Origin of the sequence: Bacteroides sp. ET489 (assembly GCF_030518095.1) — a bacterium.
GTDB classification, from domain to species: domain Bacteria; phylum Bacteroidota; class Bacteroidia; order Bacteroidales; family Bacteroidaceae; genus Bacteroides; species Bacteroides ndongoniae.
Genome location: NZ_JAULLJ010000002.1, coordinates 173,015 through 221,737, shown reverse-complemented (window position 1 = coordinate 221,737; position 48,723 = coordinate 173,015). Strand labels below are relative to the sequence as shown.

Sequence of the window (48,723 nt, the reverse complement as noted above, 5' to 3'; positions counted from 1 at the left end):
ACAGTATAAAAAAGCATGTTTTTTCCACAGTTAAAGAAAAATTTTTCTCTAACTGGAGAATATTTTTTTCCTAACTAAGAAAAAAACACACCCTATCTATAAAATTACCCTAGCAAGAACAAAGATTAACACACTAATAACTACTTTTGTGACGATAATAGAAATGAGTATAAGAAAAAATCATTTCAGCAATCTCAAATTATATTTACTCAATACTAAAAACACATATTCCATGAAGAAAATCCTTATTTCAGCACTGCTGTTGGCGACCTTGCTTCCCAGTGCAAAAGCACAAGGGAACAAGACGGAAACCCACGGCTACCCGATTGATCCCGTCCCCTTCACTTCAGTCAAAGTGACGGATTCCTTTTGGGGACAACGCCTGAAAGCAAGCCGTGAAGTAACCATCCCACTGGCTTTCAGCAAATGCGAAGAAAACGGCCGCTACAAGAACTTTGAAATGGCTGCCCATCCCAGCGAGAACAATAAAGTGACTGGCTTCTCTTTTGACGATACTGACGTATACAAAACCATCGAAGGAGCCAGTTATTTGCTGCAGACCTATCCGGACAAGAAACTGAAAAAGTACATCGACAGCGTACTGGTGATAGTGGCTGCTGCACAGGAATCCGACGGCTACCTGTACACCGCCCGCACCATGAACCCCAAGCATCCTCACGAGTGGGCAGGCAGCAAACGCTGGGAAAAGGTGGAGGAGCTGAGCCACGAGTTCTACAACCTGGGACACATGGTCGAAGGTGCCATCGCTCACTACCAGGCCACCGGACAACGCAACTTCCTGGATATCGCTATCCGCTATGCCGACTGCGTTTGCCGAGAAATCGGCCCCAACCCCGGCCAACAGGTGAAAGTGCCCGGACATCAGATAGCCGAGATGGCATTGGCCAAACTGTACCTGGTAACCGGTGATAAGAAGTATCTTGATCAGGCTAAATTCTTCCTTGATGAACGTGGACGCACTCCATATCGCAACGAATATAACCAAACTCACAAACCCGTTACCGAACAAGACGAAGCTGTAGGCCACGCCGTACGTGCTGCCTACATGTACTCGGGCATGGCCGACGTAGCTGCCCTGACCGGCGACAGTGCCTACATCCATGCTATCGACCGCATCTGGGACAACATCGTCAGCAAGAAACTCTACATCACCGGAGGTATCGGCGCCACCAGCCAGGGCGAAGCTTTCGGCAAGAACTACGAACTGCCCAACATGTCAGCCTATTGCGAAACGTGTGCCGCCATCGGTAATGTATACATGAACTATCGCCTGTTCCTGCTGCACGGCGAATCGAAATACTACGACGTACTGGAACGTAGTCTGTACAACGGTCTCATCTCGGGCGTATCACTGGACGGAGGCGGCTTCTTCTATCCTAATCCGTTGGAGTCCATGGGTCAGCACCAGCGTCAACCGTGGTTCGGCTGTGCCTGCTGTCCTTCCAACATTTGCCGCTTCATCCCCTCACTGCCCGGTTACATCTATGCAGTAAAAAACAAAAGTGTCTATGTAAACCTGTTTGTTGACAACAATGCTACACTGAAGGTAGACGGCAAGAAAGTAACACTTCGCCAGTCGACCCAATATCCTTGGAATGGTGACATCACCGTACACGTAGACCGTAATTCGGCCGGACAGTTCGCCCTGAAAATCCGTATACCGGGCTGGGTACGCAACGAAGTTACTCCAAGCGACCTTTATATGTTCACTGACGGTAAACAACTGCAATACGCCATCCGTGTCAACGGCGAGGAAGTGAAATCGGAACTGCAGAATGGCTACTTCGTCATCGACCGCAAATGGAAGAAAGGCGACAAAGTGGACATCCACTTCGACATGGAGCCTCGTACCGTACAAGCCAACCCGAAAGTGGAAGCCGACCGCGGACGCATTGCCATCGAACGCGGACCGCTGGTATATTGTGCCGAATGGCCTGACAACGAGTTCGACATCTTCAGTGTACTGCTGCCCCGTCATCCCGAATTTACTGTAGTTGAGACGCCTAACCTGCTTTACGGTATCAACCAGTTGAAAACCGATGCCCAAATTCTGAAATATAACGAAGAAGGCTATCTGAACGTGGAAAGAACACGCCTCACCTTGATCCCCTACTACGCATGGGCTCATCGCGGACCGGGCTCCATGGCCGTATGGTTGCCACAAGAACTGAACGCCACACGTCCCAGCCAGCCGGCAACGCTTGCTTCGAAGAGTAAAGTGGATGCTTCGTATAAAAGCAGTGCCCTGTCATCCATTCACGACAGACTTGTACCGAAAGACGAATTTGACCGCTCCATCCCCTACTACCACTGGTGGCCTAAACAAGCAAGTACGGAATGGATCACTTACGAATTTCCTGAGAAGGCAGAAATCAAGACTTCTACCGTCTATTGGTTCGATGACGAACCATGGGGTGGTTGCCGCACTCCCAAGAGCTGGAAACTGTACTACCGCAACGATCAGGGCGAATGGGAAAGCGTGAAAGGTGTCAGCCGTTACGGAACAGACAAAGGTGTAGGCAATAAGATAATGTTCGACCCTGTTGAAACTACAGCCGTCAAGCTGGAGATTGTGCTGCCCGATAAATATTCGGCTGGAATCTTCGAATGGGAAGTAGAATAATAATTCATCTGCCAAAGGTTAAATAGGGACTTTACAGATGATATTTATGACCCGTTTATAGGACACTTGCACGGCTCGTGAGCCACACTTGTACGGCTCGCGAGCGACACTTGCATTACATTTCCACCACACTTGCATGGCTCAACAGGCTCACAAGTGTGGTGAAATTCGTATATAAGCAGAGTTTGATTTCTCGAAAAAACACATTACTTTTGTTGATAAAGGGAAATGATTCTATTTCCTAAATATCATATATAATCCTTAATACTCGATACTTATGAAACCGTCCTCCTTTTTCCACTCCACCACATGGAACAGAAGCTTCTTATCTCTGCTTCTTGCCATCCTGAGTCTTGGTGCATTCGCCCAAACTGACGAACTGGTTAGATACAACTTCGGAATGTTTTCGATAATGTTTCCTGAAAGCTGCCAAAAAATAGAAACCGAAAGTGACGAAGAACAAGGGTGTTCAGGCTGGGTAACTCCCAACAAAGACTTTATCTGTACTGTCTGCTTTTTCGGTTTTGATGAAGGATTCGATCCCGAACAACGTTTCCGAGAAGAAGCTGAAGGACTTAATATTAACTTAGATAAAAGTGAAAGGTTTATGATTACAACCGGTACGGAACAGGGGTTGCAATGCGCCCTCATACAACGTTCTGCCAACAGCTACCTGGCCATTGGACTGTATCCTGATCTCAAGCAGAAAAAAGGTGTCTTTCTGTGCATGATGTGTACAAACGCAGAGGAACCAGCTCTGCTTGCTTATGTAATGTCCTCTTTCAGGGTCGGACTCGAAGACTGAAAGAGGACATAAATATGAGAAATCGGCAGTATATATGCCTTATCCGCAATGGAAATATTTCTTCACCAGAGCCAGCATAGCATCCTGTTTTCCTTCCAGATCGGCACGTAAAGTACGGTCGTCATAACTACGCAGGCGGGTAATGATGCCGTCGATCATGGCAGGACTGAATACATTGTATTGCTCGAACACTGCACGCTGGCGTTGCAAACAGTCGGCCGAAGCAGCACAACTGTCGGGTAGCTGAGCCAATGCCTCCAACCTGTCGGCATTCTCCTTCTGATGAATATTCACATTCACATAAGTTTTTTCGGCTACTTCAAGCGCATCAGACATCTCGAAACCATGGCGGCAGGCAACAGCCAGTCCGGCAAGCAACTGATAGAGGTCGGCCGAACCGTCGGGCGAGCGCATCTCTACAGTTTGCTTCTGTGTGGTATCGAAATGACTTTGTCCTTCCAGCGGATTGGCCAATGCACACATGTCGGTCTTGGCAGTCCACCCCAACGGAACACGCACCAATACCGAACGGTTCCGGTCGCCCCAACAAACATTGGTCGGCGCTTCCTGATGGGGCACCAGGCGGAAATAGGAAGTAGGATTGGTATTGCCGAAAGCCGTAATAGAGGGAGCCAGCTCCATCATACCTGCAATGGCCTTGCGGGCAGCAGCAGACAACACACCGTCGTGCAGCATCTGGTTCTGGCCATCTTTCATCATGCGCATGTGAATATGTAGACCCGAACCGGCTTTGCCAACAGTGATTTTCGGAGCAAAAGTCACATTGTAACCCAACTTATAACCCAGATTACGGATAACCCACTTGGCAATCATCAACTGGTCGGCAGCCTGCTCGGCAGGAACGGGTAGAAATTCAATTTCGTTCTGCTCATAGACACAACCGTCGAGCGTAAAATTACCTACCTCCGAATGACCGTATTTAATCTGTCCGCCGGTTTGAGCTATATAAGCCATGCACTGTGTACGGAATTCATTGAACTTAGCATACGGACCTGACTCGTGATAGCCACGCTGGTCGGTAGCCTCGTACATGCCCGTATCAGGAGCTACCACATAATACTCCAGCTCGCCCATCGCTTGAAATTCCATTCCTGTAACATCGGTAAAGGCACGGCAAGCCTTACGAAGCGTATATTCGGGTGCACTCTCCAACGGTTCGCCATCCTTATTAAAGAATGAACAAAGCATGGAAAGGGTGGGAATTTCGGCAAACGGATCGACAAAAGCCGTACAGAAACGCGGAATGACATACAAATCACTACTACCTGCCTCAATAAAAGAAAACAGGCTGGATCCGTCGACTCTCTCACCACAGGTCAAAATAGCCTCCAGATAGGCTTCGTTGGTAATGACAAAATTCAGGGTTTTCAGCCGTCCGTCGCCCGCCGGATACATGAAATTGACCATTCGGATACCGTTTTGGCGGATAAAGCCGATAATGTCTGCTTTGGTGAATTCAGAAGCTGGTTTCTGAAGTGACGCTACCACCAGATTAGCGTTCATTGACAATTCTTGATTCATAAGTTGGTTGTTTTTCGTTGTTAGTAAGGTAAGAGCCAAAGATAGGCATACAACGCTGAACTTCCAAATACCCTGCTGATAAAAAACGGTAAAAAGAAGAAAGAAAAAACGCAGATTACTGCCAATGTGCATCAGCTATTTATGCCTCTGCACTAAAACGGCAATAATCTGCGTTTCAAAGTAAACTGATATTTCCTATTCAGAGCACCAGATTCATAGGAAATACTTTCGCAAGCTCAAGTTATAGTTGACAAGTGACAAGTTGACGAGTTGACAAGGCGTTTGTATCAGCCGCTTCAAGCAACACTTTATCAAGCAGGCTTTCTCAGCCTTGTAGACTTGTTGACTGAAGCCTTGTCAACCAGCAAGTTGAGCACCAGCGAAACTTAAGAACTTATTCAAACTTCAACGAACCGAAGAACTGCGGACAATGAAAATTAGGAGAAGGCAGTTCTATCGGATTCCACGATAAGAAGTGAGGTGTCTGTAAACAGTCGCCACATTTATAGAAATTGGCTCGTATGTTCTTTCCTTCCAACGAACGAATGTCGTGCGCAAAGAAAGTAGTAAACGGAATGACCAAGGCCACTTCCCAGGCACACTCTCCTACCCGTTCTTCGAAGGAAGCACGTCCCAATGATGACCAACGTTGTACACGGTCAAGCACCTCCTGCGGAGCATGTACACGACCTTCACGTCCACCTCCGGCGGCAACCAGCAAAGTTCCTGCACAGTTACACTCTACATTATAATATACCCCATCGCCGGCAGGTATCGAGAAAAACTCTACACAAGAATCTTCCCATACAGGACCATTGTCATGTCCAGCTACAGCCCGTACACTAGCTTCGCTCACTTTGTAATGCAGCAACAATGAATCGTCCGTATATGCTATACGGAACTGTACTGCTGGACAATAAGGATAAGCTGCCCAATTGACCGTGTCAATGGGCTGAAAAGCTATCTTCTCTTTATCGAGTAAAGCCGGTACTGCTTCTACCGATAAACCAGCCGCACTTACTTTCTTTACATTCAATTCTTTCATAACAATAATGCTTTTGTTTAAAGATAAGTACACTAATGAAGTTCTTCCCTACAGGATTACAACTGCGACTGGATGAAAGCTTTCATTTCGGGAGTATGCTCTTCTACACTCTGGAGCAATTTGAACTGAGCTTTAGTACGCACCAGATTGTGTTCGGGATATTGAATCTTGTAATATGTATCACCATTAATATAGTCAGCCAAAAAACGAACGCATTGCATATAAGGGAACAAAGCTGCTGCATAAGGCAGGTTCTCGATTTCAATAGGTAACAAAAACGATTTGGCAGATTCCAGATAACCTTTGGTAAAGGCCTTGAATATTTCCATATTAAAGTTTACGTTGTCCAGATTCTTATCGTCTTCCAGACCTGTATTGGCTGCCGAACGCAGGAAATCACCATAATCGGAGAAGATGAAGCTGGGCATTACGGTGTCGAGGTCGATCACACAAAGTACATTGCCATTCTCATCGAACATCATATTATTGACCTTCGTATCACAGTGGCAAACACGTTTGGGCAAACGACCTTCTCTATGCAGACGTTCAGCCTTGCACATCTCGTCGGCACGGCTTTCTATCTCATCCAAATAATATTGAACTTCCTTCACCCGACCAACAGCATCGGCAGCCACAGCATCGTGCAACTGTTTCAAACGGAACTCCATGTTATGAAAATCGGGAATAGTCTCACCTAACGTATCAGGAATATCGGCCAACATTGCCTGGAAATTGCCGAAAGCAACACCTGCATAATAAGAATATTCCGGATTCACAGTCTCGTAAGTCGTTGCACGGGGAATAAAGGTCATTACCCGCCAATAGTTTTCACCGTCAAACCAATATGTCTTACCATTATCGGCCGACAAAAAGTGAAGTACCTTCCGATCAATATCCTTTTCCCCCTTTTCTTCCAACTTCTTTCGGATATGGCGGGTTACGGACTGGATATTCGACTGAAGCATCTCTACATTTTGAAAGATGACGTGATTAATACGTTGCAATACATAGTCGGGGGCATCTTGCTCAAGAGTAGTCACCTTATACGTGTCGTTAATCAATCCTGTACCCAGCGGTTTAATCTCTTGAATCGTACCCTTCGTGTTGAAGTGAGAAATAATAGAAAAAAGGTTGTTCATGGTAAATATATATTATGAATTATACATTATAAACAGATTAAACAAAACGAATTCCACCTTCCGGCACAAACAATACAAAAATAGAGCTTTTCTCTGATACCGGAGGACCTTTATTGTCCGATGAACATCCAAAAATATACATTTTGACTGATACAATAACGAAAAAGCCATAAATATTTGAAGATTCTTACATAGAAAATCATATATTTGCCCAGTGAACCTTAAAAACAGACCGAACGTGCGAAAATTATTTTTCCAACTGCTGCTTATATTTCTCTATATACCTATAGTCGGCTTACAAGGGCAAAACGTATCCTTCAAGCATTTGACTACAGACGACGGACTCTCACAGTTTTCTGTCAACAGTCTTTATATCGATGAAAACGGTATCCTATGGATCGGTACACGTGAAGGATTAAACCGATACAACGGTGAAGACATACAAACGTATAAACTGGAAAAAAACAATCCGAACAGTCTTTTCTGCAATAACATTTCCTATATAGTAGGTAATCAGAACGGAAAAATCTACCTGCTCTGCACAGAGGGAGTGGCCGAATTCAATCTTATTACCCAAAAATTCAAGACACTGCTTCAAGGTAGAATCAACAGTATCTATTATAATGACGGATTATTCATTGCCCAAAAGAATGAAATATACCGTTTCAACGAAAAGACCAGTAACTTCGACCTTTATTATCAACTGGCCAGCAATACAGATATATTCTGCATGCACAAAGACCAACAATCGTTTTGGATAGGAACAATCAATGCAGGCGTCTTCCGATTAAATCTGAGGACCAAAGAATTGTCACACCCCATTCAACAAGGCAACATCACCAGCATCTATCAAGACAGTGAAAAGCATTTGTGGATAGGAAGTTGGGAACATGGTCTGTTTCATGTAAACGACAAAGGAGAAATAGAAAACCTGACGCATAACGCACAAAATCCACACAGTCTGTCTTCAAACTTTGTGCGCACCTGTTGTGAAGATAATCTGGGTAATATCTGGATAGGGACCTTCAACGGACTGAACCGATACAATAAGAGTACACGGCTTTTCCAGAACCACACAGCCAGAATAGACCAGAAAGCCGCTTTGACCCACTCTTCCATCTGGTGTATTGTAAAAGACCAACAGGGTACCTTGTGGATGGGAACTTATTTTGGAGGCGTCAACTACTTTAATCCAGAATACGAAATCTACACCCGTTATACTTATTCTCCCACAGAAAAGAAAGGGTTAAGCCACCCGATAGTAGGCCGTACCATCGAAGACAAAGACGGTAACCTGTGGATAGGCACAGAAGGAGGAGGCCTCAACTTCTACAACCGACAAACAAACGAATTCAAATGGTTCTTACCGGGAAAGGCTCCTTATGGACTCTCCAACAACAACATCAAAGCTTTATATTACGACGATGCACGGAAAGCTTTGTGGATTGGAGTACATGTAGGAGGTTTGAACAAACTGGACCTGAGAACAGGTCACATTACTCACTACAGGATGCAACAAGGCAATCCCGAAACACTTCCATCAGACCTGGTCCGCGATATCGAGCCTTATAAAGACCAACTGATCATTGCCACAGAAAACGGAATCTGCCTCTTCAATCCGCAAAATGGAAAATGTGAGCAACTGTTTAAAGACAGCAAAGAAGGAAAATCCATCAAGATTGTTGCAGACATCATGATAGATAAAGCAGGCAATCTGTGGATTGCCACTACCGGCGAAGGAGTATTCCGATATAAATTTGATACCCAAACATTAACCCATTATCGGCACACCCCCAATACACCGCATGGCATCAGCAACAACAACGTAAACGACATCACACAAGATAGTAAAGGAAACCTGTGGTTCGCTACATCGGGTAGCGGGCTCGACTTGTACCATCCGGACAAAGACCAATTCGAAAACTTTGACCGGGCACAAAACGGACTTGCCAACGACTGTATCTATAAGGTAAAAGAATCGCCGGTAAGTGGCAACTTGCTGTTACTTATCAATCACGGCTTTTCTATTTTCGACCAACGAAACAAAACATTCCGTAATTACAGTACAGAAAACGGATTTCCTCTGACAGCTGTCAATGAAAATGCACTCTGCGTAACACGCGACGGAGAAATCTTCCTGGGAGGTACACAAGGAATGATTTCTTTCCACGAAATGGAACTTAACTTTACTCCGAAGCCTTATAAAATAAACCTTTCACGCCTGATTGTCAACGGAAAAGAAGTACAGGTAGGCGACGAAACCGGTATCTTGGAACAAGCTCTATCCCATACTCAAGAAATCACGCTGCATGCCAACCAGAATATGTTCAGTATCGAGTTTGCTACGTCCAACTATGTAGCAGCCAACAAGGACAACATTATCTACCGCCTGGAAGGCTTCTCCAAAGAATGGAACAGTACTCGTGGGTTGCACAACATCACTTATACCAATCTGAATGCCGGGACTTATCATCTGCAGATCAGGCCCGAACACATGAATAACAATATTTGCCCGGAAGTACAGCTCACCATCCACATACTTCCACCATTCTACAAGACCCCTTTGGCTTACCTGCTTTATGCAGTTATCATCGGAGCCTTGCTATGGTATCTGATACGTGCTTACAAAACACGAATCAAACTGAGCGAATCACTGAAATACGAACAGAAACACATTCAGGACGTAGAAGCCTTGAACCAGTACAAACTGCGCTTCTTTACCAATATATCGCACGAATTCCGTACTCCGCTTACACTGATTGTAGCCCAGGTAGAAACATTGCTGCAAGTGCAGCACTTTACTCCGAATATCTACAACAAGATATTGAGTATCTACAAAAACAGCCTGCAATTGCGCGAGCTGATTACCGAATTGCTCGACTTCCGCAAGCAGGAACAAGGCCACATGAAGATAAAGGCCGCCCCGCACAATATCGTCAAGTTCCTGTACGAAAACTACCTGTTGTTCCTGGAATATGCCAGCACCAAACAAATCAACTTCAACTTCGACAAAGAAACCGACAGTCTTGAAGTGTGGTACGACCAGAAACAGATGCAAAAGGTTGTCAACAATCTGCTGTCCAATGCCATCAAGCATACCAAAGCCGAAGATACCATCACACTGGGCATTCGGACGGAAGGCAGCAATGCTGTCATCCGTGTCAGCGATACCGGCAGCGGAATCGACGCTAAAGAAATAGACAAGATCTTCGACCGTTTCTATCAGATTGATCCGGTCGATTCGAAAGATGCCAACAAAGAAGGTACCGGTATTGGACTGGCACTAACCAAAGGTATCGTAGAACTGCATCACGGCTCTATCCGCGTAGAAAGCGAATTGGGCAAAGGCACCAGCTTCATCGTGACCTTACCTTTAGGCAACGCTCACTTTGCCCAAGAAGAACTGAGCAAACAGACAGAGGAAGAACCTCAAGAAGAAATCATCCGTCCCGAAACTCCAATTGCCTTACCCCAGGAAGAACTGGAAGAAACAGCTCCCCTGAAACAACTCTCTGATGCCAAAATACTGATCGTAGAGGATAATGAGTCCATCAGGGAAATGCTTGCCAATATCTTCAAGCCTTTCTATCAGGTAATAACGGCAGCCGATGGAGAAGAAGGTCTGGAACTGGTACGTAAAGAAATGCCTAACATCGTTGTCAGCGATGTGGTTATGCCACGTATGTCGGGTACTGATCTGTGCAAACAGATTAAAGCCGACTTCAACACGTGCCACATACCGGTAGTGCTGCTGACCGCACGTACTACTATCGAACAGAACATCGAAGGACTGCGTATCGGAGCCGACGATTACATCACCAAACCATTCAATACCAGTCTGCTTATCTCCCGATGCAACAATCTGGTCAATTCACGGGTTCTGTTGCAGGAAAAATTCAGCAAGCAACCACAGGCTGCTGTGCAAATGCTTGCCACCAATCCGATCGACAAAGATTTGTTGGACCGAGCAATGGAAATTATCGAAAAGCATATAGACGATACCGAATTCAACGTAACCGTCTTTGCACGCGAAATGGCTATGGCACGCACCAATCTGTTTGCCAAGCTGAAAGCCATTACCGGACAAACGCCTAACGAATTTGTCCTCACCATCCGTCTGAAGAAAGGTGCTCTAATGCTTCGTAACAACCCGGAACTGAACATTACGGAAATATCCGACCGCATCGGGTTCAGCTCTTCGCGCTATTTCTCGAAATGCTTCAAAGACGTTTACCACGTCAGCCCACTTGCCTACCGGAAAGGAGAAAATGGGGAAAACAGTGACAGTAAGGGGAACGAAGATAAAGATAACGAAGAAACCAGTTGACAAGGCTTCAGTCAACAAACCTACAAGGCCGAAACGTCCTACCTGACAAAGTTCCGCTTGAAACGGCTTGCCGCAAACGCCTTGTCAACTCGTCTACTGATTGCTCGTCAACAGTAACTTGAGCTTACGAATTGAAAATCGACGAAGTCAAAGTTGAATCATCAATCATTTTTCATCATCCTTTTACCACCAACAAGATCCCTCTTTGTCCTCTATAAAGTCCCTCTTTAGCACTGCAAAGAAGGACTTTAGACTTCTAAAGAGGCTCTTTACGATTACTTCTTCACGAAACTGTCGGGATAAGTCGAACGGTTCACCTGCTGACCACCAGCCAAATCAATCCACGTATCAAACGTACGCTGGCCTTCCTTCAGCACGATGACGCGCGCGCCATTGGGCAAGTGGTTGTAAACAGTATTTCCACCCGTATATCGTCCGTAAGCCAACAGAATACCATGCCACATCACGGCGTAGTCGTTATCATGGTCATGGCCTACGAAGACACCCATCACATCGCCCGCTTCCTTCATAGCGGTGAACATCCCCGTATTCAAGGCAGGCGCACAGGCTTTCTCCATACGCGTACCTATCAGGATGGCTTCTTCGCTGGATGCTGCCTGGTTGTATTCAGGCAGCGGAATGTGGAAGAAAGACAGGGCAGGCAACGGTTGGCCTCCATTGTTTTTTGTAAACAAAGCGCTCTGCCGACGAAAATTAGCCACCTGTTCGAATGTTAGCCAATCGTACCCTTTCACTCCCTCCAGTTTTGAATAAGAATGAGAATCAAAAAAATAAAGTATAGCAGCATCACGCTTACCATCGGATGCTTGTACAGTCAGGGTATAATCGGGCGAATCGCAATCACCTCGTTCGGGCTGCAAACAACCCGGCACTGTACGAATGGTATCATACAACTGCGCACGGGTCATTCCCTGTTCGTCATCGTGATTACCAAAGGTTACGACAAACGGTATGTCTCGTTTCGCCATGCGTTCCAATACCATCCGCATCCCATCATTGGCTGGTTGTGCATAAATCACGTCGCCTGTCAATACGACCAAATCCGGACGCTCATTTTTGAGTACTTCATCAATACGTTCTAACGCTATGTCTGAAGCTGGATTACCATATTTGAAATGCACATCGGTAAACTGTACAATTTTAAACTCACCGTTTTTATTAAACTTCAAAGTAGCGTTCTGGGCATGAAGTATTATATGATTCACACCCAACAAAAAGAAAAAGAACAAAAAACGTTTCATAGAGAACTAAAATTAAGTTATGAATAATGGTAAACATCCAATTTTAGGATACCTAAAAAAGAGTCCACAAATTTAACGATTATTATTTGCATATTGCCATGGGAAGATTTTTTAATCCGTCTTTTCTCAACAAAAACATTACACTTGACAGCTTGGCTCCTCAAAATACCAACTTTTTCTACGCGCGCGTGTAGGTGAGGTTTAACACTATTGTGAATGAAAGTTAAGCTTCACCTGCACGCGCGTGAGGAAATGTTATAATATTGGGGTACCAAGCTGTCAAACTCAGGAAAAGACAAAGGGAGAGGCAGAACAAAAGTATCCCTTGAAACAGCTTGCCACAAATGTTTCGTCAACTCATTACTTTCCCACGCCCCGATTGGTCTATAGACAGAAGAGAAGCAAAAGTTATTGTCCGAAAATGTACTATTTGTGACCTTCTGCTGTACGCTCTTGTACACCTTTGCCGGAAATTAGTCGCTATCTTTGCCCAAGAACCCATAATTCAAATTTAAGTCCTAAGACCATGAAACATTTATCTTACCTGTTGACCTTATTACCCGGAGCTGCCCTGCTGACCGGATGCGGCAACGCTGCCAAAAAACAAGCAGACGGACAACCGTCACAAAAGCCCAATGTAATTTACCTTATTACTGACGATTTGGGCATCGGAGACCTGAGTTGTTACGGAGCCACCCGCGTCAATACACCTAATATCGACCGGCTGGCAGGACAAGGCATGCAGTTTACCAACGCCTATGCCACCTCTTCTACAAGTACTCCTTCACGTTTCGGACTGCTGACAGGTATGTACCCCTGGCGTCAGGAAAACACAGGCATTGCACCCGGTAACTCGGAACTGATCATCGATACAGCCCGAATCACCATAGCCGACATGTTCAAGGCTGAAGGTTATGCTACCGGAGTAGTAGGAAAATGGCATTTAGGACTGGGTCCCAAAGGAGGTACCGACTTCAATACCCTGATAAAGCCCAATACACAGGACATCGGGTTCGACTACGAATTCATCATCCCTGCCACAGTCGACCGTGTACCTTGCGTGTTTGTCGAAAACGGACGTGTAGTCAATCTTGACCCCAACGACCCGATTACCGTCAGCTATGACCACAAAGTAGGTGACTGGCCTACCGGACTCGAAAATCCGGAACTTGTTAAGATGAAACCCAGCCAGGGACACAACAATACCATCGTCAACGGAATACCCCGCATCGGATGGATGACGGGAGGCAAATCGGCCCTTTGGGTGGACGAGAACATTGCCGACAATATCACCGAAAAGGCAAAGGACTTCATCATCAACCACAAAGACGAACCGTTCTTCCTCTATATGGGTACGCAAGACGTACATGTGCCCCGTGTAGCCCATCCGCGTTTTGCCGGAAAGAGCGGTCTTGGTCCCCGCGGTGACGTTATTCTGCAACTGGACTGGACCGTGGGCGAAATCATGCACACACTAGACAGCCTGAATCTGGCCGACAATACCATCTTTGTATTCTGTAGCGACAACGGCCCCGTCATCGACGACGGCTATCAGGATCAGGCATTCGAGTTACTGAACGGCCACACCCCTATGAAGCACTACCGCGGAGGTAAATACAGCGCCTTCGAAGCCGGTACCCGCATTCCGTTCATCGTACGCTGGCCAGCCGTCATCAAGCCGGGCAAACAGCAGGCTCCATTCTCGATGATCGATGTATACGCCTCGTTTGCTACTCTGCTGAACCATGACATCCCCGAAGGGGCAGCCCCCGACAGCCGCGACCAGCTGGGAACATTCCTCGGCAAGGACAACAACGGTTGCGAATACGTCGTACAGCAAAACTTAAACAACACCTTGTCTATCATTCAAGGCGACTGGAAATACATCGAACCCAGCGACAAACCGGCTACCGAACGCTGGACAAAAATGGAACTGGGTAACAGTCCTCAGCCGCAGCTGTACAATCTGTGTACCGACCCCTCGGAAAAGACAAATGTAGCCAACGAACATCCGCAAGAGGTAGAGCGATTGTCAAAGCTGCTGGAAACAGTTAAGAAAGGCATTTGAACAGATACGAACAATTCTAACCCGATAAAATAAACTTCAATAATCCATGAAAATCAGATTTATCCTGACAAGCTTACTTTTCGCCACGGCTTCATCGGCTTTTGCCCAACAAGCCGAACGCGATTTCGCTTTCGAAAACTACCGTCGCTACTATCAGGAAGCGGCCGAGTACAACCAAGACAGCAACAAGCTGGAAGCGGTAAAAAAGATGAGGGACTACTTCCACAACCATCCCTACCGCCTGCAACCCACTTCGAACCTGGAGCAAGTGCAGAATTTCCTGAAGCAACTGGGCGAAGACGGTACCTTTGCCGACATGAACCCGACTGAAAGAGACTTCGAAAAGAACAATGCTTATCAGAAAGGATTCGAGAATACGACAGGAGACGTCGTGGGCATCTTCATTGCTTCGGCCTACGAGCGTCTGTTTCAGATAGCAAGTGCCATCCGGCTGGGCAAGATTGCAGATGACGAAGCCCTGTCGGAGAAAATTCAGAAAGCCATCCTGCACTATGGCGAAATCGAAGTGCGTCGTCCCAACAACAAACCGCGTTTCCATGCTTCGTGCTTTGCCATTCCTACGGCTGCGGTCAACCTCTACTTTGCTCTGCTGGATAAGATGGACCAGGCAGAACGGGGAGAGGCAACACCCCTGCTGACCGAAGCCTGCGACATGCTGAAAGCTGTCGGCCTGGAAGCCTGGACCCAACCGCTCCGTAACGACGAGACGGATAAAAACGTGGTAAGCATCGAGCGCTTCCGTAACCACGTATGGTGGGTTGGCGGAAACGCATTGGGATACCGCTCCCTGCTGCCCGTAGCGGCGATGTACAGTTCTGTCCCCATGATCGACCTGCTGGCCGAGATTTGCCAGAAAGGCATCAGCATGACATCACAGACAACGTACAACGAATCGTTCTGGACCGAAGGCTTTACAGCCGACGGTGCCGGATGGGGGCACGGCATGCAGTGTCTGATATGGGGTTACCCCATCGACGGCACATTCAATGCCCTGAACATGCTGACCATGCTGAACGGTACGCCCTGGGCCAAGCAGCTGACCCGCACCAACGCCGAAGCACTGATGAACTTCTTCCGTGGCGGAAACTGGTACTATTACAAAGGATTCCGCTTGCCGGGACTGGACCGCAACTCTTACGTCTACAATCCTACGGAGAAACCCATTCCCTATAAGAAATTGCTTGCCAACGTTGTAAGCAACTGGATCAGTTCCTTCACACCGGAGGAGCAGGCCGAACTGAAGCAACTGCAGAAGGAAGCTGGAGAAAACCGCATCAACATGCAAGGTTACGACAACGGCATGTACACGGGCGTACGCTGGTTCTACAACAACGACGACCTGATGAAGAAAACCCCCGACTACCATATTTGCATCAATATGGCATCCCGACGCACCGACGGACTGGAAAGTGCCGCTTTTGCCGACAATTACAACTTCTATCCCACCGACGGAGCTACCCTTTTCCAACGCGACGGTGACGAATACTTCCGCGTCATGGGTGGCTGGGACGTAACGGCAATGCCCGGTGTCACAGCCCGCGAAGGCATGGACAAGCTCGTCCCTGTGACTAACTGGCGAGGCTACTGCAGCAAGTACAACTTTGCAGCCGGCGCCACCGACTCGGGCGAGAACGGAGTAGCCGGATACATCTTCGAAAAGATGCATGGCGCAGACAAGGAGAACGTAAACGACAAGGGCGACAGAAACGTAGAGAACAGCCTCCTGTACGGATTCAAAGCCTATAAAGGTTATTTCATCCTGGGCGACTACTTCGTAGCACTGGGCGCCGGTGTCACCAACATGAATCCCGACGAAGAAGGACACATACGTACCACCCTTGACCAGACCGCACTGACCGGTGAAGTGTTCATCACCCGAAACGGCAAGAAAGAAGTGCTGGGCAAAGGCGAGACCACGCTCGAAGGTAACAAGAAGAAAGCCATCTGGCTGACCCAACAGGGAAAATTCTCGTATTGTATCCTGCCGGAATATACTTCCAAAGCATTCGTCGCCTGCGAAACACGCCCGACCAACTGGCTGAAGCTGAATCCGTCAAACAAGAAAACGGCCAATCTGCCCGAACAGGTACAAATTCTCCGCATCTGGGCCGACCACGGACAACAACCGGTGAACGACACTTACGGTTATGCCGTCTATACCGGTCAGGGAGTCCCCAGCGAACGTCTGCCGTTCGAGGTGCTGCAAAACGATACCCTCGTACAAGCCGTGCGCACCAACGACCGTAGTGTTACCCAGGCCGTATTCTATCCGGGCAACAAAGGTCTGAAAGCCAAAGGTATCAGCCTGCAGACATCCGTGCCCTGCGCCGTCATGATACAGCAAAAAGATGGCAAACAGACCATCTCGGTGACCGACGCTGCCATGGATGCCAACCTGAAGGAAATCACCGTCACCCTGAACGGTAAGGCACACCGCATCGCACTGCCCCAAGGCCTGCATTGCGGCAACACAGTGACCGTCGAAATAGCTGGTTGAGAGAGGCATTTATAACCCATTTCTGGGACACTTGCACGGCTCATCTGAAACACTTGTACGGCTCGCGAGCCGTGCAAGTGTCGCTCGCGAGCCACACTTGCATTCCAGAAACGCATAAGAAGTACCTCTGAAACACAAGACTTCGACACCAGATTTCATAATAGACAAGAACCTATGAACAAACCTAAATCTATCCGTCCGACACGGGCACTCACATGGATATTGGCCGGCCTTCCACTGGCCTCCTGGGCACAACAGCGACCCAATATCCTCTTCATTATTACCGACCAGCAATCGGCTACGGCAATGAGTTGTGCCGGCAACAGTGATATTCACACCCCCAACATGGACCGACTGGCAGCAGCAGGCGTCCTGTTCCGCAATGCCTATTGCGCGGCCCCGCTAAGCGGTCCCTCCCGTGCAGCCATGTTCACCGGATATTCTCCCTACGAAATAGGTATGGACAAAAACAATGTCCCACTGCCCGACTCCCTGCACAACCGGACATTGGGGCATCTCTTGTCTGCCGCCGGATACGATTGCGCTTATGCTGGCAAGTGGCACGTGCACACAGCCGCCATGCCCGATGGCGAATTTGGTTTTACCACCATTCATCCGTTCCGCGACAACGGTCTGGCCGAAGCCTGTGTAAACTTTCTGCGACAAAAGCATAACCGCCCATTCTTTCTCGTGGCCAGCTTTGACAATCCACACAACATCTGCGAATTTGCCCGCAGTCAAAACCTGCCACATGGTAATCTGCCCTCCCTGTCGGAAGAAGAATGGCCGGGGCTCCCGCTCAACTTCGAACGTCAGCCCTACGATGCCGACGTCATCAGCTACGAAAAACGGATGAATTATTCAGCCTATCCCACAGCCGACTTTACCCCCGACGATTGGCGCCGCTACCGTTCCTGTTATTTCCGGTTAGTCGAAAAGGTAGATACGGAAATCGGTAAAATCATCAATGAACTGGACGCACAAGACTTATGGGAAAACACCGTTGTTATTTTCACCAGCGACCACGGCGACGGTATGGGAGCACACCGCTGGAATCAGAAGTCAGCGTTATACGAAGAGGTAATCAACGTACCCCTCATCGTCACCCTACCCGCCAAGAAGAATGCCGGAAAAGTATCAGAACAACTGGTCAACAACGGAACCGACTTCTTCTCTGCCGTTTGCCAATGGGCCGGAACAGACGAACCGAAAGGACTGCATGGCGTTTCATTTAAACATTTGGCCGAACAGGCCGACAACCAGGCGCCTCATCAGCCCTATATAGTGACCGAAACGACTTTTGACAAAGGTGGAGGCACTCGCGGATGGGCACTCCGGACTCCACACTACAAATATGTACTCTACGATAAAGGACGTTACCGCGAACAACTTTACGACATGCATGCCGACCGTGGCGAAATGCGTAATCTCGCCATCGAGAAACGTTATGCAGAAGTACTCGAAGCACATCGCCAATTATTAAAAGAATGGATGGAGATACATCAACTGAAACAGCCATACAACGGACACTATGTCCCAGAAAGAAACAAGTAAAACAGGAAACTCTAAAAATCAATATGATGAAAACGTTAATTTTACTATGTAGTCTGATACTGTCGGTAGGGCAGACGATAGCACAAAACCCTACCCCGACAGAACTGAACGACCTGAACAAACTGCGTGCGGCCTATCCGCTGGCACAACCCAAAGCCACTGCGGCCGAAGTAGAAGCCGCCCTAAGCGAAGACCTGTTTACTCCGCTGCCAACCATCAGCAAGGAACAAAGCCCTCATATAGCTGCCACCGTACGCGCACTGGCATATGCCAAGCTGAGTGGCAAATCCGGAGCTGCGGAGCATTTGGACGCTTATCTGGACTATTTAAGCAAAGATTCCGTCATCGAACGGATGCCGAAACTTGTCTACAGCGCTTATGGCAGCGTACGCCAACTGCCCGCCGATCTGCTCAGCGCCCTACCCGCATGCGACTCACTGCGCCGCACACGCCTCATTGCGGGAGTCAAGGAACTGATAGAGTTTGACCGTACCTACCTGACAGACAGCGAGCTGAGACGACAGATTAACTCGGACTACCTGTACAACGTATTGCAACATCTCTTCGTATGCGCCATCCACAATCCCGACAATCAGCAAGCAGTAGCCGACCTCAAAGCCTTCTCGCATTTCCTGTCGGGCTGTGCACAATACGTTCCGGGCGGAGGCGATGTTCTGAAACCTGACGGAACAGGTTTCCACCACAATACCCACTACAACGGCTACATGTACTCCTACCGTACATGGGTGCAATACATAGGCCGTCTGAAAGGTACCACATACCGCATTACGGAAACAGCATACAATCATGTGGCTCAGGCCGTAGTCGCTACCTACCTCATGGCAACCCGCTCTACATCGGATAACAACCGCCACTTTGCCGCGTCTTTGGGCGGACGCCATCCTTATACAGGCACACAAGTCAGCTTCACCCAAGCTTTGTTCGACGAGCTCATCGCCATCGGAGGCGACATTCTGAGGACAGGCATCGACCGCGAACTTGCCGCCTGCTACAACTACTTCTTCAAGACCGACAAGTACAAAGAGGCCGGAGTCTGCAATCTCGACGGCTTCTACTCGTTCAACTACAGCCCCGCTGGAGTCTATCGCTACGGCGACTGGGTGGCAACCATGCGTTGCCCTACTACCCGCTTCTGGGGCGGTGAGCTTTACTCCCGTCAGAACCGTTTCGGACGCTATCAATCGCACGGTACCCTGGAAATCGTCTACGAAGGCAACCTGGCCCGATCGGGTTACCCCTCCGACCCGTCACAGCTGGCTGCTGGATGGGACTGGAACATGCCTTGCGGCAGTACCACCGTCCACTATCCTACATGGAAAGACCTTCTTCCCAATGGGAATGACACCGACCGCTTCGACCAGTATGCCCTGACAACCAACTTCTCGGGAGCCCTTTCGTGGGGCGACTGCGGCATGTTCGCCGCCGCCTTCGACCAGGGAGATTCGTGGGGAAACCGTCGTTACACCCCCACCAACCTGACTTTCTGTAAGTCTGTATTCGCATTCGAAGGTATATTGGTAAGCCTCGGTACAGGCATTTCCGCCGTAGGCGATTATCCCGACACCTGGCAGACTGCCACCAACCTGTTCCAACACATCGGCAAAGGCGACCTGCCGTTTACGGTAGACGACACAGAACCTGCTCAGGGAGACACCCTGCGCCTGGCCGCCAACCGCAAGCACTATCTGCTTACTCCTGCCGGAACCGGCTACTATCTGCCTGCCGCAAACGAAGCCGTAGAAGTGATCTATAACATGCAGTCTACTCCCTCGTTGAAAGGTCTGGAAGCAAACATATTCCGCAACGTATTAGCCGCAAAGGCTTTCATCGACCATGGCGTGAAACCTCAAAACAAACGGTATGCCTTTTATGTAATACCGGGCACAACAGCCGAAGGGCTGAAACAGACTGCACGCCGCATCGACAAAGACCTGTTCCGCATACTGGCACAGGAAGACTCGCTGCATGTACTCCAACATCGTCCGACGGGTACTGTAGCCTATGCCTTGTTTGCCCCATCCGACAACCTGACTTACGGCAAACTTCGTTCGGCCGACACTGCCCTGTTGGCGATGGAACGTTGCGACGCTTCCGGACAAGAACTCGATCTTGTTTTGTGCTGTCCCGACCTTCGTCCCGTTCCCGACAAAACATACCGTTGGCGGTCCAGTGCCACCTGCGCAACCTTAGTGCTCGACGGACAATGGAAACTGAAAACGGGTACACATCAAACGGCCATTTTGGAACCTGCCGATGGTAAAACCCGCGTCACTGTATGGCTTTCCGAAGGAACTTCCGTACACCTGAAACTGGATGTTCGATAAGACCCAACAGGTAGAATACATGCGTCAGAAGGCCTGTACAGACGTTTTATAGCAGCTTTGGACGAAATGGGTTCTTGTTTTGTACGTTTTTACACATTTTTTTGGATTTGAAGATATACTTTCGCATCGTAAAACAATTTTTCAACCATCTAATCTTAATTTTAACAACATGAATGAACTAAAAAAAAACAGCAAACGCCTTTGGGCGTTGATGTTTATGATGTGTTCTTTCTTGATATCATTCGCACAGCAAGCTGTGGTAACGGGTGAAGTGAAAGACGCATCAAACGAGCCTGTAATCGGGGCAACGGTTCAAGTGAAGAACGCGGGTGGAGGAGCCATCACGGATATAGATGGAAACTTCCGCCTCTCTGTGCCCGACGTGAAAAACGCAATTCTGGTAGTTTCGTTTATCGGTTACGAAACCCAGGAGATTCCCTTGAATGGGAAAAAACAAGTAAAAGTTGTATTGCAAGAACAATTCAACGAGTTGGCCGAAGTAACAGTCGTAGCCTACGGCGTACAGAAGAAAGAAACACTGACCGGTGCCATTTCTTCAGTAAAGACTGACGAACTGTTGGTTTCGCCTAATGCCAGTGTTGCTAACTCACTTGCCGGTAAAATCACCGGTTTGTCTTCTGTACAAGGTTCCGGACAGCCGGGTGCTGAAGATCCGAAGATCTTCGTTCGTGGTGTCGGTTCATTGACTGAAAGTGGTGCGTCTCCGCTGATCCTGGTGGACGGTGTAGAACGTTCCTTCTTCCAGATGGACCCGAACGAAATCGAAAGCATTTCTGTATTGAAGGATGCTTCTGCTACTGCTGTATTCGGTGTACGTGGTGCTAACGGTGTTATCTTGGTAACAACCCGCCGTGGTACTGAAGGCAAAACTAAGATTTCTCTCAGTTCTTCTGTAGGTATCCAGCAAATTGCCAATTGGGTAGACTTAGCCGATTCGTATACATACGCAACCATGTTCAACGAACGCGAGATCAATGACGGCAATAAGCCAGTTTTCGATGATTATGCTCTGGAACGTTTCCGCCTCGGCGACCAGCCTATCCTTTATCCAGATATGGATTGGTACGACTACATGGTGAAAGATGCTGCTGTACAGACACAGCACAACTTGAACATTTCCGGAGGTACCGAACGTATGCGTTACTTTATTTCTGTAGGTTACCTCTATCAGGACGGCTTGATGAAAGACTTCGGTCAGGGTTATGGCTACAAATACAGCCGTTACAACTACCGTACTAACTTGGACTACGAAATCAGCAAATCCACTACCTTAAAATTGGGTATCGGTGGTGTAGTAGGCGATCGGCAGGAACCTGCAAATACACGTTTTTGGGAAAACCTCTCCATTTCTCAGCCTTTTGCCAGCCCGGGTCTGGTAGACGGACATGCAATGACATCTGCTAGTCGTTTCGAGAAAGTTATGTATGTTAACCCATTCACTGAAATTTATGGCAAAGGAGGCAGTAGTATCTTAAACAATACTATGAATCTTGACCTACATCTGGTACAGAAACTGGACTTCCTGACCAAAGGTTTATCTATTGAAGTAAAGGGAGCCTACAATACAGGATATACTTTTACCAAAAAACGTACCGGTAATATCGAAACTTGGACACCCTACTTCGAAGGCGAGGTGAACGGTTCCGGTTTGCTCCCCGGTGACCCGAACTTTAACGAAAATGTGGTGTATCGTATCAGCGGTACTAACTCCAAGCCTGGTTACAGCGAAAGTACCGGACGTAGCCGCGACTGGTATATGGAAGCCAGTATCCGTTATGCACGCAAATTCGGTTCACACAATGTCAGCGCCCTGTTGCTGTATAATCAAAGTAAGAAATACTATCCGTCACAATTGCCTTACCTGCCTACAGCCTATGTCGGTTTGGTAGGTCGTGTTACATACGATTACAAATCACGCTATTTGGCCGAGTTCAACATTGGTTACAATGGTTCTGAGAACTTTGCTCCGGACAAACGATTCGGTACTTTCCCCGCTATATCTTTGGGATGGGTTGTCACAGAAGAGCCCTTTATGAAGAACCAACAAGTATTCGACTTCTTGAAAGTACGTGGTAGTATGGGTCTGGTAGGTAACGACAACATGAGCAGTAACCGTTACCTGTACTTACCTGACAGCTATAAAGTGAATTTGCAAGCCAACGAAGGTGGTAGCTGGAAAGAAGAAAAATGGGGCTACAACTTCGGTTACGAAAACAACTCTTGGTGGAAAGGTGCTGTTGAACAACGTCTAGGTAACAAAGACGTAACTTGGGAAACTGCCCTGAAGCAGAACTATGGTGTAGACATGAACTTCCTAGGCAACCGTCTGAAAGTAACAGCCGAATATTTCCGCGAAGACCGTAAAGACATCTTGATTTCCCGTAAGACCATTCCTTCGCTGACAGCTCTTAGCTCTAGCTTATTGCCTGTAGTCAACATGGGTAAAGTAAAGAACCAAGGTTACGAATTAGAAATCACTTGGGACGACCGTATCGGCAATGATTTCCACTACAACATCAATGCCAACATGTCGTATGCGAAGAACAAGATTGTCTTCCAAGACGAAGTAGAGCCCAATGAACCTTACCTGTGGCGTACCGGTCGCGAAGTAGGAGCTCAATTTGGTTACGTAGTAGATCGTTTCTACAACGAAAATGATTTTGTAGATGGCAAGCTGAAAGAAGAACTTGCTCAACCGCTGGTACCCGTGCATCCGGGCGATTTGAAATACAAAGACTTGAATAATGATGGTACCATTGACTCCGATGACCAGTGCCAGGTCGGTTTCCCGACCCGTCCGAATTACACCTTCGGTCTGAACCTGAGCGCCGACTACAAAGGTTTCTTCTTTGCCATGAACTGGACAGGAGCCGCTGAACGTTCAATCTCGTTGACCGACATGTTTCGTAAGCCATTTATGGGCGAAAGCCGTGGTTTGATGCAATATCAGGTAGATGGCCGTTGGACACCGGAAACTGCATCTACAGCCAAATACCCGCGTTTCTCAAAGAACAGTGGAGAGTATAATTCATACAACTCAGACATGTGGATTGTTGACGGTTCATACATCAAGCTGAAAGACGTTTCTGTTGGTTACAACTTCAACGATCGTCCGGCTCTGAAGAAGCTGGGTATCTCACAATTAGGAGTTAAACTGACCGGTTACAACCTTCTTTGCTTCAGTCCGTTCGACCTGATGGATCCGGAATTTGTGATCGGTTGGCAAAACACCAAGTATCCGGTGACCCGTATTTATAACTTAGGTGTAAACATCACTTTCTAAACCTTGTAGAATATGAAACATATAATAAAAAGTCTCGCTTTGGCTTCACTGCTGTGCGTGGGAGCGGGATGCGACGATATCAAATTCGGAAACGCTTTTCTGGAAAAGCCTCTGAGCGATGAAATGAACATAGATTCCGTATTCGGAAACAAAATCTATGCTGAACAGCAATTAGCACAGGTATATCACTCTCTACCCGACCATACCCCTATCAATGGGCGTCTTTCATGGGGATCATTGGAAAGTATTACCGACTTGGGCACATGTCGAAAAAGTGGAGGCACACAATACCACAAAGGGCAATTAACTGCTGCAAGTTATGATGGAGCGGCCTACAGAATGGATTATGGACGTACTGACGGTAAATTCTCGGCTATTTATGGCATACGCCAGGCTCATATTTTCTTGGAAAATGTAGACCGCGTACCTGACATGACAGAGGAAGAAAAGATCCGTCGTAAAGGGGAAGCCGAAATGATTATCGCCTACCACAACGTGGACATCTTTCGTAACTATGGTGGTATGCCGTGGATAGACCACGCTTACAAGCCATCGGACGACCTGAAAATGACGCGTATGACCATAGCCGAAGCGGTAGAGAAAATTAGCGCCCTGATTGATGATGCTGCAAGCAAATTACCATGGGACGTAGAAGCCAACGACGACGGCCGTATGACAAAAGCCGGAGCACTGGCATTGAAATCACGTTTGTTGACTTTCGCAGCAAGTCCGCTTTTCAACAGCGACCAGCCTTTCAAAGACGGTGAAGCTGCACAAGCCCATAACACATGGTGGGGAGACTACCAGCAGAGCCGCTGGCAGGACGCTTTGGATGCCGGATTGGCTTTCCTCCGTGAAAATGCTAAAAACAACAATGTATATAAGTTGGTAGACAACGGCGACCCACGTAAAAGCTTCTGTTCCGGTTATTTCGACCGTTACAATCATGAAACCCTGATCAGCAGTCACCGTTTCATCAAATGGGATTTAAATTCCTATAACGTTACCCAAACCCGTTACGGAACCGGAGATCCCACTATGTGGTATTGCGATATGTTCCCCATGAAAGACGGTAGCGATTTCAACTGGGACAATCCTGAACATCGCGCTCATCCGTTCTTTACAGAGAACTTCGAAATGACCCGTGACCCTCGCCTGTATGAAACTCTCATCGTAACTGGTGATAAGTTCTGGGGACGCAAAGCAGAAATTTATTCTGGTGGGCGTGAACAGCCACAAGACATGGGCGGTGGACAGAATTGGCGTTGGGCAGGTTTGGGATATTTTGGTATAGGTATACGCAAATACTATCAGGATCACCTGAACGAATTGCAGAACAAGTTCTACAATTGCTGTCTGCTCCGCTTGCCGGAAATCTATCTGAACATTGCTGAAGCCATGAACGAACTGGGAAAAGCTGAACAGAAAGACGAATTCGGACGTAATGCCTACGACTACATCAACCTGCTTCGCGACCGTGTACAAATGCCCCACGTCACCAAAGAAACCGCAGCTCCAGGAGTGGCCCTACGTGAAGCGATCCTTCGCGAACGTGCATTGGAATTCGGTTGGGAAGAGGTTCGCTATTATGATATCAACCGCTGGAAACACAGCGACTATCTGAAAGCCCGTAAAATTGTCCGTTTACGTACTTATCCGGAAGGAGAAAAAGTAAATGGTAATTATGTAAAATTCAGATATGAATTTAAAGATGAATCACCCAATCCACATGTCTGGATTGACAATTGGGATGATAAATACTATCTGTGCCCTATTCCTTTGGATGAAATTAACAAGAAATACGGCTTGGTACAAAACCCCGGCTGGGAATAAGGAAAGGATTTAACTAAAGAATTTAGCAAGCATGAAAAAGAAATATATTTCCGTATTAGCGCTCGCCTGCCTATTCTCGGCTTCGGCAATGGCGCAACAAAAAATTACGGGTGTAGTGAAGGATGCCCAAGGCGAACCTGTACTAGGTGCTTTGGTAACTACAGTAGGACATCCTACTGAAAAATCCATCACCGACCAGAAAGGCGTATTTACCCTAAACGCTAACCAAGGTGAATACATTGAAATAGTATATGCCGACAGTCAAAAGAAACGGGTATGGGTTAAAGGTGAATCATTAGAAATTTGCCTGGAAGATCTGGATACTTATACAGAAAACCGCAGCAAATTGCAAAGCGGCCGTGAACAGACACAAGCTGTGTCAACTTTGTCTGGTGAAAAGATAGCCAACAACTCTACCTTCAACGTAGGAAACTCGCTGTACGGTATGTTGCCGGGCTTGATTGTAAAGCAAAACACTGGCTGGACTGACGGTGCTACCCTGATGGTACGTGGCGGTGGTTCACAATCATCACAATCTCCACTCATCGTTGTAGATGGTATCCCTCGTACATTGGATTACCTCAACATGCTCGAAGTAGAAAGCATCTCTGTATTGAAAGACGGTGCTGCTACAGCACTGTGGGGAACACGTGGTGCCAATGGTGTAGTAGTAGTAACCACTAAACGCGGACAGTACAACCGTCGCGATATTGATGTAAACTATACCTATGGTATGGGATTGCCCATCAATCAGCCGGAATTTGTAGATGGTGTTACGTATGCACAAATGCGCAATGAAGCGCTCTACTATGATGGCTTGTCATTAGAATACGACGCTACCGCATTTGATGCTTTCCGCAACGGATCCAACCCTGACGCATTCCCTAATGTAGACTGGATGGGAACCGCCTTGCGTGACTATACCACCAACCATCAGCTGAACTTGACTTTCCGTGGAGGTGGTAAACGAGTACGCTATTATACTGCTATCAACTATAAGAACGACCAAGGTATTTTGGACACAGATCTGGTGAACTCAACCGGTCGTTACGATGCACAATTTAAAAAGTATCGTCTTGATGCCCGTATGAACTTGGATATTGACGTAACCGATTATACACGAGTTGCATTGAATATGTTTGGTCTGTTGCACGAGAACAATCGCCCACGCGAATCAGAAGCCAATATCTTTGGTAATCTGTTCCATGTTCCTTCAGGTGCATTCCCTATCCGTACAACCAACGGTTATTGGGGTAGTAACAATATTTTCAAAATCAATCCTATTGCTGAGATTGCTGAAAATGGTTACTTCCGTACCGATGAACGTATGTTGCAGTCTGACCTCCGCATTTATCAGGACTTGTCACCGGTAACTAAAGGCCTTAAAGCAGAAGTTGGTATTTCGTATGACAACAGTGCCGTTTATCAGGAAACCGGAACACAAGAATATGAATACGAAGCACTGACTGTTATCCCGGGTGCTGTATTGGGTGAATACGAAATTCTGCGTAATGTAGGTGGTGAAGAAAAAGCCCTTTCTATCTCCAACGGTGGTCTGAACAGCCAGTTCATGCGTTTGGTTATCGACGGACGAGTAGGCTACGACCGCGCTTTCGGTCTCCACGCCGTAAATGGAAACTTGATGTATCGTCAGGAATCTTATACTCCGCTGGGACGTAACAACAGCCGCAAACGCCAGTCAGTCATCTTCACCGGTGGTTACAACTACGACAACCGTTATCTGGTAGACGTAGTAGTAAACTATAGTGGTACAAGTGTGTTAAGCGATGGCGATAAGTTCCGTACTTATCCTGCCATATCAGCTGCATGGGTACTTTCGAACGAATCTTTCTGGAAAAACGCAAGTAACGTAATCGACTATTTCAAGATTCGTGCATCATGGGGACGTTCGGGTAACGATAACATCGCTTACGACCTTGATGAACGTTACTGGGTAAGCTGCGGTGGTGGTCTCTTCAAAGATACTCCGGCCGGTTTCGGTGGTCTTCATGCCGGCAATTTGGCAGTATCCAACTTAGACATCGAATTGGCAGACAAGTATAACTTTGGCATCGACATGCGTTTGTTCAACCGTTTGTCACTGACAGCTGACGCTTTCTATGATAAACGTACGAACACACTGATCTCAGCTTCCAACTTGTATTCAAGTGTTATCGGAACAGGCATTCCTCAGCTGAACATGGGTGAAACCAATTCTAAAGGTCTCGATTTAGGCTTGAATTGGGAAGATAAAGTAGGCGAAAACTTCAAATATTATGTAGGTGGAACCTTCTCGTACCTGCGTACTTGCATTGATGAAAATGGTGAAGGCTACAAACCTTATGACTATCTGTATAAGAAAGGTGACCGTATCGGACAGATTTATGGATTGGAAGCCATCGGTTACTTCCGTGATGAAACAGATATCGCCAACAGCCCCAAACAGATGTTCTCATCTGTACGTCCGGGTGACATCAAGTACAAAGATCAAAATGGTGACGGTAAGATTGACTCATATGACGAAGTAGCCATTGGTCATTCTTCTTCAATACCAGGCATCTACTACGGTATCAACTTAGGCTTTGAATACAAAGGATTCGGTATAGACGCTGTGTTCCAAGGAGCCGGACAATACAGCCGTATGTTAAATACTCAGTCTGTATACTGGCCATTGCGTAACAACAACAGTAACTTGAGCAAATGGTATCTGGAAGACCGAGTACGTTGGACTGAGGACACCAAGGGTGTAGCAACTGCACCGCGTCTGACAACGCTGGACAATGCCAACAACTTCCGTAACAGTACAGAATGGTTGGAGAACGGTGCCTTCTTCAAACTGCGTAATCTCAACATCTATTACAACCTGCCGAAAAAGTGGATTAGCAGCATGAAGATGGATCAGTGCCAAGTATATCTCCGTGGCAACAACCTCTTCTCGCTTGACCATGTGAAGTACCTGAACTGTGAAGACCTCTCGATCAACTACCCAGACTTGATGTCGGTGTTTGTAGGTGTGAACATTAACTTCTAAAAACAAGACTAAACGCAATATGAAAAAATTAGCTTTAATTATAGCCGCATCCCTCACTTTGGGGGGATGCGATTTCCTGGACTTCGACGAATCACAGGGTAAGACTCAGGATGAAGCCTACGGCTATTTCGACAACGTATTGGCTTTGGGTAATGCCGCTTACCGCTCACTCCCCGATGATTTTGGAGATCACATTGGTGGTGCTCTGCGCGAAGCCGCTACTGACAATGCTGTATATACGTGGGAAAGCAACGCTGTATATGACATCTACAACGATGTATGGAGCCCGCTGAACCAGATCGATAATAAGTGGAGTGAATACTATCAGGTAATTTATGACATCAATGTGTTCCTGCGTGATTACTCTGAAGAAAATCTGGAACGTCATAAGTGGGATTCTAACTATCCGGATAACATCGAAAAAGCACGGATGTCATTGCGTGAAGTAAGAGTGCTTCGTGCCCTTTATTACTTCGAACTGGTAAAACGTTACGGTGATGTACCCTTGCTTACCGAACCGATGGAGTTGGACGAAATCAACAGCGTAACTAAGACCAAAGCTACAGAAATATTGAATTTCGTAGCAACTGAATGTGCTTCAGTAGCAGACGAATTACCTCTGAATCACAATGATTTCTTCGGTGAAACCGGTCGTGTAACCAAAGGAGCAGCTCTTGCTATCCGTGCTCGTGCTTTGCTTTATGCAGCTAGCCCGTTGCTCTGTGACGGCGATGCTTCTGCAGCCTGGAAAGCCGCAGCTGAAGCTGCCCACGATGTCATTGCAATGAATTACTACAGTCTTCCTGCTATAGATGAAGATCCGTTGTACGATCCGAATCTGGGTGACGCTGTATTGAAATCGCCACAATTGATTTTTGAGACTCGTAACAATGCCAGCCTGACATTCGAAACTCGTAACCTGCCTATTGGTTTTGCTAACGGTACAAACAGTGGAAATACTCCGACTCAGAACCTTGTGGATGAATTTGAGATGAAAGACGGAACACCTTTCAGTTGGAACAATGCCACACATGTACAGAATATGTATTATGATAAGGCAGGTAACCCAACTCGTGACCCGCGTTTCTATCGTACAGTGCTTGCCAATGGCATGAAATTTATGAAAACGCAGATTGATACTTACGAAGGTGGTCGTTTCGGAGCCCCTGTAACAGGTGCTACTTTGACAGGCTATTACCTGAAGAAGTTAGTAAATGAAACGGTAGTTTTAACACCACCAAACACTGTAAGTAAGAATCACCACTTCCCAACCTACCGTTATGCAGAAGTATTGCTGAACTACGCTGAAGCATTGAACGAATGGCAAGGTCCTGACTACACAGATGCCAACTGCACAATCTCTGCCCGCCAGGCTTTGAACCAAGTACGCCAGGCTGCAGGTATGCCCGACGTTAAAGGTGCCGGTGACCAGAATTCGTTCCGTACAGCTGTACGTCACGAACGTCGCGTCGAACTGGCATTCGAAGACCACCGCTTCTGGGATATCCGCCGTTGGAAGATTGGTAACGTGGTAGAGCAGATCTACGGTGTACACATCCGTAAGAACGGACCTACTTTCGAGTACACTCGCCAACTGGTGCAAAACCGTATCTGGAAAGACAAGATGTACCTGTACCCGATTCCACAGAACGAGACATTTGTTAATCCCAACTTGACTCAGAACCCGGGATGGGAATAACCAATATCTTCAAAACAAAGAAGTTTAACGAATGAATACTACGAAAATGACAAATAAATTAATATTAAATCTGTTGATAGGAGGAGGTTTGCTAGCAGGCCTCGCCTCCTGCGCGGACGAATCAATCTCTCTGAAGGATGTCAACTATCCTTTATACGAGCGCTTGGATACCGCCGGTTACCAAGGTTACGAACTGGTTTGGTCGGAAGAATTCGATCAAGACGGACGTCCAAATTCAGCTTATTGGAATTACGACGAAGGTTACATGCGCAACGAAGAGGCACAAGATTATCTGAAGGATGATCCTCGTACTTCACGCATCGAAGGTGGTGATTTAGTGATAGAAGCATTCAAGGATCCGCACGAAGGTATTAACAAATGGACAGGTGAACCCTATCATTTCGATTATTCATCTGCCGAATTGACTACCAAAGGCAAAGTAGACTTCCAGTATGGTCGTCTGGATATTGCAGCCAAAATACCTACAGGTCGTGGTGTATGGCCGGCTTTCTGGATGAGACCGACAGATGCTCTGGAAGGCAAATATGCTGAGATAGACATTATGGAATACGTATGGGGTAACACCGAAGACCATAACACGTATTATGTAACCCTGCATACGCAAGCTACCAACGACGGATTGGCTGAACGTTGGTCGGGTAATACTAGTTCACCTACACTTGAATCGAACTATCACCTCTACTCTTTGGTATGGGACGAAGAAATGATTCAGGTATTGTTTGATAACGAAGTTGTTTGTACTGCCGAGAAAGAAGAAGGTATGACACTCGATTACTGGCCGTTCGACCAGCCCTTCTACCTCATCATGAACATTGCCGTTGGCGGTGGATGGGGCGGTCAGTGGGGTATCGATGAAACCATCTTCCCGAAACAAATGAATGTTAAGTACATCCGCTACTATAAACCTATTGAAGTAAGCGTACCTGGTGGTGGTGATGGCAACGTAGACGACGGTGCCGAATATGTAGTTAACGGTGGCTTCGAAACCGATCTTGATGCTTCGATGCAGCCCAAGGTAGGTCCGCGTTCGGATATTGAATACGAAAATGCTCTGAACTTTGTAAACCGTTGGTGGGTGCTCAACCACAACACAGCTGCTTTAACTATAGATAAGACTACCGGTGCTGATGAAAGTAATCGTTCGATGAAGTATAGTAACAGTAAACTGGATAACTGGTGGAGTACTGATATGTCAATGTGCATCCAGAATGTACCGGCAGGTAAATATACACTCAGTTTCTGGGCAAAAAGTAACCAGACAGCTTCTCCTCTAGCTGTAAATCTGGCATTATGTGAAACAGAAGCTGACATGAAACTGCTCTACAAAGAATGGAAAGCCTTGGTAAAAGAAGACGGAAAAACTGTTATCAAACAAAAAGGATCCAGTGGTGACCTTTACTGTCTGAGTGCTGAAACTGTAGGAACAGAATGGAAACAATATTCAGTTACATTAGATATTCCGGAAAATATCTTGTTGAAACTGGTTCTGAAACCACAAAGTCAAGGTACACCCAATGAGAATTTATACAAGCTCCAGACTCCCGCTAATAATTTGGAATTCTGGTTTGATGAATTCTCCTTGAAAGAGAAAAAATAAAAGTTCTTTTTTAGGATAATGAATAGTTCGGGGCTTCTGTCCGAAGAAAATTCAGACAGAAGCCCCTTTTTATTCAAACTACAAGATCAATAAACGTTAGTGAAACTCTCACAAAGCTTTGTGAGCAGATATTTTTCCCCAGTTAGGAAAAAATATTTTCCCAGTCAGAAAAAAATTATTCCCTAACTAGAGAAAAAAACAGCCTAAACTATAAACTTCTAACCTTTCAAAATACAGATATCATGAACTTAAAGCAATTAATCGGATTATCCGGAATAGCCCTCTCTCTGACAGTATTTCCTGTATTAGCCTCGGCATGCAGTGATAACAGCGTTATAGAAGAACCAACCACACCTCCGGATAGCGGAGATGGAGATGAAGAAACCGATGATGCTTTGCATCAGACATGCCAAACCATTCTTGAAAGAATAAAATCCGGCAATCTGTCTACAAATGCATCTGCCGTAGATAAAAATGCTGCAAAATGGATCGCACAGATCCAAGAAAACGGTTCATTCCCCGATATTGACTATTCAGACCGTTCTTTCAGCTGGACACCAGGCGCCCATTTGACACGAGTGAATCAAATGGCTCAGGCATATATATTGAAAGAAAGCAGTTATTATGGAAACGAAGACTTATACAAACAAATCATACAAGCCCTAACCTATTGGAATACGGTTCATCCGGTTTGCGACAATTGGTATGAGAATCAAATTTCTGCACCACAGGATATGGGCGTTATCCTAATTCTGATGCGCTATGGTAAGACGCTGGTTCCGGAAGAACTGGAAAACAGTATCCTTCTATATATGAAACAAACCGGAGGAGATCCGGAAGATCAGGCAGGTGCCAACAAGACCGACATAGCCTTACACTGGTTGTACCGAGGATGTCTGCAAGAAGATAAAAGCGTAATAGACAAGGCTGTGCTCCATTCATTTATGCCACTGGCATATGTAGCTCCCAACCAAGAAGGCATCCAATACGACTTATCGTATTTCCAACATGGTTCACAATTATATGTCGGCGGCTATGCTCCGGTTATGCTCAGCGGAGTAACCAGAGTTGCAGAATATACTGCAGATACCGAATACAAACTATCGGCCAACCAATTGAATGTACTGTACAGGTTCATCAACGAAACTTATATGAAAAGTATCAGAGGACATGTGCAATTCTATAATGTTGTCGGACGTAGTGTCAGCCGTCCGGGGGCTTTAAATTGCAGTGGTTTTACAGGTACTCTTGACAAAATGAAAAGAATAGACCCAGCCCATAGTGCCGAATACGATAAGCAAATTGCTATCTTAAAAGGCAATGGATACGGATCCATCACAGACAACTTTACTCACTATTATATAGGTGACTGGAGTCTGTTCCAAGGCAAAAACTATTCTGTTGGTGTACGTATGGCTTCCAACCGTACCCGAAAATGCGAAAACGGAAATAAAGAGAATCTGAAAGGCTTCTTCATGAGTGATGGCTCCATGAATCTGGCTTTGGACGGAGAAGAATATTTCGATATATTCCCAACATGGGACTGGAACAGAGTTCCAGGAGTAACCAATCCCCAAATGGCAGAAATTCCGTTGGCTAGCTCATGGGGAGAAGCAGGTGAATCAGAGTTCTGCGGTGGACTTTCAGCTGAAGCAAACGGACTTTCCGGATTCAGATTTACGGCTAATACTCATGGCATCAGCATGTCGGCAAACAAGGCATGGTTCTTCTTAGACGGTAGAATTGTATGTCTGGGTAGTGGTATTACTTCAAGCATGGCAGAGCCTATCAATACGACTGTCAACCAATGCATGTTCAAAGACAATCTTGCATACGCCATAAACGGACAGGAAAATACTGCCTCAATAGGTGCCGAAGTATCAGATCAGTCATTAGACTGGATATGGCATGGCAATGTAGGTTATTTCTTCCCTGAAGAGCAGAAAGTTTCTCTTAAAGCCGAGAACCGTAACGGAAGCTGGTATGAGATTAACAATACCAAAAGTAAAGACCAGGTTGAAAAAGAAGTATGTACCATATGGTTAAATCATGGAACAGCTCCGTCAAATGCGACCTACAGCTATATCATTGTTCCGGGTATAGACAACGTAGGAGCTATGAAGAACTACAATATAAAAGATACTGAAATCATAGCCAATTCCGCAGATGTACAAGCTGTACAAGACGTTGCAAACAATATGATTCAAGCCATGTTCTACCAAAAAGGAAGCATCTCTGCCAATGGAATCAAAGTTTCGGTTGATAAACCATGCGCACTCATGTTGCAAAAGAGTGGCAGCAATTTCGAACTTTATTTCTCAGATCCTTCCCATAAGTTGAGCAGCCTGACTGTTACAGTTGAGTACAACAACAGTCAGAAGTCATATACTTATGACGCATTTGGAGAAGACAGTGCCTACAAAGGAAAGACACACCATACGCAATTGGCATTCTAAGTAATATTATAACGGGGATGTATCAGAATCGATTTACATATCATTTTGATACATCCCCTATCTGTATCAAGTAAAAACCACCATCTTTTCAACCAAACATTCTAATGAATATGAAAAAAATACTCTTCTGCTGCTTATTAGGTATTATATCACTCACTGCAAATGCCGGCAATCCCAAACGAGTAATATTAATAGCCTTGGATGGAATCTCCATAAATGGCTTTACCAAAGCCAATACTCCCCATCTGGATGCTTTGTTAAGCGAAGGAGCCTTATCGCTAAACACACGGGTGGTCATGCCGTCTGTGACACTGCCCAACTGGACAAGTCATCTTACCGGTAGTGGTCCGGAGCAGCACGGAGTTTTCAATAACGACTGGACATTGGCCGATAGCCACTACCCGTTACAGGACAAGGATGCCGACGGTTACTACCCTTCGGTATTTACAGTAATCAAGGAACAAAAACCGGAAATAAAAACAGCATTCTATTATAACTGGATCAACCTGTTCTATCCGTATAACAAGAAATATCTTGATGAAGTCAGCTATCTGGAAAATGACGGATATAAAGAGAACTACGCAAAAGCTCTTGACTTCATGCTGCAACATAAACAAGAACCCGTTTTAGTATTCTTATATTCAGTTCATACAGACCATGCCGGACACAAGCACCAATGGATGTCAGACGAATATATACAGTCAATAGAAGAAGCCGATGCAGAAATAGGTGCACTGATCGAAAAAATGAAAGCCAATGATTTATACAAAGATACCTACTTCCTGTTTGTAAGCGACCATGGAGGTATCAAATACGGTCATGGAGGAACAAGTTCCGATGAGATGATTGTTCCCTGGGGCATAAAAGGTCCTAAAATAAAAAAGGGGTTCATCATGGAGGAACCTAACAATACTGTAAACACCGCTTCGGTCATATTGCATTTGTTTAAAATCAAACAACCGGATGCCTGGATCGGAAAAGTTCCGCACAGTATCTTCAAATAACAACTGATTATATAAAAAAACATCTGTTGAATTAGTATTCGCATATGAGAAACATCATTTATTACATAACCTTGTTCTCGGTTGTACTTGCATGTCCCCATTTATCTGCTCAAAATACAAAAGAGAAAAATGACTCAATCCTGCAGGCACTGCTGCCCGAGCCACAATCGGTTACCGTATACCATGAAGAAAAAGGTATTGCTCCTGATGAGATCAAAGGATTTCATCTGGTAAAAAAAGCCCAGATTCCTTTTGGAATAAAGCAGTTCCCCCTAAAAACAGTGGACGAACAACAGCATTGCATCGTTCTCGAACTCAACAAAAGCATTAAGGCGGAAGAAGGTTATGAACTGGCCATAAAGGACAATGTTATCAGGCTCAGTGCCCGTACCTCAAAAGGATTACTGTACGGTATGATAACGTTAGAGCAAATCGCCCGAAATGCCAAAGAGATCAATGCAGAAATGCCGGCGCTCAAAATAGAAGATTATCCTCACAGCAGCTACAGAGCCATTCATCTGGACTTGAAGCACCACATCGATAAAAAAGAATACATGTACAGCATTTTAGATAAAATGGCTTTGTACAAGCTTAATGCGATCATCGTAGAATTTGAGGATAAGATAAAATACGAGACATATCCAGTGATAGGTGCCCCAAACGCCTGGAGCATAGACGAATGGAAAGAGTGGTGCGAATATGCCCATAAGCTGAATATCGAGGTTAGTCCGCTTATTCAGGGCATTGGTCATGCCGATTTCATCCTGAAACACGAAGAAATGAAGCCGCTCCGCGAGGATCCTTCTTCCGACTGGGTATGCTGCCCTTCGAACGAAGAATATTACAAAGTACAGTTCAAGCTATACGAAGACGCCATAAAAGCTACTCCGTATGGAAAATATCTGCATGTAGGAGGAGATGAAGTAGGTACATTGGGAACCTGCCCACGATGCAAAAAGCAGCATAAGAATGCCCTCGCACTACAGATGCAATGGCTAAAACGGGTCAGCGATTACGCCGTAAAGCATGGAAGAACTCCCATCTTCTGGGACGATATGGTGTTTAAGCATGTCGGACTATACGCAGCCATTCTGGATCAGATCCCTCCTCAACAAGTGGACTCGGTTTGGCAAAAACAGCTTCCCGAACTGAACAAGCACATCAAGTCCTTCCCCAAAGAAGTGATTTACATGCGCTGGCAATACGGAAATGCCGACCAACCTGGAAACAAGAAAGCCTTGCAATGGTATCATGACAACAAACTGAAAACAATGGGTGCCACGGCCGTTCAGACCACCTATGCCATGTTGCCGTTAGGAGGATTCATCAATAACATCAAGAGCTTTCAGACGGCCAGACAGGATATTCCCATCGAAGGCGTTTTGTGTACTGCATGGGACGATGCCTCTCCGTTGACTGATACTTTCTGGCAAGGTTTCATTGCTCATGCTCAATACAGCTGGAACATTCAGGACGACATGGATAAGGAAGAGTTCGACCGTCGCTACCGCATTAACGAATTCGGATATCAGGCATCAGGCCTGCCCAACTTCCGACCGCTTCTGGAAAGCACATTTCCACTATGGGAAACAGGACTGCTGGACGAAGGTGTACGCCGTTCATTATACCGTACAGGTGGTAAGTTCAAACTGATGAGTCTGCCAACTGAAACAAAAGGAGAATGGAGCATAAAGTACCAGAAAAGGATAGAAGAAGCTCAGAAGAACATCGCCAAATGCCAGCAACTTAAAGAACTGCTATTGAAATACCGGAAGGAATCGGTGCGTAACGAATATTCGCTGCAAGTATTCGAATGTATCAACGAACTGACCGGATATACCGCAGAATTGCTGTTCGCACTGTCCGAATACGATATAAAAAGAGACTTTGCCAGCTTCAACAATCTGAAGTTATGCGTGAAGAAGTTTGATACAGTCCGTCAGAACATGGAACATGTCTATTCGCAAATACGCGCATTAGGGCAACCCGAAGGGTATTTATTGCCCATGAACCACCATTCGCACCTGGCAATCCAGACAAAGAATTCCGACTGGATGTTCTGGTACGAAACAGCATTCCTCAAGAAACTGACAGAAAACATACCAGACCTCAAGTAATAAAAAACAAACTCTATAGACCATAAATCACAGATCATGAAATCGTTCTATATTATTGCATTATTTTTAGTCTGTGCATTCTCTTCTTTGTTTGCCACCGACTATCCCGCCTTCTCAACCGGCGGTTTTTACGAACTTCCCGGCACCGGACGAAAAGCCTATTCCATGAACATGGCATGGCGGTTTCTCAAAGGAGACTCCGAAGCTCAGGTATGGAACAAAGACTTCGACGATTCAGCCTGGGAAGTCGTTTCCTTGCCTCATGGCATCGAATACCTGCCTATCGAAGCCAGCGGCTGTGCCAACTATCAGGGAGTAGTGTGGTACCGGAAACACTTCACACCCTCGGACGAGTTGAAAGGCAAACGCCTGTTCCTGCACTTCGAAGCCATCATGGGCAAAAGTGAAGTTTATTTAAATGGAAAACTGATTAAGAAGCATTACGGAGGATTCCTGCCCGTCATTGCCGACATCACCGACGGAATAGAATGGGACAGCGAAAATGTGATTGCCGTAAAAGCTGACAATAGTGATGATCCCACTTATCCGGTAGGAAAACCTCAAAGCCTGCTGGACTATACCTATTTCGGAGGTATTTATCGCGACTGCTGGCTGATAGCGCACAACGATGTCTTCATAACCAATGCCAACTACGAAAACGAGGTTGCCGGAGGAGGATTGTTCATTTCCTACGACCGGGTTTCGGAAGAAAGCGCGATTATCAACCTGAAAGCACACATCCGCAACCAGTCGTCCAAACGGCAAAAAATCACCATCGAATTTCAGTTGAAAGAGAAAGAAGGCAATACTGTTCTGACAACTGCAAAATCGCTCACCGTACAACGGGGAAAGGCAAACTATGCGGTAAGCTCCATGAAAGTCGATGCCCCCAAGCTGTGGTCGCCCGAAACACCTTATCTTTATTACCTCGACATCCTGGTGAAAGATGCTTCCGGCCAGACAATCGACGGCTACCGGCAAAGACTGGGCATACGAAGCATCGAATTCAAACAGACCGAAGGTTTGTGGCTGAACGGAAAACCTTACGAAGGAAAAATCATGGGAACAAACCGGCATCAGGATTTTGCCGTACTGGGCAACGCACTCCCCAACTCTCTGCAATGGCGCGATGCCAAAAAGCTGCGCGATGCCGGCCTGAAGGTGATCCGTACACACTACGTCATCGACCCGGCCTTTATGGACGCATGCGACGAACTGGGCCTGTTCGCACTGGTAGAAGTGCCGGGATGGCAATTCTGGAACGACGAACCTATATTTGCCGAACGCATCTATTCGGATATACGCAACATGATACGTATTCATCGCAACCATGCTTCGCTGTTCTTCTGGGAACCTATTCTGAACGAAACAAGATACCCCGAATATTTTGCCAAAAACGCATTGGACATCTGTAACGAAGAGTATCCTTACCCTTACAGCACCGCTGCATGCGACCATGGAGCTGCCGGAGACTCTTATTACAGCCTGTTACTGCGCCCCATCGATTCCAAGCTAAGTCCGGACAAGACTTACTTCATCCGTGAGTGGGGCGACAATGTCGACGACTGGAATGCCCAGAACTCGGACAGTCGCGTAGCCCGCAACTGGGGCGAAGTGCCCATGCTGCTTCAGGCCGCTCACTATGCCAACCCCGATTACCCGGCACTGTGCTACGAAACCATCTGCCAGAAACCACGGCAGATCGTGGGTGCCTGCTTCTGGCACTCGTTCGACCATCAGCGCGGCTACCATGCCGATCCTTTCTACGGAGGCATTATGGACGCATTCCGCCAGCCCAAGTTCTCGTATTACATGTTCATGTCGCAACGCTCACCGAAGAAGAGCGACCTGATAGCCGACAACGGCCCCATGATTTACATTGCCCACGAACTGACCCCCTTCTCACCGAAGGATGTCACCGTATACTCCAACTGCGACGAAGTGCGCCTCACCGTCTTCAAAAACGGAAAGACCTATACTTACAAGAAAGCCACCGACCGGAAAGGAATGCCCTCGCCTGTCATCACATTTGCCGATGTCTACCACTTTATGGAATGGAAAGCCAAAGCACGTGCCGGCAAACAGGACGAAGCCTACCTGCTGGCCGAAGGACTGATAGACGGAAAAGTAGTAGCCACACACAAGCGCTATCCGGCCGGACAACCCGACCACATCGTGCTGCGTCTGGACAACGAAAACGTACCACTAGTGGCCGACGGCTCGGACGTAGCAGTAGTTGTAGCTGAGGTTGTTGATAAGCGAGGAACCGTAAAGCGTCTGAACAATTCCATCATCCGCTTCCAGATCGAAGGTGAAGGCAGATTGCTGGGCGATGCTTCCGTAGGTGTCAACCCAATACCTGTCAGCTGGGGATCGGCTCCTGCACTCGTACAAGCCACCAACCGCGCTGGAAAAATCAACATTACCGCCTCTCTGCTGGTTCCCGGACAGGCACGTCCGCTGGAAGGTACCTTGGAAATAGAATCCGTACCCGACAAACAACGCCAGATATTCTCGGCCAACGAACTGGAACAGATCGGCCGGAACAGACAGGAAGCACAGGAAAGCCCGTCGGATCTGAAAGAACTGATGCGTGAAAACGCAATACTGAAAAAGGAACTGAACCAACTGAAAGTGAAAGAAGTGGAACAACAGCAGACACAATTCGGAAAAGGTATCAACGATTGACCTATTTACTTATAACTTTACAATCTATATTTATATTTAAAAAAATCAAACAAAGTCATGATGTATCGATCTACATTTTTAGGATTTCTGCTGTTTCTGACTACTCTTCTGCAGGCAGCCGACAGCAAAGAAAAAGTCTACAAACTGTGGTACGACCGCCCCGCGCCCAACAACGGAGCCGTCTTCGAAGAGAACTGGAGCGACCGCCCGACCGATACCGACTGGGAGCGTTATTCACTACCCATCGGAAACGGCTATATAGGCGCTTCCATCTTCGGGCGGACCGATACCGAACGGATTCTGCTGTCCGACAAGACACTGCACATCAAAGGCCTGTGGGGAACGGAAACCAATACCGCCTTTGCCAATATCTATATGGACTTTTTCCACAACAGCCGCGAAAACTACGAACGAAGCCTGACGTTGAACAACGGGCTGCACCAGGTACGATACAAGCACCAGGGCACAACCTACCAGCGTACCTGCTTTGCCAGCTATCCGGATAAAGTAACCGTCATCAAACTGACGGCCAACCGTGCTGGAAGCGTCAGCTTCCATCTGCGTGCCCAAATACCCTATCTGACACCTTTCGGTCCTCTGCAACGTACCGACTCCATCACCAAGGGCTACCTTAGCGGAGCCACGCAAACACGCTTCAGCGGAAACGGACGTACCGGAAAGGTCTCGGCCGAAAGCGACGACATTCTTTCCCTGCGCGGAAACACCGAACACCTGAACATGATCTACGAAGGACGAATCAAAGTTATCCCCTACGGAGGTAACGTCCGCGCCCATCATGCTGCCGACGGAAACGACTGGCTGAGCATTGAGAAAGCCGACTCGGCCATCGTACTGCTGGCCATCGGAACCAACTACGAGCTGAAGAGCAGTGTCTTCGAAGGCGCATCCGAAGACAGACTGAAGGGCAATGCCGACCCGCACGATGCACTGGTCGGTATCATCGAAGACGCTTCGGCAAAAGGATATGACTGTCTGCTGGACAGACACCTGGCCGACTACCGGCACTTCTTCGACCGTGTACACATCGACTTGGGCGAAGAAATACCTTCGATACCCACTGACAAGCTATTGGAAGCGTACAAACAAGGCCAATATAGCAATTATCTGGAAGAACTGATGTTCCAGTACGGACGCTATCTGCTCATCTCCAGTTCGCGGAAAGGAACCCTGCCACCGCTGTTGCAAGGCGTATGGAACCAATACGAACTGGCTCCGTGGAACAACAACTATACCCACAACATCAACATTCAGATGAATTACTGGCCGGCCTTCAGTACCAACCTGGCCGAGCTGTTCGAGTGTTATGTCGATTATTACAAAGCCTATCTGAACAGAGCCGAACAAGTTGCCTCCAACTACATACGCAAACACCATCCCCAAGCCTACTCGGCACAGAAAGGTGGAAACGGATGGATTGTAGGCGCCGGAGCAGGTCCCTTCTTCATCGGAGAGCCCGGCGGACATTCCGGTCCCGGTACCGGAGGCATGACTGCCAAACTGTTTGCCGACTACTATTACTTCACAGCCGACCCGCAGATTCTGAAAGAAGTTACCTATCCGGCCATTTCCGGAGTGGCACGCTTCTTCAGCAAGGCACTGACAGATACCCTGGGGCACATGCTTGCCTATCCTTCATCGTCGCCCGAACAGTTCAGCAAACTGACTGGCAAACCCTATCCGAGCGTAGGCTGCGCCTTCGACCAGCAGATGATATACGAGACTTTCGGCGATGTGCTGAAGACTGCGGACATCCTGGGCAAAAAAGATCCGCTCGTCCGGGACATCAAAAAGCTGATGCCCCGCCTCGATCCGGTTCTCATCGGAAAGTCTGGGCAGGTGAAAGAATACCGTGAAGAAGAGTACTACGACGACATCGTGCTGGAGAAACACCACCGTCACATCTCTAACCTGATTGGGTTGTACCCCGGCACCGTCATCAACAGCCATACACCGCAGTGGCTTCAGGCCGCCCAAACGACATTAAACTTGCGGGGTGACGCATCTACCGGATGGTCTATGGCCCACAAACTGAACCTGTGGGCACGAACAGCCAACGGCGAACGTGCACACACCGTGCTGCAGACCCTCATCCAGACTGCCGTACTGGACAACCTGTGGACAAACTGCATTGCTGTGTTGCGCTCGCCCTACCAGATTGATGCCAACTTCGGCACAACAGCCGGCATTGCCGAAATGCTTCTGCAAAGCCACGAAGGCTACATCGACCCGCTTCCTGCCCTCCCCCAATGCTGGCATACGGGCAGTTACGAAGGACTTGTAGCAAGGGGCAACTTCGAAGTTTCGGCCCGCTGGGCAAACAAACAACTGCAGCAGCTACACATTCATTCCCGAAGAGGACTGCCTTGCAAAGTCAAAGTGCCTTTTGCACAGGCACTGCGGATAACGGACTCTCACCAAAAGACAGTATCCTACAAGGTTCTGCCGGACGGAACAGTTCAGTTCAAGACAAAACCCGACGAAGTCTATCTGCTGGAAAAGACAGACGAGTAGACAAGTTAACGAGTTAACAAGTTGACGAGTTGACAAGTAAACAAGTAGACAAACTGACAAGCCTAATAGACTTGTAAACTTGTCAACTCGTCTACTAAAACAATAAACCTACTGATATGAAAAGACAATTTTTAATGCTCCTCCTCATAGGAGTTCTGTTGGCACTGCCTTTGCAGGCACGCCATACCGAGCCTTTCCATGGGCTTAAGTTCGACGCCCTCCCCACCCTGTGGGACGAAGCCATTCCGTTAGGAAACGGCATCATCGGCAACCTTATCTGGGAAAAGGAAGGACGTCTGCGCATAGCACTCGACCGCGCTGACCTTTGGGATCTGCGCCCGGTCAAAGAGTTCGAATCACCCGACTATTCCTACCAGTTCGTCTGCGACCAGGTCATCAACAAGAAAGATGTCAGCAAGGTTCAGGCACTCATTGACGACCGCAGCCGCAAGGACTGCGCTCCCACCAAAATTCCTGTAGGTGCCATTGAGTTCCCCATCAGCCAACTCGGAAAAGTAAAGGCTGTACAGCTTGACGTGCAGACTGCCGTATGCACCATCACATGGGAGTGCGGAGCCACTGCCAGCTTCTTTACCGATGCTGTAAGCGGAATGGGCTATTTCCGCTTTACCAACCTGCCGGAAGCGCTCAGCGTCGAACTGGAGACTCCCCGCTACGAAGACAACGGAAGCGAAGTACAGAAGGTAGTTGCACCACGCACCCATCTGCTGACACGGCTGGGCTACAAAAACGGTAAAATCACCCGCCGAGACAACCAGATTGTCTACCGGCAGAAAGCATACGGCAAAGTGGCTTACGAAGTAGCATTGCAATGGAACACCCCACAGCCTGACGTACTGGAAGGCAAATACTGCATCACCACTCAAGGTACCTGGTACAGCGAAAAGGAGCAGGCCAGCGAACTGCTGAAGACATCGGCAAAAGATTTCGACACGGCACTGGCCGGACACCTGGACTGGTGGAAGGCTTATTGGGAGAAGAGCCAGATTGACCTGCCCGACAAAACACTGGAACACCAGTGGTATATGGAAATGTACAAGTTCGGAGCCGCCTCGCGCAAGAATGCCCCACCCATCTGCCTGCAAGCCGTATGGACTGCCGATAACGGCCAGACCCCGCCCTGGCGTGGCGACTTCCACAGCGACCTGAACACTCAGCTAAGCTACTGGCCCGGATACGTCGCCAACCACCTGGAAGAATCGGAAGTATTCACCGACTGGCTTTGGAAGATCAAAGAAAACGGAGAAGCGTTCACCCGCCGCTTCTTTGGGGTAGAAGGCCTCAACATCCCCTGCATTGCCACCCTGGAAGGAAAAGCCATAGGCGGATGGAGCCCCTACTCGCACCAGCCCACCACCAGCGGATGGCTGGCACAGTCATTCTACCTGCAATGGAAATACTCGGCCGACCGTACGTTCCTCGAAGAACGCGCTTATCCGTGGGTCAAGGAAGTGGCACGCTACTTCGAAAACGTCTCCGTGAAAGATAAGAACGGAAAACGGAAACTCCCGCTTTCGACCTCGCCGGAAATCAACGACAATACGCTGCAAGCCTGGTTCACACAGACAACCAACTACGACCTGGCCAACATCCGCTTCACCTACACAGCTGCTGCAGAAATGGCTGCTGCGCTGGAACTCGCTGAGGAAGCTGACCACTGGAAGCAGCAACTGGAAGAATGGCCTGCCTTCGCCACCGATGCTACGGGTCTGACCATCGCTCCGGACTATCCGTTGTCCGAGTCGCACCGTCACTTCTCGCACATGCTTGCCTTCCATCCCTTCGGACTGCTCGACGTGTCGCAGGGAACCGAAACCGAACGGCTCATCAAACGCTCCATCCATCATGCCGAAGAGATGGGTACCAGTTTGTGGGTAGGCTACAGCTATGCCTGGCTGGCCAACATGAAAGCCCGTGTGGCCGACGGTGACGGAGCTGCCCGTGCCCTGCATATCTTCATCAAGGCATTCTGCGCACCCAACAGCTTCCACCTCAACGGCGACCAGCTGAAGAAAGGTTATTCGTCGTTCGACTACCGCCCCTTCACACTCGAAGGCAACTTTGCCTGCGCCTCGGCCATACAGGAAATGTTGCTTCAGAGCCACACCGGTGTGATACGTATTTTCCCCGCTCTGCCCGAAAGTTGGGAGCAGGCATCCTTCCACGGATTGCGCGCACGGGGAGCCTTTATCATCGATGCTGACTACGACGGAGGACGGGTGCAAAAAGTCGTCATCCGCTCGGAAAAAGGCGGAACACTGAAAGTTCTGAACCCATTTACCGGAAAAGTGGAAGAAAGAAGCACCCAGCCGGGCGACATCATCGAACTGAACGGATAATGTGTACAAATTCGCACCTATTACGGACTATTCAAGGCTATGATTCTATCGGCCTTCACGTACTTTTGCAGGTGTAAAGACTAACGATTGGAAAAAACGAGACTGACATACTGCAGAGTTGACAGAAGTCACCGGAACAATAGACGAAACTGCCTCTGCAGATATATGCATGGAGAAAACGCAAATAAACGAAACACAAACTTCTAACCTTAATCATTTTCTATCAGGGAGGAGCCGGGAGGTTCCTCCCTGTTTGTAAGACGGAAACCGAACTTTTGCCAAGATTGTCGGACAAACAGGTTCCGCCCGTACTGCACATAAGCGTGCAGTGCAACTGCAACAGGCGTGCAGTGCAACTGCAACAGGCGTGCAGCACGACTGCAAACAAGTGTGCAGCGCCACTGCAACAAGCATGCAGCACGACTGCAACAAGCGTGCAGCGCGTCTGCAGCAAGTATGCAACGCATCTGCAGCAAGCCAACAAAAACAACAAGACTGAAAATACTCCTACAGACAGCCCGATGTCCGCGGAGAAAAGACCATTAACCCTATAAAATCATACCTGACATGAAACTCAAAACATTCAGCCTACTTCTGCTTGTCGTCCTGTTGGGCACAACCGGTTTCAACGCCGTAGCGCAGGACACAGACTTCGAGATCATCTATCAACGCATGTACGAGCGATACCTCGATAAAAGCCCTTCGCAGACAGCCGTAGACAAACTGCTGCAGATCATGACGCCCGAAGGAGCTTTCAAAGGCATCGACTACCACGCCACCGACGGCTCGCCACGCAAGCACGTACAGAGCCTCATCACCCTGGCACGCGCCTATCAGCATCCCGAAAGCCCCTACTACCATCAGCCGAAGGTAAGGGACAGCTATCTGAAGTCGCTCAACTTTTGGGTCGACACCAATCATCAGGCCAAAAACTGGTGGTACCGTTACATTCCTTATCCTAAAGAACTCTCTACCGGCATCATCCTCATGAGCCGCGAAATCGAGCAGGACAAAGCACTGTTCGACAAGTGCATCGCCTACCTGCGCTGGAGCTACGAGACCGCCCGTCCGGGACTCATGACCGGGGCCAACGGTGCCGACATCATCATGGGTTCGTTTGCCGCCAGCATACTGACGCGCAACGACGCACAGATGCGCGACTTCCAACAACGCATGACCCGGCTGCTTACCATACAACCCGTCGAAGGTGTTCAGCCCGACTACCTTTTTGCCCAGCACTGCGGCAGCGGACGCCAGCTCTACCTCACCAACTACGGAAAAGAATTCGTCAACTCCATGCTCAATTATCTGGAGCTCTGCCAGGGCACACGCTACCAGAGTGCCGGCCTCGAACTGCTGGAGAAACTCTTCGTCGAAGGCGTGCAATGGATCTTCTACAACAAGCAATACGATCCCAACAACGCCGGACGCTACATCCACTGCAACCAGTACGCCACCCCCATCAAGCTGTTGGCCGAACGCGTCTGCCGCCTGAGTACCCCCGACATGAAGCCACAGACCGAACAGGCCCTGCGCCGCATCGCAGGCGAAAACTCGCTGGAAGGCAACCGCATGTTCTGGCGGTTCGACTACATGATTCACCGTCGCGCCGGATACATGACCAGTTCGCGCATGACGTCGACCCGCACCGTGGGCAACGAAGCCGGTAACGGTGACGGCAACTTCAACTACTACGCCTCGAACGGTGTCAACTACCTCTTCGTCACCGGACGCGAATACGACCGCAACTTCTTCCGCAAGTTCAACAATCGCCAGTATCCCGGCATCACCGCCGAGCAGGACGATGCTCCCCTTCCCATCCCCGACTGGGGCGAAGGCGGAAACAACGGCAACAGCTATGCCGGTGGTGTGAGCGACAGCATCTACGGTGCCTGCGGCATGCTGCTCGACCGTCGTGGCCTCCAGGCCCATAAAGCCTGGTTCTACTTCGACAAGGAATACATCTGTCTGGGTGCGGGCATCCGCAATCCCGAAGGCAAAGCCGACGTATTCACCACCCTGAACCAGTGTAACAGAGACGGCGAAGTGCTCTATGCCCGCAAAGGCAAGGTATCGACCCTGACCGGAGAAACCGCCTGCGTGCAAGCCGACTGGGTGATTCACGGACAGACAGGCTACTTCAACCTGCAACGCGGCGCCCAATACGTGATAGCCTGCGACACTGCCCTGTTCAGTCTGAACGTCAACCACGGCACACGCCCCTGCAACGGTCAATATGCCTATGCCGTAGTGCCCGGACTGTCCGACGCATCGGCTGCCGCCCGCTATGCCAAGCAACTGCCCGTAAAGATACTGGCCAACAGTGAAACCGTACAAGCCGTCTTCCACCAAACATTGGGCATCACCGAAGCCCTGTTCTACCAACCCGGCGAGCTGAAGCTGGACAACGGCGACCTGATACGTACCGACACGCCCTGCGCCCTGCTGTGGAACGAAGGAAAGCAGAAACTCAGCGTAGCCAATCCGCATTGCGAGTCGGCCAATCCGGCAAGTATACGCGTCACCCTGGTCCGCAACGGCCACCCTGTCGAAGTAAGTTTCGACATGCCCCAACAGGAATCAGCCGGACGGAGTGTCGCAAAATTTGTATCTTTGCCGCAGAATTAAAAAGAACCGAACGACATGCCAGACCTTCTGCCCATCCACTTCGCCCCGTTGCAGGGCTATACCGACGCTGTATACCGCCAGGCGCACGCACGCATCTTTGGCGGTATCGACACATACTACACCCCATTTGTCCGTGTAGAACACGGCGAAATACGCCGTAAGGACATCCGCGAACTCGAAGCCGAGAACAACCGTAATGTCCCC

At 47.8% G+C, this 48,723-nt stretch carries 24 protein-coding genes (1 of these 24 running past the window's edge); 20 read left to right on the top strand and 4 right to left on the bottom strand.

Features of this window, described 5'->3' with window-relative positions; all coding sequences use genetic code 11:
* Positions 1–232: 232 nt before the first annotated feature.
* Together Q3C19_RS02275 and Q3C19_RS02270 are read left to right on the top strand one after the other, a co-directional pair.
* Positions 233–2,644: a glycoside hydrolase family 127 protein gene (locus tag Q3C19_RS02275; protein WP_302726936.1), complete on the top strand. Its 2,412-nt coding sequence runs from the start codon at positions 233–235 to the stop codon at positions 2,642–2,644.
* Positions 2,645–2,921: 277 nt separating this feature from the next.
* Positions 2,922–3,449: a hypothetical protein gene (locus Q3C19_RS02270; protein WP_159434419.1), complete on the top strand. Its 528-nt coding sequence runs from the start codon at positions 2,922–2,924 to the stop codon at positions 3,447–3,449.
* 39 nt (positions 3,450–3,488) lie between these two features.
* Here Q3C19_RS02270 and Q3C19_RS02265 read toward each other — a convergent pair whose 3' ends face one another.
* From Q3C19_RS02265 to Q3C19_RS02255, 3 genes are all read right to left on the bottom strand, one after another.
* Positions 3,489–4,991, bottom strand: coding sequence for a glutamine synthetase family protein (locus Q3C19_RS02265; protein ID WP_287640650.1), 1,503 nt, complete (start codon positions 4,989–4,991; stop codon positions 3,489–3,491).
* 394 nt (positions 4,992–5,385) lie between these two features.
* Positions 5,386–6,036: a carbohydrate-binding family 9-like protein gene (locus Q3C19_RS02260; protein ID WP_302726933.1), complete on the bottom strand. Its 651-nt coding sequence runs from the start codon at positions 6,034–6,036 to the stop codon at positions 5,386–5,388.
* Positions 6,037–6,092: 56 nt separating this feature from the next.
* On the bottom strand, positions 6,093–7,175 hold the full coding sequence (locus Q3C19_RS02255) for a phosphotransferase enzyme family protein (protein WP_071148317.1): 1,083 nt from the start codon (positions 7,173–7,175) through the stop codon (positions 6,093–6,095).
* Between the two features lie 280 nt (positions 7,176–7,455).
* Here Q3C19_RS02255 and Q3C19_RS02250 point away from each other — a divergent pair, with 280 nt between their 5' ends.
* Positions 7,456–11,502 (top strand): two-component regulator propeller domain-containing protein, encoded by a 4,047-nt coding sequence (locus Q3C19_RS02250; protein WP_302726946.1) that lies wholly within the window; start codon positions 7,456–7,458, stop codon positions 11,500–11,502.
* A 275-nt stretch (positions 11,503–11,777) separates the two neighbouring features.
* Here Q3C19_RS02250 and Q3C19_RS02245 read toward each other — a convergent pair whose 3' ends face one another.
* The gene (locus Q3C19_RS02245) at positions 11,778–12,764 is read right to left on the bottom strand and encodes a metallophosphoesterase family protein (protein ID WP_022164185.1); all 987 of its coding nucleotides are present in this window, start codon (positions 12,762–12,764) and stop codon (positions 11,778–11,780) included.
* Between the two features lie 526 nt (positions 12,765–13,290).
* Between Q3C19_RS02245 and Q3C19_RS02240 the strand changes: the two genes are divergently transcribed.
* The 17 genes from Q3C19_RS02240 to Q3C19_RS02160 all read left to right on the top strand — a co-directional run.
* Positions 13,291–14,832, top strand: coding sequence for an arylsulfatase (locus Q3C19_RS02240; RefSeq protein ID WP_302726929.1), 1,542 nt, complete (start codon positions 13,291–13,293; stop codon positions 14,830–14,832).
* Between the two features lie 46 nt (positions 14,833–14,878).
* On the top strand, positions 14,879–17,350 hold the full coding sequence (locus Q3C19_RS02235) for a polysaccharide lyase family 8 super-sandwich domain-containing protein (protein ID WP_302726927.1): 2,472 nt from the start codon (positions 14,879–14,881) through the stop codon (positions 17,348–17,350).
* A 174-nt stretch (positions 17,351–17,524) separates the two neighbouring features.
* Positions 17,525–18,904: a sulfatase gene (locus Q3C19_RS02230; protein WP_302726925.1), complete on the top strand. Its 1,380-nt coding sequence runs from the start codon at positions 17,525–17,527 to the stop codon at positions 18,902–18,904.
* Between the two features lie 23 nt (positions 18,905–18,927).
* On the top strand, positions 18,928–21,249 hold the full coding sequence (locus Q3C19_RS02225) for a chondroitinase family polysaccharide lyase (RefSeq protein ID WP_302726923.1): 2,322 nt from the start codon (positions 18,928–18,930) through the stop codon (positions 21,247–21,249).
* Positions 21,250–21,418: 169 nt separating this feature from the next.
* Positions 21,419–24,553: a TonB-dependent receptor gene (locus Q3C19_RS02220; protein ID WP_302726921.1), complete on the top strand. Its 3,135-nt coding sequence runs from the start codon at positions 21,419–21,421 to the stop codon at positions 24,551–24,553.
* A 12-nt stretch (positions 24,554–24,565) separates the two neighbouring features.
* Entirely contained in the window at positions 24,566–26,386 is a 1,821-nt protein-coding gene (locus tag Q3C19_RS02215) for a RagB/SusD family nutrient uptake outer membrane protein (RefSeq protein WP_302726919.1), read from the top strand.
* Between the two features lie 31 nt (positions 26,387–26,417).
* On the top strand, positions 26,418–29,417 hold the full coding sequence (locus Q3C19_RS02210) for a SusC/RagA family TonB-linked outer membrane protein (RefSeq protein WP_302726917.1): 3,000 nt from the start codon (positions 26,418–26,420) through the stop codon (positions 29,415–29,417).
* A gap of 19 nt (positions 29,418–29,436) precedes the next feature.
* Complete coding sequence (locus Q3C19_RS02205) at positions 29,437–31,116, top strand: RagB/SusD family nutrient uptake outer membrane protein (protein WP_302726915.1); 1,680 nt, start codon at positions 29,437–29,439, stop codon at positions 31,114–31,116.
* Between the two features lie 46 nt (positions 31,117–31,162).
* A complete protein-coding gene (locus Q3C19_RS02200) occupies positions 31,163–32,734 on the top strand; it encodes a family 16 glycosylhydrolase (protein WP_302726913.1) in 1,572 nt (523 codons plus the stop codon).
* A gap of 242 nt (positions 32,735–32,976) precedes the next feature.
* Complete coding sequence (locus tag Q3C19_RS02195) at positions 32,977–35,190, top strand: polysaccharide lyase 8 family protein (protein WP_302726911.1); 2,214 nt, start codon at positions 32,977–32,979, stop codon at positions 35,188–35,190.
* Between the two features lie 110 nt (positions 35,191–35,300).
* On the top strand, positions 35,301–36,194 hold the full coding sequence (locus Q3C19_RS02190) for an alkaline phosphatase family protein (protein ID WP_022164196.1): 894 nt from the start codon (positions 35,301–35,303) through the stop codon (positions 36,192–36,194).
* Positions 36,195–36,238: 44 nt separating this feature from the next.
* Positions 36,239–38,311 carry a family 20 glycosylhydrolase gene (locus tag Q3C19_RS02185; protein ID WP_302726908.1) on the top strand — a complete coding sequence of 691 codons (2,073 nt, stop codon included), beginning with the start codon at positions 36,239–36,241 and terminating at the stop codon, positions 38,309–38,311.
* A 36-nt stretch (positions 38,312–38,347) separates the two neighbouring features.
* The gene (locus Q3C19_RS02180; RefSeq protein ID WP_277120373.1) at positions 38,348–40,999 is read left to right on the top strand and encodes a sugar-binding domain-containing protein; all 2,652 of its coding nucleotides are present in this window, start codon (positions 38,348–38,350) and stop codon (positions 40,997–40,999) included.
* Positions 41,000–41,056: 57 nt separating this feature from the next.
* Positions 41,057–43,531, top strand: a complete 2,475-nt coding sequence (locus Q3C19_RS02175) for a glycoside hydrolase N-terminal domain-containing protein (protein WP_302726906.1) — start codon at positions 41,057–41,059, stop codon at positions 43,529–43,531.
* A gap of 116 nt (positions 43,532–43,647) precedes the next feature.
* Complete coding sequence (locus Q3C19_RS02170; RefSeq protein ID WP_302726904.1) at positions 43,648–45,891, top strand: glycoside hydrolase family 95-like protein; 2,244 nt, start codon at positions 43,648–43,650, stop codon at positions 45,889–45,891.
* 567 nt (positions 45,892–46,458) lie between these two features.
* Complete coding sequence (locus Q3C19_RS02165) at positions 46,459–48,519, top strand: polysaccharide lyase family 8 super-sandwich domain-containing protein (RefSeq protein ID WP_302726902.1); 2,061 nt, start codon at positions 46,459–46,461, stop codon at positions 48,517–48,519.
* 15 nt (positions 48,520–48,534) lie between these two features.
* Positions 48,535–48,723, top strand: partial view of a tRNA-dihydrouridine synthase family protein gene (locus tag Q3C19_RS02160; RefSeq protein WP_071148303.1) — the 5' portion only. The gene runs 756 nt beyond the window's last position; the window shows 189 of its 945 coding nt (coding positions 1–189); its start codon is at positions 48,535–48,537; its stop codon lies beyond the right edge, outside the window.

What these genes read in the sequence shown, in the direction of transcription:
- Q3C19_RS02230 (WP_302726925.1), top strand. Translation starts at nt 17,525, where the DNA reads ATGAACAAACCTAAATCTATCCGTCCGACACGGGCACTCACATGGATA.
- Q3C19_RS02265 (WP_287640650.1), bottom strand. Translation starts at nt 4,991, where the DNA reads ATGAATCAAGAATTGTCAATGAACGCTAATCTGGTGGTAGCGTCACTT.
- Q3C19_RS02260 (WP_302726933.1), bottom strand. Translation starts at nt 6,036, where the DNA reads ATGAAAGAATTGAATGTAAAGAAAGTAAGTGCGGCTGGTTTATCGGTA.
- Q3C19_RS02180 (WP_277120373.1), top strand. Translation starts at nt 38,348, where the DNA reads ATGAAATCGTTCTATATTATTGCATTATTTTTAGTCTGTGCATTCTCT.
- Q3C19_RS02210 (WP_302726917.1), top strand. Translation starts at nt 26,418, where the DNA reads ATGAAAAAGAAATATATTTCCGTATTAGCGCTCGCCTGCCTATTCTCG.
- Q3C19_RS02185 (WP_302726908.1), top strand. Translation starts at nt 36,239, where the DNA reads ATGAGAAACATCATTTATTACATAACCTTGTTCTCGGTTGTACTTGCA.
- Q3C19_RS02225 (WP_302726923.1), top strand. Translation starts at nt 18,928, where the DNA reads ATGATGAAAACGTTAATTTTACTATGTAGTCTGATACTGTCGGTAGGG.
- Q3C19_RS02245 (WP_022164185.1), bottom strand. Translation starts at nt 12,764, where the DNA reads ATGAAACGTTTTTTGTTCTTTTTCTTTTTGTTGGGTGTGAATCATATA.
- Q3C19_RS02215 (WP_302726919.1), top strand. Translation starts at nt 24,566, where the DNA reads ATGAAACATATAATAAAAAGTCTCGCTTTGGCTTCACTGCTGTGCGTG.
- Q3C19_RS02175 (WP_302726906.1), top strand. Translation starts at nt 41,057, where the DNA reads ATGATGTATCGATCTACATTTTTAGGATTTCTGCTGTTTCTGACTACT.
- Q3C19_RS02220 (WP_302726921.1), top strand. Translation starts at nt 21,419, where the DNA reads ATGAATGAACTAAAAAAAAACAGCAAACGCCTTTGGGCGTTGATGTTT.
- Q3C19_RS02165 (WP_302726902.1), top strand. Translation starts at nt 46,459, where the DNA reads ATGAAACTCAAAACATTCAGCCTACTTCTGCTTGTCGTCCTGTTGGGC.
- Q3C19_RS02190 (WP_022164196.1), top strand. Translation starts at nt 35,301, where the DNA reads ATGAAAAAAATACTCTTCTGCTGCTTATTAGGTATTATATCACTCACT.
- Q3C19_RS02240 (WP_302726929.1), top strand. Translation starts at nt 13,291, where the DNA reads ATGAAACATTTATCTTACCTGTTGACCTTATTACCCGGAGCTGCCCTG.
- Q3C19_RS02235 (WP_302726927.1), top strand. Translation starts at nt 14,879, where the DNA reads ATGAAAATCAGATTTATCCTGACAAGCTTACTTTTCGCCACGGCTTCA.
- Q3C19_RS02255 (WP_071148317.1), bottom strand. Translation starts at nt 7,175, where the DNA reads ATGAACAACCTTTTTTCTATTATTTCTCACTTCAACACGAAGGGTACG.
- Q3C19_RS02200 (WP_302726913.1), top strand. Translation starts at nt 31,163, where the DNA reads ATGACAAATAAATTAATATTAAATCTGTTGATAGGAGGAGGTTTGCTA.
- Q3C19_RS02195 (WP_302726911.1), top strand. Translation starts at nt 32,977, where the DNA reads ATGAACTTAAAGCAATTAATCGGATTATCCGGAATAGCCCTCTCTCTG.
- Q3C19_RS02170 (WP_302726904.1), top strand. Translation starts at nt 43,648, where the DNA reads ATGAAAAGACAATTTTTAATGCTCCTCCTCATAGGAGTTCTGTTGGCA.
- Q3C19_RS02205 (WP_302726915.1), top strand. Translation starts at nt 29,437, where the DNA reads ATGAAAAAATTAGCTTTAATTATAGCCGCATCCCTCACTTTGGGGGGA.
- Q3C19_RS02275 (WP_302726936.1), top strand. Translation starts at nt 233, where the DNA reads ATGAAGAAAATCCTTATTTCAGCACTGCTGTTGGCGACCTTGCTTCCC.
- Q3C19_RS02270 (WP_159434419.1), top strand. Translation starts at nt 2,922, where the DNA reads ATGAAACCGTCCTCCTTTTTCCACTCCACCACATGGAACAGAAGCTTC.